Raw genomic sequence first — 56,670 nt, 5'->3', positions numbered from 1 at the left:
ACGGACCTGGGCGAACAGCTCCGCGATCTTCCCCTCGTCCCGGACGTTGACGCAGCCGTGCGAGGCGCCGAAATAGCCGCGGCCCGCGAAGTCCGAGGAGAAGTGGACCGCCTGGCCGCCGCTGAAGAACATGGCGTACGGCATGGACGAGTCGTAGAGCGTCGACACGTGGTAGCGCGACTTGAAGTAGACGCTGAACACACCTTCGCGGGTCGGCGTGTACTCCGAGCCGAACCGCACCTCCATCGTCGACACCGTCCGGCCGTCGATCATCCAGCGCAGCGTGCGGCTCGTCTTGCTGATGCACAGCACGCGACCCGTCATACAGCGCGCGTCCGGTGCGGCGGCCGGCTGCCCGCCGAACGCGTACAGCTCCCACTTTCCGGGTTCGTGCGTCATTTTCTGCAGCCGCTGCCAGGTGACGGTGTCCAGCTCGCCGGTCCGCGGCAGACCGCGCTTGCCCTGGAAGCCCTTCACGGCGGTGGCGGTCAGATCGTCGTACGTCCCCGTCGGCCCGTCGAAGAGCCAGGCGACCTGCCGCAGCCGGGCCTGCACCTCGCGTACGTCGGTGCCCTTGTCACCTTTGGACCAGAGGACCGCGGGGGCCGGTGCCGGGGTCTTCGACGGGGTGGCGGTCGGCTTGGGGTCGTCGGGGGTGGCCGTGGGCCGGGTCGTGGGCCGTGCCGTGGGGGTGGAGCCGGCCGTGCCGTCGATCCTTATCAGGGGCGGCTGTTTCCCGTCCGCGTCCCCGGCCTGCGCCGTACAGCCGCTGACCGCGATCAGCGCCGCCAGTGCGGCCAGCGAGCGCTTCCCGTGTCTCGTCATCCGTGGTGCCGTACGCATCGGACCCCCGTCGTGCCGTCGTGTGTCACTTGAGATGCTCCCCGCGCGTGCCCCGTCGCGAACTACACCGCATGGTGGAGAGCGAGGCCCATCAACAGGTATGGGCCCCATCAAACAGGTATGGGTCACCAACTAGGTATGGGTCACCAACCAGGTATGGGTCATCAAACAGGTATGGGTCATCAAACAGGTATCGGCCGGCTTCGGCGGGAGACACAGCAATGGCGCGCGAATCCGAGTCGGGTCTGCCCATCGAGCCGGTCTACGGGCCGGAGGCTCTGGAGGGCTGGGATCCCGCCGAGAAACTGGGAGCGCCGGGTGAGTTCCCCTTCACGCGGGGTGTGTACCCCTCGATGTACACGGGGCGTCCGTGGACGATGCGCCAGTACGCCGGTTTCGGCACGGCCGTGGAGTCCAACGCGCGCTACCGGCAGCTGATCGCCAACGGCACGACGGGCCTGTCGGTCGCCTTCGATCTGCCGACCCAGATGGGCCACGACAGCGACGCCCCGATCGCGTCCGGCGAGGTCGGCAAAGTGGGCGTGGCGATCGACTCCATCGACGACATGCGGGTGCTGTTCGGCGGGATCCCGCTGGACAGGGTCTCCACGTCGATGACGATCAACGCCCCGGCCGCCCTCCTCCTGCTCATGTACCAGCTGGTCGGCGAGGAGCAGGGCGTGCAGGCCGCACAGCTGACGGGCACGATCCAGAACGACATCCTGAAGGAGTACATCGCGCGGGGCACGTACATCTTCCCGCCCAAGCCCTCCCTCCGGCTGGTCGCGGACATCTTCAAGTACTGCCGGACCGAGATCCCGAAGTGGAACACCATCTCCATCTCCGGCTATCACATGGCGGAGGCGGGTGCCTCGCCCGTGCAGGAGATCGCGTTCACGCTGGCGGACGGGATCGAGTACGTGCGGACGGCCGTGGCGGCGGGGATGGACGTGGACGACTTCGGCCCACGCCTGTCGTTCTTCTTCGTGGCGCGTACGACGATTCTCGAGGAGGTCGCCAAGTTCCGTGCCGCGCGCCGGATCTGGGCCCGGGTGATGCGCGAGGAGTTCGGTGCGCGGAACCCCAGGTCGCTGATGCTGCGCTTCCACACGCAGACCGCGGGCGTCCAGCTCACCGCTCAGCAGCCGGAGGTGAACCTGGTGCGCGTCGCGGTGCAGGGCCTGGGCGCGGTGCTCGGCGGTACGCAGTCCCTGCACACCAACTCCTTCGACGAGGCGATCGCGCTGCCGACGGACAAGAGCGCCCGGCTCGCCCTCCGTACGCAGCAGGTACTGGCGTACGAGACGGACGTCACCGCCACCGTCGACCCCTTCGCGGGCTCCTACGTCATGGAGAGGATGACCGACGACGTGGAGGCCGCGGCCGTCGAACTCATGGCCAGGGTCGAGGAGTTGGGCGGCTCCGTCAGCGCCATCGAGCACGGTTTCCAGAAGGGCGAGATCGAACGCTCCGCGTACCGCATCGCCCAGGAGACCGACTCCGGCGAGCGGGTCGTCGTCGGCGTCAACCGCTTCAAGCTGGACGAGGAGGAGCCCTACGAGCCGCTCCGCGTCGACCCGGCCATCGAGGCCCAGCAGGCGGCCCGCCTCGCGAGGCTCCGCGCGGAACGGGACCAGCCGGCGGTGGACGGTGCACTGGCCGCCCTGAAGAAGGCGGCGGAGGGTGCAGACAACGTCCTTTACCCGATGAAGGACGCCCTGCGAGCACGGGCGACGGTGGGCGAGGTGTGCGATGCGCTGAGGGGGGTTTGGGGGACTTATGTTCCTACGGATGTGTTCTGACCTGCGTGATTGCTTCGTACGGGTGATCGGGAGCGGAAACTGCCCGCCCCCGATTACTCTCGTGAAGTGTGAGCCCTGAAAAGGAGGATGCCGTGGCCGTACTGCAACACGAGCTGACGTTGAGCGAAGCCGCCGACCAGCTTTCCCGTGCACTGCCTGGGCACCGCGTGGAGATTCTCCAGGGGAGGCTCACTGTGACACCGCCGTCGGACGGCTCGCACGCGCTGTCGCTGACGAAAGCGTGCCGGGCGCTTGAACGAGCGGGCATCGATGGAAGCGGGGCTGAATGGGCTCAGGGCATCGGCCTCTGGCTGCCCACATTGCCCGAGGATTTCGCGATCCCGGATCTCTCCATCGTTGACGAGGACTTCCGCGACGCCCACGTCACGAAGAACTACTACGCCCCGAACGTCTTCCGTCTGGTCGTCGAGGTGACGTCGTCGAACTGGTCCGACGACCTCTATGTCAAGGTCGAGTGCTACGCCCAGGCAGGCATGCCCGCCTACCTCATCGCGGACCGCAAGCATGACGAGGTGCTCCTCTACACCGACCCGGTCGACGGCAAGTACGCAGACCCCCAACGCTTCAAGCGTGGCCAGAGCGTGCCTTTGCCAGAGTCCGTCGGAGTGCGCGTCGCGTTCGCCGTGGACACCCTCCTCGACGGCGACTGACCGACCCGCGATACCCGGAGGAAGTGTGTCGTACCCCCGTGCGACACTCGATCCATGCTCGGTGTCCTCGACCTCCCCACGTACCTCGCAGGCCTCGTCCTGATCGTCCTCCTCCCCGGCCCGAACTCGATCTACGTCCTGTCGGTCGCCGCTCGCAGCGGCATACGCACCGGTTACAAGGCGGCGGCGGGTGTCTGGTGTGGGGACACCGTCCTGATGACCCTGTCGGCGGCCGGAGTGGCCTCGCTGCTGCAGGGGAACGCGCTGCTGTTCGGGATCGTGAAGTACGCCGGTGCCGGGTATCTGACGTGGCTGGCGATCGGGATGCTGCGGTCCGCCTGGGGGATGTGGCGGACCCGGAAGGCGCGGGCCGAGGCCCCGGCCGTGGTGACACCCGCCGAGGAGCGGCCCTTCAAGCGGGCGCTGGTCATCAGTCTGTTCAACCCGAAGGCGATCCTGTTCTTCGTCGCCTTCTTCGTGCAGTTCGTGGACCCGGCGTATGCCTACCCGGCCCTGTCCTTCGTCGTCCTCGGCGCCTTCGCCCAGTTCGCGAGCTTCCTCTACCTCTCCGCACTGATCTTCAGCGGTACGAAGCTCGCGGTGGCCTTCCGCAGGCGCAGGCGGCTCTCGGCCGGGGCGACCACCGCCGCCGGCGCGCTCTTCCTCGGCTTCGCCGTGAAGCTGACACTCGCCAGCGCGTAGCCGAGCGGCACCGAAGTGCGTAGCCGAGCGGCACCGAAGTGCGTGGCCGAGCGGCACCGAAGTGCGTGGCCGAGCGGCACCGAAGCGCGTGGCCAAGCCGCGCCGAAATGCATAGCCAAGCCGCACCGAAGCGCGTAGCTAAGCGGCGCTCACAACGCTGGCGGCGCCCACAACGCTCGCGTACTCCGCCAGTCCCTCCGTCGTCACGCCCGCCCAGCCGACGTACCCGTCGGGCCGCACGAGGAAGATCCCCGTGCCGTACGCCTCGTACGCCGGAATCCGGACCGTGCGGACCCCGGCGAGCTCCGGCAGCTCCGTGTCCGTGCCAACCGCGAGCAGTGTCCAGTGCGGTCCGCGGAACGCGTCGAAGAGGTGTACGCCGCCACGGATGCCGTCCGGTGCGCGGTCGCCCGCGTGCAGCGCGTCCTCGGGCAGTTCCTGCCGGGTCTCCACGGAGAGTGAGCTGCCGCGGTAGCCGAGGCCGAGCTGCTGGGTGGCCTCGCCGCGCCTGACCTCGCCGCGGTGGACCTGGGTGCTCAGTCCGAGCATGTCCGCGGCGTTCGGCAGCCGCTCCTCCTCGTAGGAGTCGAGGAGAGCCGGGGCCGCCGCGCCACTCAGCACCGCGCCGAGCTTCCACCCCAGGTTGTAGGCGTCCTGGACACTGGTGTTGAGGCCCTGGCCGCCCGCCGGCGAGTGGACGTGCGCGGAGTCCCCGGCGAGGAACACCCGCCCCTCGCGGAAGCGGTCCGCCAGCGCGGCCCGCGGCCGGAAGTCCGAGGCCCAGCGCACCTCGGTCACGTCCTCGGGGGAGAGGTGCGAGCGGGTGGCGACGACCTTGCGGATGCCGTCGAGGGAGAGGTCGACGTCCGTGCCCTCCGGGAACTGTGCCGCCACCTGGAAGTCCGCCGTCCCCGCCAACGGGAAGATCACCATGAACCCGTCGCCGCCGGAAGGCGGGAACACATGGATGTTGTCGCGGTCCAGGCCCGTGATGCGGACGTCGGCGACCAGCATCGGGTTCGGGTCCATGGACATGCCGGGCGCGCCGGTCATGCCGATGCCGAGCGCGCGCCGCACGACGCTGCGGCCTCCGTCGGCGGCCACGGCGTAGCGGGCGCGGACGGGAGCGCCTGCCGCGAAGGAGGCCGTCACTCCGTCGGCGTCCTGTGTGATGCCCACCAGCTCGCGTCCGAAGGCGACTCCTCCGCCGAGCTCCGTCAGCCGGGCGAAGAGGATCTCCTGGGTCCGCCACTGCGGCAGCATCAACGGCTCGTGGTACGGCTCGCCCTCCGTCGCCTCGGTCTCGTCGGACATCCGGTGTTCGCCCACGCGCTCCCCGTCCTGCCAGATCACCCCGAGGGGGTAGGGGCCGCCCGCCGCGCGGACGGCGTCGAGTACGCCGAAGTCGTCGAAGACCTCCTGGGTGCGGGGCTGAAGACCCTTGCCGCGTGAGCCCGGGAAGAGCCCGTCGGTGCGCTCCACGACGAGGGAGCGCGCCCCACGCCGGGTGAGGTCGAGGGCGAGCGCGACCCCGGTGGGGCCGGCGCCGACGATGAGTACGTCTGTGTCGTAGGTGTTCGTGTCGTAGGTGTTCATGACTCTCTCCTTAACGCTGTTAAGTTCCTTGTGCCGAAGCATGCACTTAACGGCGTTAAACTGTCAAGCGTGGCTAGTCAGAGATCTCCCAAGCTGGACAAGAAGCAGGTCGTCGAGACCGCGCTGAGGCTCCTCAACGAGGTCGGTCTCGACGGGCTCACCCTCCGGGCGATTGCCAAGGAGCTGGACGTCCAGGCCCCCGCCCTCTACTGGCACTTCAAGAACAAGCAGGCCCTGCTCGACGAGATGGCGACGGAGATGTACCGGCGGATGATGGCGGGCGCGCGGCTGCCCCCGGACGCCACCTGGCAGGACCGGATCCTTGCGAGCCAGCGCGGCCTGCGCGCGGCGCTGCTCGGCTACCGCGACGGCGCCAAGGTCTTCAGCGGCACCCGCTTCACCGGCATCGAGCACGCGGTCGACATGGAGGCGAACCTCCGCGCCCTGGTCGAGGCGGGCTTCACCCTTCCCCAGGCGGTCCGCGCCATCGCCACGGCCCACTACTTCACCCTCGGCTTCGTCACCGAGGAGCAGGGCGTCTGGCCGGTGCCGGGGGAGCGCCGCGAGGGCTACGACGTAGAGGAGCGCGCCGCCCGCATGGCCGACTTCCCTCTCGCGGCGTCCGCGGGCACCGAGGTCTTCCAGAACTACGAGGAGGGTTTCGAGGAGGGGCTGCTCCTGCTGATCGCCGGGATCGGGGCGCGGTACGGGGTCGCGTGAGAGTGCCGCGCCGCTGCTGCCGGATCAGGCGGCAGCGGCGCGGAAACCCGCTCAGCGCCCCGTCGGCCAACTGGCGGCGCGGGCCCGGCGGATCGCCCGGGTGACGATCGGCGGCAGCACGTCCAGGGCGATGGCGCGGGCGACACCGCGGCCCGGGGCAGGCGTACGGCGGCCCTGCGAGGCCTGACGGGACTGCCGGGCCTGGTGAGACTGTGGCGCGGCGGCCGGGCTCGACGTCACCGGTTCCGGATCCGCCGGGAGCTCGGCGACGACAGGCTCGGGGCTCTCGGTCTGGTGCCGGGAGGGCGGGAAGTCCGGGGCCCGCATGCCCTTGGACTTGAGGCGGATGATGCGGTGCCCGGCCGCCTCCTGGACGCTGAGGTGGCAGTCGTCCCGCTCCCGGGCCATGGCAAGCAGCTCCTCCTGGACGGATGCGGGATCGTCCCAGGTTCCGTAGAGCTTCTGGGCGCTCAGGCAGACCGGGTGCAGACCCCTGCTGAGCACGGCCTCCCATGCGGCCACGGCGACGCCGGGCGTGTGCTCCGAGCGGAAGTCGTCCAGTACGACGATGCCGCCGGGCAGCAGTGCGTCGCGGGCCGCCGCGATGTCGCCGTACACGTGCTCGTACAGGTGCGAGGCGTCGATGTGGACGAACCGGCAGGAGCGGGGCTGGATCTCGGCCGGCACCAGCGAGCTGGGGCCCTGGAGGACGCGGGGCAGTTCGTCGTGGAAGGAGAGGTAGTTCTCCTCGAAGGCGCGCCGGGTGAGCGCGGCGTACGACTTCGTCGACTCCGCCTGATTGGCGTTGTCCGGGGCGTCCCCCTCGAAGAGATCGCAGACGGTGTAGCGCTCGCCCTCCTGGCGGTGGCGGCCCAGGAAGATCGCGCTCTTGCCCATGTACACACCGACTTCGAGCAGGTCGCCCCGCAGCCCCGCCGACTCCTGCCGGTCCAGGCACCAGTCGAAGAGCATCTGGTCGAGAACAGGGAACCAGCCGGGAACGTCGTCGAGCCGGCGGGGCGGGCGGATGGCGCCTTGTGTGGCAGTCATGAGGAGAGAAGCACTCCCTTGTGCGGCAGTCCCAGGAACTTGTGAGAAGCCTATGGGTCGGGCGAGAAGTGTTTCCGCGCCTGCCCGGAGAGAGAAATCCAAACTCGCGACAAGGTAAACGTGGGGTCAATATAGGCGGTGTCCGGCTATGTCGCCCGGTGGCGTGGTCAGGGCCGCGGCTCGGCCAGTGCGGAGCGCAGACGGGGTGTCAACGGCTTCTCCACGTGCCGGTTCAGCAGCCAGGCCAGCAGCAGCATGGTCGTGACCGTGAGGAGGAAGGCGGCGTAGGAGGGGATGTGCAGGGTCTGGTGGTAGGCCCTGATGGCCACCCAGCCCAGATGCTCGTGGATGAGGTAGAAGGGGTAGGTCAGGGCGCCGGCGACGGTCAGCCACTGCCAGTTCGCCCAGTTCAGCCAGCCGAGCGCGATCACGGTGACGGCGACGAAGCCGAGGGCGACGACGAGCACGATGCCGAACGTGGTGCGGTGGGCGAAGGCGTTCGGGTCCGCCGCGTTCCACAGTGAGCGCACCGCGAAGTGCTGCCCGATCAGGAAGCTGACGGCCACGATGCCCCAGGCGTAGACGTCGGTCCGGTCGCGGTGGACGAGGTAGAGGCCGACACCGCCGATGAAGAACGGCGCGTACTCAGGCATCAGCACGATGTCCAGCAGGGGCATCTGCGCGCCCTGTGCGATCGCGTACGCCAGTGTCCAGCCCGCGCAGAAGAAGATCACCCGCTGCCTGGTGGCCCCGGGCAGCACCACGAACAGGGCGAACAGCGCGTAGAACCGGATCTCCGCCCAGAGTGTCCAGCAGACGCCCAACACCCGGTCCACACCCAGGGGTTGCTGAAGCATCGTCATGTTGACGAGGGCGTCGCTAGGCGACACCGCGTGGTGGGCGACCACCGGCAGCGCGAACACCAGCGTCACGAGCGCGACCGCCGCCCAGTAGGCCGGCAGCAGCCGTGCGGCGCGGGAGGCGAAGAACGACTTCAGGGGCCGGCCCCAGCCGCTCATGCAGATCACGAACCCACTGATCACGAAGAAGACCTGGACGCCGAGGCAGCCGTACGTGAAGAGTGTGTGGAGCGTGGGGAACTGCTGCTGGGCCGAGCTGCCCCAGGCTTTGGTGACCTCACCACCCCGACCGCCGTAGTGGTACAGGGCTACCATCAGGGCGGCGACCAGTCTCAGCCCGTCCAGGGCGCGCAGCCGAGTCTCCCGAGGCGTCGCCCGCTCCGGCGGCGGCGGTGCGTCGGTCGCCGTTCGGGCGGTGATGGTCGTCACGGAAATCCCCTCGGCGGGCGGGTCTGCGGTTGGGTCGGCCAGCACGTTAGTCCGAATCACAGGCAAGACATGGCTGACAGGCCAATGATCTCTCTTCCGGTTCCGATGGGTTCACCTGGAAGTCATTGATCTTCCCGGATTTTCTCATCATTGCCCCCGGACAGGTAAGTGTGCGCAAGATCGTGCCAACGGCTTTTGGGCAGTGGTGAACACGGCATTTGCTCGGCAATAACAAGGAGTGTCATGACTAGGGTCCGGAACAGGTGGGCGCCTGCGCGTCGGAGGGGACTGGACGACTGTCTGCGCGCATGCGCGGCGCACGGCGAGAGGCTCGTCGGCGTCACCGACCGTCGGCGTGCCGAGCTCGCCGGGCGGCTGACGGAACTGCTGGTCGCAGCGGGCGCGTCCGCAGCCGTACCCGCCGACCGCTCGCCCACCCTGGCGGCCGGCGCCATCGCCCTGCTCAAGCGTGCCGTCAAGGGTACGGAAGCACCCTCCACCGGGATCGACGAAGCGCTGCTCGACGCCCTGCTCGCCGCCGCCGAAAAGGCACTTGAGTGCGGCGGCGACGAGTTGGACCTCGCCCTGGTGATCAGCAGCACGGTGCTGGCCGAGCGGAAGAACTCGCGCGCCGGCTGGCGGCTGCGCGCTCAGGTTCTCGATGCCCTCGGCCGTGAGGCCGAGGCGCTCGAAGCGTACGAGCGGTACCTCTCGCTCACCGACAAGGACAAGTTCGGCTTCGGCCCCCGCGTCGGCGTGCTGAGAACCGTGACCGCGCGGGAACAGGAACTGCTGGACCTGCTCGAACGCCAGGTCCCGCGAGCCCGGGAGTCCGCCGGGAGCCGCCCCGCCGACGAGCTGTGGGCCGCGGGCATCGCTCTGCACGCCGCCGGAGACTGGACGCGCGCCGAGCCGCTGCTGGTCGGCGCGATCCTCGCGTCGGCGGCCGACGGTACCCCGGCGAGCGACCGGCAGGATCTGCTCAGCCGGTACCTGGACCTGCGCACCGGCATCGTCGATGGTCTTCCGGCACTTCCCGTGCTCACCGACGCGTTCGCGCTCTACGCCGACCTGCGCCGGACCCGGATGCGCGCCCCGCTCGCCGATCCCACCATCGGCGGCGTGCGGTGGCTCAGCCTGGGTGAGTTCCGTAACCAGATCGCCGGCAAGTCCATCTGCGTGGTCTCCAACTCCGCCCGATCGGGCGAGAGTTCGATGGGCGCCGAGATCGACGCGTACGACCTCCGAGTGCGCCTCGACTCGTACAGGCTCGACCCGGAGCACACCGGCGTCCGTACCGACATCCATGTCACCGGCCACAACCACGGCCTCAACTGGGACGAGCCGGTGCTGACCCGGCTGGTCCTCGGCGGCAGCCCGAGCGACTGGAAGAGCTCGCTGCGCAGCCGGCTGGTATCCGGGGCGCAGGAGTGTCTGGGCGACGAGTCGTTGCGGTGGCCCGTGCGGAACATCGGCCGGATCGGCGCCGACCGCCTGCCGTCCGCCCCGACCAGTGGCTTCAACATCCTTTGGCTGCTGGACTTCCTGGACGTCAGCCCGACCATCGACCTGATCGGCTCCGACTATTACGAGAGCGGTGTCCGGCACGTTCCGGCAGCCATGGAACAGGGTGCCCCGCACGAGCCCGTCAGCGAGAAGGAATGGATCATGCGGCGGGCGCGGAGCGCGAACGCCATGCGGATATCCCTGCGGTGACCACTCCGTTTCCCTGGTGATTCCCTGTTGTTCGCCTGGGCGTCCTATTTCTTTCCCGCGCTTCCGCAGTCTTCTCCTCGGTCTCGGTGGTTACCTATCTTCTTCATAGGCGCAAGGAGGACTATGACGACGGCGGCGGGCGGTCGCTTCCTCGGGCTGAGCCGGAGAAGTGCTCGCGTGCCCGCTCCGTGCGCAGCGGAAAGCTCGTCAGCGGTCTCAGGAGCGAGGTGCCTGACGTGCTCCTCGCCGTCGGCGACGAGCCGACCACCACCCAAGGTGTGCGCATACGGCAGCGAGAAGGCGTGGGCCACGGAACGGGCCCACAGTGTCTCCGGCATGAGGAAATCCCTGAGATGACCACGAGTCCGATATCCGCCCCGGCGGCCCCCGCCGCCGACGGCTCCGCGCGCGTCCTGACAGGCAAGCGGCGCGTCGCCTTCGCGAGCTTCGTCGGCGAGGACGACCTGCCCGGCCTTCTCGTTCTGCTGCGCTCGCTGGCCCTGTCGAACCCGGGCGTCTGCGAGGACTTCATCGTCCTGCACGACGAGCTGAGCCCGGCCTCCTCGGCCGCGATACGTGCCCTGCACCCGCGCGTGGTCCTTCGCCGAGTCGACGCCGACCGCTACGACGAGTACGCCCAGGGCGCCGCGGACGAGCACCCGGTCCGCAACGCCTACTTCGCCCTCGACGTCTTCCGTGTCCGCGACTACGACACCGTGGTCGCCCTGGACCCAGGCATGGTGGTCCTCGGCCCCGTCACCGAACTCCTCGCCCTGCGCCACGGCCTCGCCGGAGTCGCGCAGGAAGCTGACGACGACGGGGAGCGGGTGCTCGGCAGCGGCCCGCTCGTCATTCAGAAGGAGTACCTCACCGACGCGTTCTGCGCGAAGATCGACGAGATCGGCCGGAGCGGCAAGTTCGAGCTCGGCCGACACGGCCGGGGCATCCTCAGCACGCTCCTCGCGGACGACTTCGTCGCCCTCGACCCGAAGTACAACGTCGTCGAGCAGAGCCTCTCCGGCGGCCTCCCGGTCCCCGAGGACACCGCGGTCCTGCACTTCGCCGACCGGGACAAGCCCTGGCGGAGCGGCGGGGCGGGGCACGGCCGGGCGCGCGAACGCCGGGCCGGATTCGACATCACCGACGCCGAACTGCACGCCGCCTACCTCAAGGCGCCCGGTCCCCACCACCACGACCTGCTCGTCCACTACGGCACCCCGCACGTCGAGCGCACCCGCGATGTCGCCACCGCCCGCCGGGTAGCCCTCGCGCACATGGGCGCCGGTGACTACCAGAGCGCCGTCGACGTCCTGGAGAGCGTGCACATCCCGGTCGACGAGGCCTGGCCCCACGAGGTGTTCGGGCACGCCCTGATGAGCATCTCCCGCTACGAGGAGGCCCGCGCCCAGCTCCTCCTGGCCACCGCGGACCCCAGCCGGGCGGCGCCCGCCTTCTCGCGGCTCGCGCAGATCGCCTGGGTGCACGGCGACGACGCCCAGGCCCAGAAGTACGCCCTGGCCGGGCTCGACATGGAACCCATGCACAAGGCCTGCCGCACCTGGTACCAACGCTCCGCCGAGGCCCCGGCCGGACAGGCCGGAATCGCCGAGGACCAGCTCGCACACGTCGCCTTCTACATGGACCGCCAGGGCAACGCGGGCGACAAGCTGCTCCCGGAGAGCGTCCGGCTCGCCTTCGGCCCCGACACCGGCTCCCGCCGCTGGCACCCCGTGCACGCCCACCGTCTCTTCGACGAGGCGGCCCTGGAGCGCGTCAACGCCCGCAGGGGCCTGGTCATCGGCGGCGGCGGTCTGTTCATCCCGGACACCATGCCCAACGGCAGCAGCGCCTGGCAGTGGAACGTCCCCGGCGAGCTGCTGAACCGCATCGACGTACCGATCGCTGTCTACGCGGTCGGCTACAACGCCTTCGACGGCCAGTCCTACCGGGCGGAGACGTTCCGGTCGGCGCTGCGCCAACTCGTCGACCGCTCCTCCTTCTTCGGGCTGCGCAACCACGGCTCGATCGAGAAGGTCCGCGCGTTGCTGCCGGCCCGCCTCCACGACAGGGTGCGCTTCCAGCCCTGTCCGACCACGGTCACCCGCCAGCTCGTCGCCGGCTGGCAGGACCCGGCCGAGCGCGAGGACACCATCCTCCTCAACGGCGCCTACGACCGCGCCGGCCTGCGCTTCGGCCACGACTACGGCTACTTCCTCGCGCAGCTGGCCAAGGCCGTCGAGGGCCTGGAAAAGCTCGGCCGGGTCAAGTGTGTCGCGCACTCCCTCGGCGACGAGAGGCTCGCCCTCGACCTGCGCCGCGAGCACGGGGTGTCGCTGCCCGTCATCCCCATGTACGACTTCGAGAACGACGAGATCCGTGACCAGTACGCCCGTACCAGGCTGGTCATCGGTATGCGCGGCCACGCCGGCATGATCCCGTTCGGCTGCGGCACACCCATCATCAGCCTCATCTCGCACCCGAAGATGGCCTACTTCCTGCGGGACATCGACCGGCCCGAGTGGGGTGTCTCCGTGCATGACCGCAACCTCGCCGACCTGCTCGTGGAGCGCTCCCGCGAGCTGCTGCACGACCACCCGAAGACAGTCGCCGACGTGCACGGCAGGCAGCAGGAGCTGTGGAGGATCACGCAGGAGAACGCGGCCGATCTGCGCGCCCTGCTGGGCGGCTGAATCATCGCGACGGGACTGCCCGATGTGCCGTCGGCATCAGCAACCGCCCCGACGCGACGACGCCCGCCCGGTGGGCGGGTGGATCAGCCGGTGATCCACCCGCCCGCCGGGCGCTGTCGTCCGGCGTCCGGGCTCAGCGGCGTACCGCCTTGCGCAGCGCACGCGCCTGCCGCACCACTCGACGCGCGGTGGAGTTGCGGGGCACGAACGCCAGTCGGTCCGGGAGGCCGCCGGGCAGCCCGAGCGAGGTCAGCCGGCGACGCCTGAAGTAGTGCTGGGTGCGCGGCCCGAAGTGCTGCGAAAGATAGCGCTCCGTCGCCGGGCGCAGCCGCGGGTTGATCTGCGGCTGCATGGTGAACCCGAGCGCGGTGACCAGACCGTCCAGCTGGCCGGCGGGGAGGACGGCGGTCCCGGCCGTGTCCTCCAGGTCCGGCAGCAGCGCGTCGGCCAGCGCGACCGGCACCCGGTTGCTGTTCTGGTAAGGCGTCAGGCGTTCCAGCATCAGGCCGGTACCGATGCGGGCGACCGGCAGGTCGTAGAACGCGGAGGCCGTGAACAGCGCGGTCGAGAAGCAGCCGACCACGAGTGCGGGCCGGGTCTTCTCGAACAGCACCTCGGCGAGCACGGGCGTGTCCAGCACCGTGAGCTCGACGCCGAGCTTGGCGGCCTCGGTCTCCAGGGCGCGGCTGTAGCGGGCCGGCGCGGTCGGGTGCGGCTTGAAGACGATGGCCCGGTGTCCGCGGCCGACGGCGCCGCGCATCATCCGCACATGCAGGTCCTCCTCCTCCTCGGGGGAGAGGATGTTCAGCGCGGACAGGTACTGACCGAGCAGCAGCGCCGCGTTGTCGGGCAGCGCGGGCAGCTCCGGTACGGCGCCGCCGAGCCCGTTCAGCACCTTCAGGAACGCGTCCGCCGGCACGACCTCCGCGGGTACGTCGAACTCGGTCAGCAGCAGCGGCGTCAGACCGGGCACCAGGTCCAGGTGCAGCAGCCGCCGCACCCGGGTGCCGACCAGCGGGTCGAGCTTGTTGCGGGTGGGGCCGTAGCTCATCAGGCCGTCGGCGTAGACGTCGATGCGTGCCCCGGTGAAGATCTGCGCCACCGTGAAGGCGGGGCTGACCTGGATGGACTCCAGGACCAGCTCCACCCGGTCGTCGCCGAGGTCCCACAGCAGCCGCAGATGGCGTTCGAAGAGCGGGATGTCGTCGTTGCGCGGCGACCATGCCCCGGGATGGAACGGACGAATGGTCTCGTTCCAGGACAGCAGGCCGTCGAAATGACCACTCAGCGACTCGAACCCCGGCATCTCGTCGACGCCGGGGGTGGTCTCCGGTGTCGCTGAGTTGTTGAACACAAGGAGCAGGCGGCGGTCGGCCTCCGCGAACTGGTCGGACTCGATCGCGGCGGCCAGGGTGGCGGCGCCGTACAGCGTCGAGACGCAGAAGATCTGGGTGGTACGGGACATCAGGCTGCCGCCTTCGCAGTGGTGATCCGGCGTCGCAGCCGCCGCAGTTTCGAGGAACGGCTCAGGTCCATGGTGTCGAGTACGTCACCGAGCATGTCCTGCGGCATGCGCTTTATGGCCGCCGCGCTCATCGACCGCAGCTGCCGGGCGACGGCCGGTTCGAACTTGTCGATCTCCGAGAGGTGGTGGGCGATGATCGCGCAGTACGTCCGCACCGCCTTGGGCAGCAGCCGGTCGGCGTCGGGGTCCGCGGCGGTCTCCTCGACGACCTGGTCGAAGGCCCGGATGAAGTCGAGCTGGCGGATATCACCGATTTGAGTGAGCGAGGAGGCGACTCCACGCCGGTAGAAGACACCCAGCAGACTCACCACGGCGAACGACTCCGCCTCGCGGTGCAGCTTCCAGATCCACGGCCGGTCCTCCGCCGTGCGCAGCCCGTCGGTGAAGTGCAGCAGCCCCCGGTCGAGCAGTCGGCGGTGGTAGGCGCCGGCCCAGGCGTACGCGTAGTCCACCGAGGTCGACCGGTCCGCGGGCAGGATCGCCTCGCGCGGGTTCATCACCTCGTCGCGCCGCCCGTGCGGGACCCGGTGCACCGTACGGCCGCGGTTGGCGGTCTGTACGTGGTCGGTGCGGATGAAGTCGCAGCCCAATCCCTCGATGGCCGAGACAAGTTCACCGAGATAACCCGGTGCGAGCCAGTCGTCACCGTCCAGGAAGGTCAGGTACTCGCCCCTCGACGCGTCGAGGCCGGTGTTGCGCGCGGTGGCGAGCCCGCCGTTCTTCTCATGCCGGACATAACGGACTTGGGCGACTTCTGTAAGTTCCTCGGCCGCCCGCTCCAGGATCGCAGGCGTTTCATCCTTCGAATGGTCGTCCACCAGCACGAACTCGAAGTCTTCCCGGGCGTTCAGGCGAAGGCTTCTGAGTGTGTCCGGGGCGTACTGCTGAACGTTGTAGAACGGCACGATGACGGAGAGCTTCGGCACACCGGGGGGCCTGTGCGGCATTCCGGATGCATAACTTTCCGGTACGGAAACTGTGGGTGAACTCAAGGGGTCGGAACGGTTCATTCCAGGTACTTCCTGGTCATCGGCGGGCCAGTTGGGCTGTCGGTAGACTTCTGTTAACTCTTTGTTGAGTTGAGGTTGGGTTATACCTAAGAAATGGTTCCTAGCGTCGTGGGTGTGCCACCTAGTGCAACGAGTACAACGAAGTCCCTACGGGTTGCGGTACTGGCGGACTCCGACACCCGCTGGAAGTGGGGTGCGCTGACCGCGGGTCGCATTGCTCCCGGTCCGTCCATCGAAGCCGGATCGCGCGCCGATGTGCAAGTCGGTCCCGCTCTGACCGGATTCCTCCTGCGGGGCCGGGCCACGCCCACGCCGCGTCAGCTGGCGGAGGTGGGCGTCAGCGCGGACTCCGTCCGAGAGGTCACGGCCGTGGAATTCCTGCGCGCCATGGAGCAGGAGTCGTACGACGTCGTGATCCTCGCCCTGGTCGGCGGCGCCGTCCAGGCGATGGTGCACGGCCTGCGGCGGATCTGGGACGGCCGAGCCAAGCGTCCCGTGGTCGTCACCGGCTATGTCGGCGTCGTCTACGAGAAGCTCGCCGACGGACTCCTGCTGCGGCACGGTGCGGACCTCGTCCTCGCCAACTCCCGCCAGGACGCGGACCGTTTCCGAGCTGTGTACGAAGGAGTAGGCGCCGACGCCTCGTCGGTCACGGAGGTCGCACTGCCCTTCCTCGGCGGAGCCCCCTACCGCAAGGGGAACGACCCGTACACGGTCGTCTTCGCCGCCCAGCCCTCCGTACCGGACAGCCGCAAGGACCGTACCTACCTGCTCAACCGGCTGATCCAGCACGCGAGACTGCACCCGGACCGCGAGGTGCTGCTTAAGCTGCGCTCCAAGCCGGGCGAACACACCACACACATCGAGGAGTTGCCCTACCAGAAGCTGGTCCAGAAACTGGACCCGCCGGCCAACTTCCGCCTCGTCTACGGGCACATGGGCGAGGTCCTCGACAGCACCGACCTGCTCATCACCATCAGCTCCACGGCCGCCCTGGAATCCCTGCACCGCCGTATCCCCACCGTCGTCCTCAGCGACCTCGGGGTGCGCGAGGCGCTCGGCAACCACCACTTCGTGGGCTCGGGATGCCTGGCATCATGGGACCAGCTCGACGACGGGTTCCAGCCCACACCCAACGCTGCCTGGGTGTCCCGGCAGGGGGTCGCCGCCGACGGGTCGTACGAGACGGCCTTCGACGTCGCCCGCTTCCGTATCAGCGAGCTCCTGGAGTCGTCGGCACTCCCGCCCCTTGCCCCTTACTACACACCCGTGAGCGCGCCCGGATATCTCCCAGGTATTCTCGCTCGGCACCACCTCGGCCCGGACGGCACCCCGCTGCCCGGAGCGCCCGCGGCGGACCGGGACCCCAGTCCCGTACGGCAGATAGTCCGCCGAGCCGCCCGTGGCGCCTACCGCCACGGTGTCCAGCGCGTGGCGCCGGTCATCCGGCGGATGGGCGAGCTGTGAGCGCCCGCCTCCCACGCGTCCCTCGTCAAGGAGAACAACGAATGTCCAACTCGGAAGCCGGTCAAGCGGGCCGGTCGGCGCCGGTGCGCCGGGTACTCGCGGTGATTCCCGCGCGCGGCGGCTCCAAGGGCGTCCCCGCGAAGAACCTCCTCCCGGTCGGAGGTGTGCCGCTGGTGGCCCGCGCCGTGCGCGAGTGCCGCGCCGCGCGCCTCGTCACGGACGTCGTGGTCTCCACCGACGACCAGGCGATCGCCGCCGCCGCCCGCCAGGCCGGCGCCGAGGTGGTCCTGCGCCCCGCCGCCATCGCCGGCGACACCGCGACCTCCGAGGCCGCCGTCCTGCACGCCATGGACGCCCACGAGGCCCTGCACGGCGCACCGGTCGACGTGGTCCTGCTCGTCCAGGCCACCAGCCCGTTCATCATCCGTGAGGACATCGACGGGGTCTCGGCCGCCGTCGTGGAGAACGGTGCGGACACCGCGGTCACCGTGGCCGCCTTCCACGGCTTCATCTGGCGCGACGCCGACGACGAGGCCACCGCTGTCGACACCGCCTCCACCGCGTCGGTGGGCGGACCGTCCGTGACTTCCATCACGACTGCCACGACCGGCGGCTACGGCGTCAACCACGACAAGGCCTTCCGCCCGCGCCGCCAGGACCGCCCCCAGGACCTCCTGGAGACCGGCGCCGCGTACGCGATGAACGCGGCCGGCTTCCGCGAGCACCAGCACCGCTTCTTCGGCCGTACGGAACTCGTGCGCACCGACCCCGCGCGGGTGCTGGAGATCGACGACCCGCACGACCTCGCCCGTGCCCGGGCGCTGGCGCCCCTCTTCGACGCCAACCGCCCCGGCACCCTCCCGACCGCCTCCGACATCGACGCGGTCGTCCTCGACTTCGACGGCACCCAGACCGACGACAGGGTGCTGATCGACTCCGACGGACGGGAGGTCGTCTCCGTGCACCGCGGCGACGGCCTCGGCATCGCGGCCCTCCGCAAGAGCGGCCTCTCGATGCTGATCCTGTCCACGGAACAGAACCCGGTCGTCGCCGCCCGGGCCCGGAAACTACAGATTCCGGTCCTCCACGGCATCGACCGGAAAGATCTCGCACTCAAGCAGTGGTGCGAGGAACAGGGCATCGCGCCCGAGCGCGTGCTCTACGTCGGCAACGACGTCAACGACCTCCCGTGCTTCGCCCTCGTGGGCTGGCCGGTTGCGGTCGCGAGCGCCCACGACGTCGTGCGCGCTGCCGCACGCGCGGTCACCACCGTCCCCGGCGGCGACGGCGCGATCCGAGAGATCGCCAGCTGGATCCTCGGCCCTTCTCTCGATTCCCTCGACAAGTAAGGAACCACACCCCCATGAACAACTCCCGTCTGCGCAACTTCGGTTCGAAGACCGCCGGCCCCGGCCACCCGGTCTACGTCGTCGGCGAGATCGGCATCAACCACAACGGCGAGCTGGAGAACGCGTTCAAGCTGATCGACGCCGCCGCCGAGGCCGGATGCGACGCCGTCAAGTTCCAGAAGCGCACCCCGGAGATCTGCACCCCGCGTGACCAGTGGGACATCGAGCGTGACACCCCCTGGGGTCGGATGACCTACATCGACTACCGCCACCGGGTGGAGTTCGGCGAGGACGACTACCGCAAGATCGACGAGTACGCCAAGAGCAAGAACATCGACTGGTTCGCCTCCCCGTGGGACACCGAGGCCGTCGCCTTCCTCGAGAAGTTCGACGTCCCGGCCCACAAGGTGGCGTCCGCGTCGCTGACCGACGACGAGCTCCTCCGCTCGCTCCGCGCCACCGGCCGTACGGTCATCCTCTCGACCGGTATGTCCACCCCGAAGCAGATCCGTCACGCGGTCGAGGTCCTCGGCTCGGACAACATCCTGCTCTGCCACGCGACGTCGACGTACCCGGCGCAGGCCGAGGAGCTCAACCTCCGCGTCATCAACACCCTCCAGGCCGAGTACCCGAACGTCCCGATCGGCTACTCCGGTCACGAGACGGGCCTGCAGACCACCCTCGCGGCGGTCGCCCTGGGTGCTACCTTCGTCGAGCGCCACATCACCCTGGACCGCGCGATGTGGGGCTCCGACCAGGCCGCCTCCGTCGAGCCGCAGGGCCTCGTCCGCCTTGTCCGCGACATCCGCACCATCGAGGCCTCCCTCGGTGACGGCGTCAAGAAGGTCTACGAGTCGGAGCTCGGCCCGATGAAGAAGCTGCGCCGCGTCACGGGCGTCGTGGCGGAGGCGGAGATCGCCGACGCCGCCGGTGAGCCGGTCTCGGTCTGAACCCCTTAAGACGGGACGGTCGTACGTCGATGAGCCCCCGCGCCGGGTCCACCGGCCCCCACACTCTCGCTTTCGTCGAGAGTCCGGTACAGCTCCTGAACGTGCTGGAGTGGGCGCACGCCCATGCCCTCCGGTCCGAGCAGGACAGTGCTCCGGCGCCCGGCGGGGCGCCGGCCGGGGGGACCGCCGGTCCCCCCGGCGCGGGGCTCATCCTCGTCGTCCTCTCACCCAACGACCCCATGACACGCGGCCAGTTGCGCCGTATGGCGGACCTGGCCCGCGACGAGGGTTACGAGGTCCGCTGGGAAGAAGCGCGCGGTGGCACCGCGGCTCCCTTCCAGACGATCGGCGGCCTCGCCCCGCTGCTGCGCAGGGCCCGCCGCATCGTCATGGGAGACCCGTTCTCCCGCTACGTACAGCTCCTGCTGACCATCACCCGGGCCCGTAACCTGGTGGTAGTAGACGACGGCACGGCGACGATGGAGTTCGTCGCCCAACTGGCCCGCGGTGAACGCCTGGTGCGCTGGCACCGGCGCGGCGGCCGCCCCGGCCCGCGGGACCTGATCTTCGCGCCGGTCTCGTCCTCGGCCCGGCGCCGCCTCACCCCCTCCGAGAGACGGTCGGTGGAGGTCTTCTCCTCGATGCCGATCGAATCGGTCCCGGAGGGCGTCCACCTCACCTCGAACGACTTCTCCTGGACCCGCGCCCGCTTCGGCCCGCCCCGCATCACCAAGGGCGCGGACCTGGTCGGCACGTCCTTGGTCGAAACCGGCGTCGTCGACCCGGACCACTACCTGGAAGCGGTCCGCACCCTCGCCAAGGCCCACGGCGCGACCCGCTACTTCGCCCACCGCCGGGAGAGCACCGAGAAGCTCCACCGGCTGGCCACGGAGATCGGGCTGGAGATCGTCCGCCCGGACCTCCCCCTCGAACTGATCGCCCGCCGGGGCCCCATCGGCCGTACGATCCTCAGCTTCCCGTCGACGGTCGTGCACACCCTGCCGCTGGCGCTGGTCGGCACCGAGGTGCGGGTCGCGGTGTGCGACATCGACCCGGCATGGCTCACGGACAGCGCCTCGCCCCGGGCGGAGGGGTTCCTGTCGGGGGTGACGGGGACGGCGCGGGACGTGACCCGCTTGTCCGCGGTGACGGTGACGCCGGTCTGACCCGGTCCCGCCCGGTCCTGTCCTATCGTTGCGGGCGGGACAGCCGGGCGGGGGAAGGGGAGTCGTGGCGACTCGGAGTGAGCGGTCGCGGATGGCGGCCACGGGGGACGAACACCGGGTGACACCGGCGGAGCTCTTCTTCGACCTGGTGTTCGTGTACGCGATCACTCAGGTCACCGCGCTGATGGCGGCGGATCCGACGGTCCTGCGGCTGCTCGGCGGGGCCGTGGTTCTCGCGCTGCTGTGGTGGTGCTGGTGCTGCTTCGCCTGGCTGGGCAATGTCGTACGGGCCGACTCCGGGCCGGTGTTCGCCGTGCTCATCGCCGTGATGGCGGTCGTCCTCGTCGTTTCGCTCACCGTGCCCGACGTCTACGCCGACGCGCCGGGCGGCCTGCCCACCCCCCTCGTGTTCGTGCTCTGCTACGGCACGGTCCGCATCCTGCACCTCGTCACGTACTGGCTCTCCGACCGCGAGGACCAGGCCCTGCACGCCACCCTCCGCCGGACCGCCCTGCTGTCGGTGGCACCGCCGTTCGCGCTGCTCCTGGTGGGCAGCGCCTTCACCGGGAGCACCCAGATCCTGATCTGGCTGGCCGCGGTGCTGATCGACTACCTCGGCATCTACGTCACCGGATCCTCGGGCTGGCGGGTGGCCTCGCCCGGTCACTTCTCCGAACGCCATGGACTGATCGTCATCATCGCCCTGGGCGAGTCGATCGTCGCCATCGGCGTCGGGGTCTCCGGACTGCCGGTGAACGCCCCGGTGCTCCTCGCGGCCCCCGCGGGCCTGCTGGTCGTCGCCGGGCTGTGGCGCCTGTACTTCCGCCGGATCAGCGAGCCCGCCGAGCACCGCCTCGCGGCCCTGGAAGGCGACGACCGCACCCGCTTCGCCCGCGACGTCTACACCTTCCTCCACCTGCCGCTGGTGGCCGGCGTCGTCCTCACCGCCCTCGGCATGAAGAAGACCCTCCAACAGGTCGCCGACACCCACCACTACGACCTGTCCGAGCCGCTCCACGGCGTGGTGGCCTGGGCCCTCACCGCGGGCGTCGGCCTCTTCGTCCTCGCCGCCGCCGCGATCCTCCTCCGGACCACCGGCCGGGCCTCCGCGGCCCTCATCGCCGGAGGGCTGGTCCTGCTCTGCGCGGGCCCGGCGGTCGCCCTCATCCCGGCGCTGCTCGCCCTCACGCTGCTGGCCGCGGCCGTCGCGGCCCTGGTGTTCCTCGACCGGCGGACGGCCGACGCCGGGGCTTGAACCGCGGGGGCCATCGGGTGCCTCGCGGTCCTACGGCAGCGTCTTCTCGTACGAGTTGTCCTGGTCGGGGTCGTAGACGAGCCCGCCGCCGTTCATGTGGGTCTGGTTGCCCGGGCGGCAGTCACGGTCCGTGTCCGAGGCCTCGCGTGGCGGTAACGGTTCCGGGATCACCGGGCCGGTTGTGAGACCGTGGGGAAGGAGTACGGGAATGGGCTCGGGTACCTCGGGCGTTTCCGCGAGGGCGTCCCCGGGTGATCCCCGGTGGGTCGGCTCAAGATCCAATCGCTCGGAAAGCCGGGCGAGTTTACCCATCCTCACCAATACCTATGCGTTGTGCGGCCAGATTTTCTTCCCCTAACAGGTTGAACTTTTGTTGATCGTGGGTCAGTTGGCCGCCCGATCGCCCTACCCTTCAGAGGGTGAACCAAGTGACGTCCCGAGAGTCCGAGGCCGACCTCCCCGGGGAAGCCGTGCTCCCCGGCGCGCTGCCCGAGGCACTGCGCGCCGAACTTGTCGCGTTCCGCCGCGACTTGCACATGCACCCCGAGCTCGGCAACCAGGAGTTCCGCACCACCGCGGCGCTCAAGGCCCGCCTGGAGCTGGCGGGCCTGCAGCCGCGCGTGCTCGACACCGGTACCGGACTCATCTGTGACATCGGCGACCGGGACGGCGCAGGCCCCATGCTCGCCCTGCGTGCCGACATCGACGCGCTGCCCATCCCGGACACGAAGACCGAGTGCGCCTACCGCTCGACCGTGCCCGACCGCGCGCACGCCTGCGGACACGACGTGCACACCTCCGTCGTGCTCGGCGCCGGTCTCGTCCTCGCCGAGCTGCACCGCGAGGGGCGGCTGCCGCGTCCGGTGCGGCTGATCTTCCAGCCCGCCGAGGAGGTGCTGCCCGGTGGCGCCCCCGACGCGATCGAGTCGGGCGTCCTCGAAGGCGTCGGGCGGATCATCGGCGTGCACTGCGACCCCCGGGTCGACGCGGGGCGCATCGGGTTGCGGCACGGCGCCATCACCTCCGCGTGCGACCGGCTCGAGGTCGCACTCGACGGCCCCGGCGGTCACACCGCGCGCCCCCACCTCACCACCGACCTCGTCACCGCCGCCGCGCGCGTCGCCACCGACGTCCCCGCCCTGGTCGCCCGCCGCACCGACGCGCGCAGCGGGCTCGCGGTGACCTGGGGGCGCATCGAATCCGGGCACGCCTGCAATGTGATCCCGAACCACGCCGAGCTCTCCGGGACCGTGCGCTGCCTGGACCTGGCCGCCTGGCGGGCCGCGCCCGACCTGGTGCATGCGGCGATCGACGAGATCGCCAACCTCTACCGGGCGAAGTCCGAGATCAACTACATCCGCGGTGTTCCGCCCGTCGTCAACGATCCGGCCGTCACCGACCTGCTGCGTGCCGCCATGACCGTCCGGCGGGGTGTGCACTCCATCGAGGACACCGAGCAGAGCCTGGGCGGTGAGGACTTCTCCTGGTATCTGGAGCACGTGCCCGGCGCGATGGCCCGGCTCGGGGTGCGCACCCCCGGCGAGCGCGTCCCGCGCGACCTGCACCAGGGCGACTTCGACGCCGACGAGTCGGCGATCACGGTGGGCGTGGAGCTCTTCACCGCGGCGGCCCTGCTCGACGGGGATCCTCTGCTCGGCACGGAGCCCCTTCTCGACACCGGTCTGTGAGGGAGAGGCGCGACCCCGTCCGTCTTGGTCCTCGGGGTCGCGCCCTCCGCCGGGTGCACACCGCCGTGCCCGGCGCCCGTATCGCCGCTCCGGTAGCGCCCCCCACCCCTGCGTCGTAGCGTGGTGTCCGGACACTCGTAACCGCTTGCCCAGTCACGCATGCCGCGCAACCCGCACACGGATCGTCACCGGCACAGCAGGTGCTCTGTCCCCAAGTGCACCTTTCGACCCCATAGTTCACAGGGACGTAACCGGCCATCGGCACGAATGGATAACGGCCAAGTGAAACCCCGTTCCCTGAACTGTCTACGCGCGTTAATGTGCGCCGAACTCAGCACCCACTGCGGGGCTTTGGAGAATGGGGAACCTTCAGATGCGTCGGATATCCAGCCTGACCCGTGTCGCGGTGGGGGTCGCGTCGCTCGCACTCGCGGCCACGGCCTGTGGCGGCACCAGTAACGATGCAGGCGGCAGCAGCAGCAGCGAGAGCAGCGGTGGCAAGGGTCTCGCCATCGCCTACGACATCGGTGGCAAGGGCGACCAGTCCTTCAACGACGCGGCGTACGCGGGCCTGGAGAAGGCGAAGGCCGAGTTCAAGTACGAGACCGCCGACATCGAGCCCACCGACGGTGAGACCGACGCCGACAAGGAGCAGCGGCTCGCCTCGCTCGCCAAGCAGGGTTACAACCCGGTCATCGGCATCGGCTTCGCCTACGGCCCCGCGCTGACGGCCGTCGCGAGCAAGTACCCCGACACCACCTTCGGCATCGTGGACTCGGAGGTCGAGGGTGCCAACGTGGCGTCCCTCGTCTTCGCCGAGCAGGAGTCCTCCTACCTCGCCGGTGTCGCCGCCGCCAAGGCCACCAAGACCAACACCGTCGGCTTCGTGGGCGGCGTGGACATCCCCCTGATCCACAAGTTCGAGGCGGGCTACAAGCAGGGCGTCGAGGACACGAACCCCAAGGTCACCGTCCTGTCGCAGTACCTGACGCAGACCGCCGAGGAGGGCGGCTTCTCCAGCCCCGACAAGGGCAAGGCCGCTGCCGAGGGCCAGCTCGAGAAGAACGCGGACGTCATCTACCAGGCCGCCGGCCTCTCCGGCCAGGGTGTGATCGAGGCCGCCGCCAAGGACAAGAAGTGGGCGATCGGCGTTGACTCGGACCAGTACAACCAGGAAGCCCTCGCCCCCTACAAGGACTACATCCTGACCTCCGCGCTCAAGGACGTCGGTGGCGCGGTGTACTCGCTCGCCAAGTCGGTGAAGGACGGCACGCCGCTCACCGGCACGAAGACCTTCGACCTGAAGGTGGACGGCGTCGGCCTCGCCGACAGCAACCCGAAGATGGCGGAGATCGCCGGCCTCACCGACGCCGTGGCCAAGGCCAAGGCGGGCATCATCGACGGCACGATCAAGGTCAAGACCGAGTAGCGAGCCGCCCGCAAGGGCGTACGCGAACAAAGTCACATCAAGCGGGCGGGTGCCGGAAGGCGCCCGCCCGTCGCCGTGCCCGCCGCAGGTCACCCACCGCCACCGCGCCTTTGCGGTCGGCAAGTCTCTACCCACCAAATGAGCGCCGTCGGGCACAGCCGCATAACAAGGTGGACAGAAGGGGTTTTCTAGTTGGTCTACGCGCGTTAATCTGCGGCGAAGCCAGCGCCGAAGTCGTTCCGTCAGGCGCTTGTACGACAGGAGCACAACTCATGCGCCGGGTTCCCCGCATCGCGCTCGCAGGCGCTGCGACCGCGTCTCTCGCCCTCGTTCTCTCCGCCTGTGGCGGCACCTCGACCTCCGCAGGATCGTCGGAGTCGAAGGGCGACCTGGGTCTCGCCATCGCCTACGACGTCGGCGGCAAGGGCGACCAGTCCTTCAACGACGCCGCGTACGCGGGCATGGAGCAGGCGCAGAAGGAGTTCGGCTACAAGACCGCCGACGTCGAGCCCACCGACGGTGAGACCGACGCCGACAAGACGCAGCGCCTGGTCTCGCTGGCCAAGCAGGGCTACAACCCCGTGATCGGTATCGGCTACGCCTACGCGCCGGCCATCAAGGAAGCCGCGGCGAAGTACCCCGACACCACCTTCGGCATCGTCGACGACTCCACGGTCGAGACGGCGAACGTCGCCGACCTGGTCTTCTCCGAGCAGGAGGCCTCCTACCTCGCCGGTGTCGCCGCCGCCAAGGCCACCAAGACCAACACCGTCGGCTTCGTGGGCGGCGTGGACGTACCGCTGATCCACAAGTTCGGTGCGGGCTTCGAGCAGGGCGTCAAGGACACGAACCCCAAGGTGACGGTCCTGTCGCAGTACCTGACGCAGACCGCGGAGGAGGGCGGCTTCTCCAGCCCCGACAAGGGCAAGACGGCCGCCGAGGGCCAGATCGAGAAGAAGGCCGACGTCGTCTACGCGGCGGCCGGTCTGTCCGGCCAGGGTGTCATCGAGGCCGCCTCCGCCAGCAAGGTGTGGGCGATCGGTGTCGACTCCGACCAGTACAAGCAGGAGGCTCTGAGCAAGTACAAGGCCTCCATCCTGACGTCCGCGACCAAGGACGTCGCCAAGGCGGTCTACAACCTCGCGAAGTCGGTCGAGGACGGCAAGCCCGAGACCGGTATCGTTCGGGGCGACCTGAAGTCCGGCGAGGTCGGCCTCGCCGATTCCAACCCGGCCTTCAAGGACAACACCGCTATCCAGGACGCCGTAGAGGCAGCCAAGGAGAAGATCATCAGCGGCGAGATCAAGGTCAAGACCAGCTGACGAGCCAGGGGGTGTCGTTTGGATCACCTCGGATCAGGCCGCGGCGCGTGGTGCGGTGCATCGCAAGGCGGAGCATGACCCGCGTACTGGGCGTACTCGGGTGATGCGACAACGCGGCGAGGTGCCGTGCCAGGCGTCGCGGACCCGAGGTGATCCGAACGACACCCCCTGGACCTCAGGAGCAGCCGAGCGGCTCCGGGGAAGTTCAGGAAGGTCCTCCGGGGCCGCCCGCTCTTCCCCGGAGCTGCTTGGTAACCGCGGGGTTACGTCCGCTCAACGGGATACGGGGAGTCTGGCTCTCCGTATCCCGTTCTCGCGGCGCGCCGCCCCTTAAGTTGCCGTAGGGGCGCTACGCGCGTAGACGACCCCCTTTCCCTCAGGAGATGCGCCATCAACGCGTCCAGCAGCCCTCCGGCCGGCGCGGTCAACGGTCAGGTGACCGCAGTCGAACTCGCCGGGATCACCAAGCGGTTCCCCGGCGTCGTGGCCAACCACGACATCCACCTCAGCGTCCGCAAGGGCACGGTCCACGCCCTCGTCGGTGAGAACGGCGCCGGCAAGTCGACACTGATGAAGATCCTCTACGGCATGCAGAAGCCGGACGAGGGCACCATCGCCGTCGAAGGCGAGCAGGTCACCTTCTCCTCGCCCGCCGACGCCATCGCGCGCGGCATCGGCATGGTCCACCAGCACTTCATGCTCGCCGACAACCTCACCGTCCTGGAGAACGTCGCCCTGGGCAGCGAGAAGCTGTACGGCATCGGAGGCAAGGCCCGCCGCAAGATCCTGGACCTCTCCAAGCGGTACGGCCTCGGGGTGCGCCCCGACGTCCTGGTCGAGGAACTCGGTGTCGCCGAACGGCAGCGCGTGGAGATCCTCAAGGTCCTCTACCGCGGCGCCCGCATCCTGATCCTGGACGAGCCCACCGCGGTCCTCGTCCCGCAGGAGGTCGAGGGGCTCTTCGCCAACCTGCGCGAGCTCAAGTCCGAGGGACTGTCGGTCATCTTCATCTCGCACAAGCTGGGCGAGGTCCTCTCCGTCGCCGACGACATCACGGTGATCCGCCGCGGGACCACGGTCGGTACGGCCGTCCCCTCCGAGACCACCTCGCGTCAGCTCGCCGAGCTGATGGTGGGCAGCGAACTGCCGACCCCGGAGACCGCCGAGTCCACGGTCACCGACCGGCCGGTCCTGACCGTCACCGACCTGCGCCTGGTCGCCCCCGGCGGCAAGGCCCTCCTCGACGACATCACCTTCACCATCCACGCGGGCGAGGTCCTCGGCCTCGCCGGTGTCGAGGGCAACGGCCAGACCGAGCTGATCGACGCGCTGATCGGCCTCAAGGCCGCCGACTCCGGCACGATCACGCTGGCCGAGGAGGAGATCACCACCTGGGCCACCCGTAAGCGCCGCGAGCAGGGCATCGGCTACATCCCCGAGGACCGGCACCGCCACGGCCTGCTCCTGGAGGCCCCCCTCTGGGAGAACCGCATCCTCGGCCACGTCACCGAGAAACCCAACGCGAAGGGCGTCTGGCTCGACATCAAGGGCGCCCAGGCCGACACCCGCCGGATCGTCGAGGAGTACGACGTCCGCACACCCGGCATCGACGTCACCGCGGCCTCCCTCTCCGGCGGCAACCAGCAGAAGCTGATCGTCGGCCGTGAGATGAGCGCCAAGCCGCGCTTCCTGATCGCCGCCCACCCCACCCGTGGTGTGGACGTCGGCGCGCAGGCCCAGATCTGGGACCAGATCCGGGAGGCCCGCCGCGAGGGACTCGCCGTACTGCTGATCTCCGCCGACCTGGACGAGCTGATCGGTCTGTCCGACACCCTCCGGGTGATCTACAACGGCAAGCTGGTCGCGGACGCCAACCCGGCCACCATCACCCCGGAGGAGCTCGGCACGGCGATGACCGGCGCCGCCACCGGACACCTGGAGAACGAGGAGCTCGCCGAGCAGGTGGAGCTCGAAGAGCAGGCCGGGCGGGCTGAGCAAGTCGAGCCCGAGCCGGCCGAGACCACGGCAGAGACCCCGGACGCCCCGGAAGACGAGGCCCGCTGATGAAGAAGTTCGACAAGGAGCGACTGCTCCTCGCGGTGGCCGGACCGGTCATCGCGCTCGTCGTGGCCGTGGCGCTGACCTCGGTCGTGCTGATCGCCTCGGGCAAGAACCCGATCGAGCCGTACACGCTCATGTTCGAGCAGGCCGGGTACTCCGACATCCAGGTCCTGATCATCAACCAGGCCTCGATGTACTACATCGCGGCGCTCGCGGTCGCCATCGGCTTCCGGATGAACCTGTTCAACATCGGTGTGGACGGCCAGTACCAGCTCGCCGCCATGATGGCCGCGGTCGTCGGCGCCCATGTCGCGCTGCCGGCCGTCCTCCAGGTCCCGCTGCTGATCCTGACCGCGGTCTGTACCGGCGCGTTCTGGGCCGGCATCGCGGGTGTCCTCAAGGTCACCCGCGGGGTCAGCGAGGTCGTCGCGACGATCATGCTCAACGCGATCGCTACCTCCGTCATCGCCTACCTATGGCTGCCCAGCGTCTTCGGCGTCAAGGTCGGCAACAACAACACCACCGGCGAGATGGACAAGTCCGGCTGGGTGCCCGGCTTCAACATGGGTGACGCCGGCGAGATCTACGGCCTCGTCGTCCTCGCGGCGCTGCTCGGCATCGGCTACTGGGTCGTCCTCAACCGGACCCGCTTCGGCTTCGACCTGCGCGCCTCAGGCGCCTCGGAGACCGCCGCCGCGGCCAGCGGTGTGAACCCCAAGCGCATGGTGCTCACCGCCATGCTGGTCTCCGGCGGCCTGGCCGGCCTCGCGGGCCTGCCGATCCTGCTCGGCGACTCCCACACGTACAGCCTGAACTTCCCGACCGGCATCGGCTTCCTGGGCATCGGCATCGCCCTCCTCGGCCGTAACAGCCCGACCGGCATCGCCTTCGCGGCTCTCCTCTGGGCCTGGCTGGACAAGGCGTCTCCCGAGCTCGACTACAACGGCTACGACAAGGAGATCGCGGTCATCATGCAGGGCCTGATCGTGCTCTCGGTCGTCGTCAGCTACGAGGCCGTGCGCGAGTGGGGGCTGCGCCGCCAGCAGCGTCGCGTCGGCGCGGAGCTTGCCGCGGGCCATGTCCTCGGCGCCTCCTCCGAAAACGACTCCAAGAAGGAGGTGGCGGGCCGATGACCACCGCAACCGACGTCAACCAGCCCTCGCTGGAAACCCCGCCCCGCAGCGGCCGCCGGCTGTCGCTCCCCGTCCTCCTGCTGGTCATCGCGGGCGGCCTGGCGCTGACCTCGATCGTCCGCATCATCACCGGCGCCGACGGCATCACCAACGTCAGCCAGATGTCCACCGCGCTCCAACTGGCCGTCCCGATCGGCCTCGCCGGTCTCGGCGGTCTGTGGGCCGAGCGCGCGGGCGTCGTCAACATCGGCCTCGAAGGCATGATGATCCTCGGCACCTGGTTCGGTGCCTGGGCCGGCTACCAGTGGGGCCCGTGGACCGGTGTCCTCGTCGGCATCATCGGCGGCTGCATCGGCGGTCTGCTGCACGCCATCGTCACGATCACCTTCAACGTCAACCACATCGTCTCCGGTGTGGCCATCAACATCCTGGCCCTCGGCGCCACCCGCTACCTCGCCCCGCTCGCCTTCGAGGGCGTCCAGGGCGGCTCGGCCAAGCAGTCCCCGCCGGTCGACTCGCTCGGCAGCTTCACGGTGCCAGGACTCTCCGACGGGCTCAGCACGCTCAACGAGAAGGGCTGGTTCTTCCTCTCGGACATCGCGGGCCTGCTCGGCGGGCTCGTCACCGATGTGTCCTGGCTGACCCTGATCGCCATCGCGCTGATCCCCGCCACCTGGTGGATCCTCTGGCGCACCCCCTTCGGCCTGCGCCTGCGGTCCTGCGGCGAGAACCCGATCGCGGCCGAGTCCCTCGGCGTCAACGTCTACAAGTACAAGTACATCGCCGTGATCATCTCCGGCGGTCTGGCCGGCCTCGGCGGCGTCTTCCTCTCCATCGTGGCCAACCCCTTCTACCTGGAGGGCCAGACCAGCGGACGCGGCTACATCGGACTCGCCGCGATGATCTTCGGCAACTGGATGCCGGGCGGACTCGCCATCGGCGCGGGCCTGTTCGGCTACACCGACAGCCTCAACCTGCGCGGCGGCTCCGAGAACGTCCACGCGCTGCTGCTGCTCGCCGCCATCCTGCTGCTCATCGGCGCGGTCTGGCTGGTCATCAGGAAGAAGTACGTGCCTGCCGTGATCACGCTGGTCATCGGCGTGCTGGTGTTCCTCTGGTACGCCCTCACCAACGAGGTCCCGAACCAGGTCGTCTCCGCCACGCCGTACGTCATCACACTGCTCGTGCTCGCGCTGTCGGCGCAGCGTCTGCGGATGCCGAAGGCGGACGGAATGCCGTACCGGAAGGGGCAGGGCAAGTGACCTCCGCCGACGAGGGTTCCGCTGCCGTCGAGGGTTCGGTCGCCGTGGACTGGGATGCGCTGCGCGAGGTGGCCCGCGTGGCCATGTCCCGTGCGTACGCCCCGTACTCGGGCTATCCGGTCGGTGTCGCCGCGCTCGTGGACGACGGCCGGATCATCTCCGGCTGCAACGTCGAGAACGCCTCGTACGGGGTCGGGCTGTGCGCCGAGTGCGGTCTGGTCTCCGAGCTGCAGAACACCGGCGGTGGCCGGCTGACGCACTTCACCTGCGTCGACGGGCGGGGCGATGTTCTCGTTCCGTGCGGGCGCTGCCGTCAGCTGCTGCACGAGTTCGGCGGGCCGGGTCTGATCATGGAGACCCCGGCCGGGATCCTGACGCTCTCCGAGATGCTGCCGCAGGCCTTCGGGCCGGAGTATCTCAACAAGTAACTCCGTGCGGCCCCTCCTGACCGACCGACTGGTCACCGGGTGGGGCCGCTCACCTTTCGGAAGGAAAGCCATGGCTGTGTTGTCGTCGTCGATGGACGCCGTCTCCGTCATCCGCACCAAGCGGGACCGCGGGGAGCTCAGCGACGAGCAGATCGACTGGGTCATCGACGCGTACACCCGCGGCGAGGTCGCCGACTACCAGATGGCCGCCCTCAACATGGCGATCCTGCTCAACGGCATGGACCGCCGGGAGATCGCCCGCTGGACCGCCGCGATGATCGCCTCCGGCGAGCGTATGGACTTCTCGTCGCTGTCCCGCCCGACCGCCGACAAGCACTCCACGGGCGGCGTCGGCGACAAGATCACGCTCCCGCTGGCACCCCTGGTGGCGGCCTGCGGCGCGGCGGTCCCACAGCTCTCGGGCCGCGGCCTCGGCCACACCGGCGGCACCCTCGACAAGCTGGAGTCGATCCCCGGCTGGCGCGCGCTGCTGTCGAACGAGGAGATGCTCGCCGTGCTGGACGGCGTCGGCGCGGTGATCTGCGCGGCGGGCGACGGTCTCGCCCCCGCCGACAAGAAGCTGTACGCGCTGCGCGATGTCACCGGCACGGTCGAGGCGATCCCGCTGATCGCCTCGTCCATCATGTCGAAGAAGATCGCCGAGGGTACGGGCTCCCTGGTCCTGGACGTGAAGGTCGGCACCGGCGCCTTCATGAAGACGATCGAGGACGCCCGTGAACTCGCCTCCACGATGGTCGGGTTGGGCACGGACCACGGAGTGAAGACGGTCGCGCTCCTGACGGACATGTCGACGCCACTGGGTCTGACGGCCGGCAACGCGCTCGAAGTACGGGAATCCGTCGAGGTGTTGGCGGGTGGTGGCCCCTCGGACGTCGTCGACCTCACCCTCGCCCTGGCCCGCGAGATGCTCGACGCGGCGGGTGTGAAGGACGCCGACCCGGCGAAGGCGCTGGCCGACGGCTCCGCGATGGACGTCTGGCGCCGCATGATCGCCGCGCAGGGCGGCGACCCGGACGCCGCGCTGCCCGTCGCACGCGAGCAGCATGTCGTCACGGCGCCCGAGTCGGGCGTGCTCACCCGCCTCGACGCCTACGACGTCGGCATCGCCGCCTGGCGCCTGGGCGCCGGACGCGCCCGCAAGGAGGACCCGGTGCAGGCGGGCGCGGGCGTCGAGCTGCACGCCAAGCCCGGCGACACCGTGACCGCGGGCCAGCCCCTCCTCACCCTCCACACGGACACCCCGGAGCGCTTCGAGTACGCGCTTCAGTCGGTCGAGGGCTCGTACGACATCGCTGCTGCGGGCACGGATTTCAAGGCCGCCCCGGTGGTGCGGGAACGTATCGCCTGACCTGGTGTTTCATCGCTGCGTCGGCGGGCGGTGCCTCCTGCGGGGGTGCCGCCCGCCGACGAAGAATCCGGGGACCGCGATGAGTTCTCCGCTCCCCGCCGGTCTACTGGGTGTGGATGCCACGACACCCGCCGTACTTGTGCTGCCAGGGCCCGTCGCCAAGGACGAGGTGCCCCGGCTCTGTGACGACGTGCGGGCGAGGCTGGAGACAACCGGCAGCGGGGTCGTGGTGTGCGATGTCGCGGGGCTCGGGCCGCCCGGTCTGGCCGCCGTGGACCTCCTGGCCAGGCTGGAACTCGCCGCGCGGCGAGCGGGGGGACGGATACGCCTGCGGAACCCGTCCCCGGCCCTGCGCGCGCTACTCGACCTGGTCGGACTCCGCTTCGACTCCGTGGATGCCGTGGCTCCCCCGGACGGCGTCGACGGCTTCGCTCCCTTGAGTCCCTTCGGGACCTTCGAGCCGGAGGGGCAGGCCGAAGAGCGGGAACCAGCGGGGGGTGTCCAGGAAGCAGTGGAACCCGGTGATCCGGCCCTTTGAGATCTCCAGCACCTGCACGGCCCAGGGCGAGAAACCGCCCTGCTCCGGATCCGGCTTGTAGTGCGCGAAGCCCGGGAGGCCATTGACCTCCACCGGCACCAGCCGGGAGTTCGCGCAGCCGGCGCCCAGCGTCGTCATGAAGCCCGTGATGTCCTCCGTGCCGACCAGCCACAGGTCGAACGGCGGCATCGTCATGATCGCGTCCTCGTGGAGCAGCGCCGTCAACGCCGTCATGTCGTACCCCTCGAAGGCGGCGACATAGCGCTCCAGGAGCTTCTGCTGCTCCTCGTCGAGCGGGTCGGCGGTGGCGGCGTCCGCCCCGGCTCCCTCGCTCTCCGCGAGGGTCGCGCGGGCCCGCTGGAGCGCGCTGTTGACCGACGCGACCGTCGTGCCGAGCAGCTCGGCGACCTCGCTCGCCTTCCAGGCGAGGACCTCGCGCAGGATCAGCACCGCGCGCTGCTTGGGCGGAAGCTGCTGCAAAGCGGCCATGAAGGCGAGCCGCACCGACTCCTTCGCCACCGCTGCCTCGGCCGGGTCGGTGACCTCGGGGAGGACGCGGGCGGTCGGCATCGGCTCCAGCCAGGTGTGGTCCGGGCGCGGGTTGAGTGCGGCCTGGGCGAGCGGTGAGGGAGCCGTCAGGTCCATGGGGCGCGCCCTTTTGTTGCCCGCGTTCAGCATGTCCAGGCATACGTTCGTCGCGATGCGGTACAGCCAGGAACGCATCGAGGAGCGGCCCTCGAACTTGTCGTAACTGCGCCAGGCGCGGACCATCGTGTCCTGCACCGCGTCCTCGGCCTCGAAGGAGGAGCCGAGCATCCGGTAGCAGTACCCGGTCAGCTCGACCCGGTGCTTCTCCAGCCGGACGTCCAGGTCTGTCGTCGTCGCCGTGCCGTCGCTCATAGCCAACCCACCCCTGTGGCCGTTTCCGCCGCGCCTTCGCGACGTACTTCGGAAGCTACCGCAGCCCACTGACAATGGCCTGGGGAGTGGGGAAACGTGCAGGTGGGAGGGGGGCGGGCGATTGGTTTTTCGCCCCCTCCGCCCCTGCTGCAGTCGTTTCAGCCCGTCCGGCGTTTGAGGACGAGCGCGTTCAGCGCGAAGCGGGGGTCTGGGGGCGGCAGCCCCCAGGAGCAAGGGACGGGCAGGGGCGGAGGGGGCGAGAAACCTCAGTGCGCCGGCACCGGCCCCCGTCGGGCCTGCATCCGCGCCGAGTGGGAGCCGAACACCGTGATGGCGACGACACCGAGTACGGCGAGCAGGCCGAGGGAGACCGTCCCCGCCCAGCCGCCGGCGTGGAAGGCGACGGCCCCCAGCGTGCTGCCGACGCTGGAGCCGATGTAGTACGCGGACTGGTAGAGCGCCGAGGCCTGGGCCCGCCCCCGGGTCGCCGTATGGCTCACCGACGACGACGCCACCGCGTGCCCCGCGAAGAACCCCGCGGTGATCAGCACAAGCCCGAGCAGGATGAGCGGCAGCGAGTCGGCCAGGGACACCAGCAGACCCGCGGTCGTCGTACCGCCCGCGAGGTACAGGGAGCCCCGCCGACCCAGGCGGGCGACCAGCTTCCCCGCCGTGGACGCCGACACCGTACCCACCAGGTACACCAGGAAGATCGAGCCGATGATGCCCTGGGGGAGGGAGAAGGGCGCCTCGGTGAGGCGGTATCCGATCACCGTGTACACCCCGCCGAACACCGTCATGAACAGCGCGCCGATCGCGTACAACCGGCACAGCAGCGGGTTGGCGAGATGGTCACGGACCGTGCGGACCAGCACCCGCGGCCGCAGTGAACCGGCCGTGAAGTGCCGAGGTGCGGGCAGTAGCAGGCGGAAAGCCACCGCGCACGCCACCGCGATCAGGCCGATCACACCGACGGCGACCCGCCAGCCCCACTCCTGCGCGACCCAGCCGGTGATCACCCGCCCGCTCATGCCGCCGACGCTGTTGCCCGCGACGAACAGACCGATCGCGGTGATGAGTGCCTTCGGCCGGACCTCCTCGGCCAGATACGCGGTCGCCGACGCCGGCAGCCCCGCGAGCGCCGCGCCCTGCACGGCGCGCAGTGCGATCAGCGCGCCGATCGAAGGGGCGAAGGGGACCAGCAGGCCGACCGTCACGGCCACCACCAGCGACGCCGTCATCAACGTACGGCGTCCGAACCGCTCCGACAGCGCGCTCATCGGGAGGACGAACAGCGCCAGGGCGCCCGTCGCGGCCGACACCGTCCAGCTCGCGTCACTCGCGCTGACGGCGAAGTCGTGCGAGATGAGGGGGAGGAGCGCCTGCGTGGAGTAGAGGAGCGCGAAGGTCGCGACGCCCGCGAGGAAGAGGGCGAGGCTCATCCGGCGGTAGCCGGGGCCGCCCGGGGCCATGCGCGAGTCGGCAGGGGCAGCAGGGACGGCTGGAGCGGGAGCGGTGGTCGCGGCGTCCACGGTGGTGGACGCCCCGGTACTGGCAGAAGGCATGCTTCGAAACTAAAGTCCCGCCACTCATCCGTCCAATGCATGGAAACGCCATAATCGTTCCTGTGATGCATGAGCAGAGGTCAGAAGCGCACCTGTCACCGTCCAGTGACACAGAAGACATCGTGGCGATGCTCGTCCCGCGCCTCGCGTACTTCGCGGGAGTGGCCCGCACCGAGCACGTCACGCGGGCCGCGCAGGAGATGGGGGTGCCGCAGTCGACGCTGTCGCGGGCCATGGTGCGGCTCGAACAGGACCTCGGCGTCGAGCTGTTCGCGAGAAGGGGACGGACGGTCTCGCTCACCTCGGCCGGCCGTACGTTCCTCGGTTCCGTCGAACGGGCCCTCGCCGAGATCGAACGCGCCGCCGACGAGGTGCGCGCGGACGCCGACCCGGCCACCGGCAAGGTCGCGTTCGGCTTCCTGCACACCATGGGCTCGGAGACGGTCCCCGAGCTCATCCGCGCCTTCCGCGCCGACCACCCCCGCGTCCGCTTCAGCCTCGTCCAGACCTACGGTGAGGCGATGCTGGAACGGCTGCGCTCCGGAGAGCTGGACCTGTGCCTCACCTCGCCCGTGCCGGACGCGCCCGACCTGGTGGGCCGCCGCCTCGACGAGCAGAAGCTCCGGCTGGTCGTCCCCGCCGACCACCGCCTCGCCGGCCGCAGACGCATCCGCCTCGCCGAAGCCGCCGACGAGACCTTCGTGACCCTGGAACCCGGCTACGGTCTGCGCCGCATCACCGACGCCGTCTGCCGGGAGGCGGGTTTCAAGCCGAGGGTCGCCTTCGAGGGCGAGGAGGCGGAGACGCTACGGGGTCTCGTCGCCGCCGGCCTCGGAGTGGCCCTGCTTCCGCCACCGGCCTTCGCCCGCCCGGGAGTTGTCGAGCTGACGGTCACCGCCCCGCGCGCGGTGCGCGAGATCGGCGTCGCCTGGCTCGACGGTCACCCGGACACCCCGCCCGTCGCCGCCTTCAAGAAGTTCCTGCTGTCGCGGCGGGGGCACCTGCTGCCGGAGTGAGCCGCTGCCGCAGGGCCCGCGTGAGCAGCCCGTGCCGCGGCGCCAGGAGCCAGGTGACGATGAAGACGCCGGTCAGCACGACGACCACCGAACCACCGGCCGCGAGGTCGTAGGCGTACGACACATAGAGCCCGGCCACACTGCCCGCGCAGCCGATCCCGGAGGCGAGCATGGTCATCGCCCACAACCGGTCCGTCAGCATCCGGGCCGTCGCCGCGGGCGTGATCAGCAGCGCCAGGACGAGTACGTTGCCGACGGCCTCCAGCGACATCACGATCGTCGCGGTGACGACGACGTACAGCGTCAGGTCGAGACGGAAGACCGGCAGGCCGGCCGCGCGGGCGGTCTCCCGGTCCAGGCTGACGGCGACCAGTTCCTTGCGCAGCGCGAGGACGACGACGACCAGCACCGCCCCGATCCCGGCCACCGTCCAGACGTCGGTCGCCGACACCGCGAGCACCTGCCCGAACAGGAACGACGACAGGTCCGTCGTCCAGCTGTCCCGCGTCGACACGAGGACGATCCCGAGCCCGAACGCGAAGGCGAAGAACACCCCGATGACGGTGTCCTCCTTCAGCCGCCGGTTCTGCGACACGAACGCGATCAGTACGGCGGTGGTGATCCCGGCGGCCGCCCCGCCGAGCAGCAGGTTCCCCTCGAAGGTGTAGGCCAGCGCCACACCGGGGAACGCCGAGTGCGCCACCGCGTCCCCGATGAACGCCATCCCGCGCAGCACGACGTACACCCCGACGACCCCGCAGACCAGCCCGACGACGGCCGCGACGGTGAACGCCCGCTGCATGAAGGGCAGTTCCCAGGGGTCGAGCAGAAAGTCGATCATGCCCTGGCCCCCGTCGGTCCCATCGCCCGGTCGAGGCCGAACGCCCGCAGCATCTGCTCCGGGTCCGCGAGCAGTTCCGGGCCGCCCTCCGCGACGACCGTGCCGTTGATCAGCACCACCCGGTCACAGGTGCGGGCGGCGGCCGCCAGGTCGTGGGTCGTCATCAGCAGCGCCTTGCCCTGTTCGCGGGTGAGTTGTCCGAAGAGGTCGTTCAGCAGGTGCTGGGTCGGTACGTCGACTCCGGTGAACGGCTCGTCCAGCAGCAGGAGTTCGGGTTCGGCGGCGAGGGCGCGCGCCACGAGCACGCGCTGGCGCTGCCCGCCCGACAGCTCGCCGATGGGCCGGCGGCGGAGCGCGGTGAGCCCGGTCAGCTCCAACGCCCGGTCGGCCGCCGCCCGATCGGCGGCGCGCGGCACCCGCAGCCAGCCGATCGACCGCGTACGTCCCGTCAGCACGGCCTCCGCCACATCGACGGGGAAGTCCCAGGCGAACTCGTGGCGTTGGGGCACGTAACCGATGGGCGACGTCTCGGCGCGCACCGCCCCCGAGGCGAGCGGGACAAGCCCGAGGACCGCCCTCAACAGGGTCGTCTTTCCCGCGCCGTTGGGACCGATGAGCCCCACCAGCTCGCCCCCGTCGACGCTCAGCGAGGCCCCCCGCAGGGCCGGGCGCCCGCCCAGGACGACGGACGCCGAGTCGACCGTGAGCAGAGTGCCGCTCACACCTCCTCACCCGTACGGCGGCGACGTACGGCCCAGACAGCGCCCGCGCCGGCCACCGCGAGACCGGCCGCCACGGAACCCAGCAGGACGGGGTCGTCCGCTCCGGTGTGGGCCATGGATCCGGAAGGGTCGCCACTCGCGGTGGTGTTGTCGTCTGTCGTCTCCGAACTCCCGGAGTCTCCCGCCGTGTCCGAGGGGGCACCCTCCCCGCCGGACACCTCCGAGGGATCCGTGTCGTCCCCGACCACGAAGGCCAGCGTCTCCGTGTCGCTCACCTTCGTCCCGTCCGTCAACTGCCCGGACATGGTGAACGTCAGCCGGTACGTCCCCTCCTTCTGGAAGGCCCAGCCGCCGTGCGCGTGGGTGTTCTGGGCGACATCGAAGGAGTCCGGTACGCCGTCCGCGCTGTTGAACAGCACGTCGGCGCCCGACAGCCCGTCGTACGTGTAGAGCGCAAAGTCGCCCGGTCCTGCGGCCTTGTCGAGCGAGAACCTCACCTCGCCCTTGGCGGCTCCCGACGCGATGTTCTCGGTCGACCAGCCGGGCCACAGCAGCCCGTCCTGCTGTATCTGGTCGAGCAGCCACACCGGGTCGCCGGCCTTGCCGAGGAATGCGAAGTCGTCGTTGTCCGGGATGGTCTTCTCGGCAGCCGGCTTGACGTGCAGCACGAGGGAAGAGGGTTCGCGCCAGGTGGTCTTCCCGGCGACGGTTCCGTCTTTGACGTGGATCTGCATCTTCCCGCCCACGACCCGGGCGGCGATGTCGATGTGCCCTTCGTCGAGGGTGGTCCTGGTGGAGACGACGGTCACGTTGTCCTCGGCGGCCGACTGGACTTCCTCCGCGGCGAGTTCGGTGGCCTGCCGGGAGTTCTGCGCGGTGAACACCGAAACGGCGGGAGCCTCGGTCACCTTGGTGACAGGAGTCGTGGCGGCTGCCGGAGGTGCGAGCGAATCCGCCTCCTCGGTACCCGCTTCCGCTTCCGCTTCCGCTTCCGCGATGACCGCGTCCCCGACGAGTACCTGATACCGCGCCTCGGCCGCCCCGTCCGTCCGGAAGACCAGCTCATACGCCCCCGCGGTCGCGAACACCCAACGGGCGTCGTCCTCTTGGCCCTCGGAGGTGACCGCCCCCGGCCCCTCGGCCCCGCTCAGTGACCAGCCGTCCCGGCCCCAGCCGGTCTCGTCGGCCGTCACCTCCCACACCCGGGAACCCGCGAAGTCCTCGCCGCCCTGGGAGACGACCACCCGGTGGGTGTCGTCCACCTTGACCACCGGCGCTTCGCCGCCGTCCGCCGCGAGGGCGACACCCCCGCCCACCGCCAGAGAGGCGGCCAGCGCCACCACCGTACAAACCCTGCCGCGCATCAACTCGCCTCTCCGTCAAGGCACTTCGCGAGCTCGGTCGCGTTGTGCCGCATCATCGCCACGTAGTCGTGGACCTGGTCGTCGAACGAGTCGCCGTAGATCGTGCAGACGCGCACGTCCTCGTCCTCGGCGACCCGGCGCAGCACGTCGGCGCGGGCGGCGAGGTTCGGTTCGAGGAAGACCGCCGGGACGTTCTTCTCCCGGATGGTGGTGCCGAGTTCCTCGACCTCGGCGGCGCTCGGCTCCTGGTTCGGTACGGGGACGACGAAGCCCGCGACCTCCATGCCGTAGGCGTTCGCTAGATAGCCGAAGGCGTCGTGCGTGGTGATGAGCTTGCGGTTCTGCTCGGGGATCGTCGCGAGCGTGTCCGCGACCTCCTGGTCGAGCGCGCCGAGTGTCTTGAGATAGGCGGAGGCGTTCGTCTCGTACGCCGCCTTGCCGGCCGGGTCCGCCTTGATCAACTCGGCCTCGATGCGCCGCACATACGCCTCCGCGTTGGCGACGTCCTCCCACGCGTGCGGGTCCAGATCGCCGTGCACGTGCTTGCCGATGACCGCCTGCGGCAACACCCACAGGTCGGCGCCGGGCGCGCCCAGGAAGCCGTACGCGCCCTCCTCGGGCACTTCCTCCCTCGCCCGGTCCGGCACGTTGAGCGTGACCTCGTCGGTGGCGTGGTAGGTCCGCTTCCCGGTGGCGGGATCGTCGGAGCGTACGGACACCTTGTGCTGTTCCGCGTCGAAGGCGACGTCCGCGTGCCCGTCGTCGAGCACCGCACCACCGCCCTTGGGGGCCGCACCGCCGACCGAGAAGGTCAGCGTGCCGCTCCCGGCGCCCGAGCCCTCGACGGTCAGCCGGTACGAACCCGGCTTCGTGAAGGCCCAGTTGACGTGCGTGTGCGCCTCGGCGGGCAGCTCGAAGGAGTCGCTCTCGTCGAATCCGTCAGTGGAGTCGACGTAGCTCTGGGGGTTGCCGAGAGTGTCGGTGAGATAGACGTGCAGGTCGCCCGGACCTTCCAAGTCCGTTGCCCTGATCCGCATTTGGGCGCCGGCGCCGCCGAGGTCGCCCTCGACCGCCCACCCCAGCCACAGCACGTCGAGCCCGAGGTCCTCCTCCAGCTTGATGACCGTGCCGCCGTACTCCTCCAGCTTCTCGCTGATCTCGACCTTGGGCGCGTCCTCGCGGGCGTTGCTGTGGACCATCTTGGTGATCCCGGGCTCTTCGAGCAGCAGGCCGTTGCTGAACACCAGGTCGGCCCGCGCGACCGTCGCCGCGTCGCCGGGGCTCGGTTCGTAGGAGTGCGGGTCGCCGTGCTGCGGCACGATCGAGGTGACGTCTACACGGTCACTGCCGACCTGGCGTACCAGGTCGGCGATGATCGCGGTGGTCGTGGAGACCTTCAACTCGCCGGTGTCGGAGCCCGTTCGGGACCCGGCGCACCCGGCGCACCCGGCGCACCCGGCGAGCAGCGCCGCCGCGAGAGCCGCTCCTATAGCGCTTCTTGTACGCCTGCTCACTGTTGGACTCGCCTTCTCCGTACGGCCCACACGGCGCCGCATCCGACGATCAGCGCGGCGACGGACGCGCCGAGCGGTGCGAGGACACCGGAGCCGGTGGAGGCGAGGGCGCCGGTGACTGTGGTGGACGTACCGCCGCTGGGGCGGACTGCCGGGGTGGACTCCGACGGTGAGGGGGAAGCTTCCGGGCTCGGACTCGCTGTCCCTGATGGCGATGCAGAGGCCGATGCACTGGCCGTCGGCGTCGCCGTGGCCTCGTCCCCCGCCCCGGGTTCGACCGTCGACGGGTCGACGTCGTCGCCGACCACCCACGCGATGGTCTCCGTGTCGCTGACCTTCGTCCCGTCGGCGAGGGTCGCGCTCACGGTGAACTTGGTGCGGTAGACGCCCTCTTGGGTGAAGGCCCAGTACGAGTGGGAGTGTGCGTCGACGCTGTGCTGGAAGCTGTCGGGCAGGCCGTCTCCGCTGTTGATCCAGAGGTCCCAGCCGCTGAGCGAGCCGCTCGAGAAGACGGCCATGGTGCCCGGGCCCTGCAAGGAGTCCACCTGGTAGGTGACCTTGCCGTCGAGCGCGGACGGTTCCCACTCCTCGGTGCTCCAGCCGGGCCAGAGGATGCCCGAGACCTGGGCGAGCGGCAGCCACCAGACCGGGTCGCCCTCGGCGCCGAGGAAGGCAGTGTCGCTCGTGATCTTCTTCTTCGCGGCCGGGACGACATGCAGCACGACCTCGTCGGGCTCGTACCACTCGTAGTCGTACGCCGTGCCCTCCTTGATCTGGAACTCCAGGCCGCCGCCCACGGGCCGGGCGGCGAGGTCCAGGTGTCCGTCGTCGATGACGTGGGCGCGGGGGGCGACTGTTTCCGTTGGGGGCGGGCTGCTCGTCGGTGGCGGCGTCGGTGGCGTCGGCGTCGATCCGTCGCCCGGCAGTACGGCCGTCGGGTCCACGTTCCCGACCGCGACCGCGAGGGTCTCGGTGTCGCTGGAGACGGTGCCGTCGGCGAGGGTCGTGCTCGCCGTGAGGGTGAGCCGGTAGATGCCTTCGGCGCCGAACCCCCAGGTGGGGACGGCGTGTTCGGTGTCCTCGCCGAGTGTGTAGGAGGTGTTCGCGGCGGGGTCGGAGGCGAGGTGGACGTCCGGCGGGATGTCGTTGTAGGAGTCGTCCTCCAGCCAGTCGTAGAGGGCGAAGCCGCCCGGGCCCTCGAAGCCGGTGAGCGTCACCTCGGTGTCGGCCCCGGCCTCCGTGCCGTTCCAGCCGGGTTCGAGGGCGAAGATCTGGTCCGCCTCCCAGCCGTTGAGGTACCAGGCGTCCATCAGGCTGCCCAACGGCCCCTGGAGCGGGCCCTCGACGAACGACTTCGCCTCGGGCACGACGTGCCAGACGACCTCGGAGGGCTCGCGGACCACCGCGGTTTCCGTTGTCCGGTCGTCGAGTTGGAGCTGGAGTTCGCCGTCGACCAGCCGGGGCGTGAGGTCGACCGCTCCCTCGTCGAGTACGACGGCGCCGGACGCGGCCCGGGCGGGCGGGGTGCCGCCCGCCACGATCCCGAGCGCGCCGGTGAGTACCGCCGCCGCGGCGATCACCGCGGCGGCGTAGGTGTGTCTTGTACTCATCGGTCCGGATCAGCCCGACACGACGAAGGTGAGGGTCTCCTGCTCGGAGGTGACCGTGCCGCCGCCGACCGTGCCGCTCACGGTGAAGGTGACCTGGTAGGTGCCCGCCTCCTCGAAGGCCCAGTTGGGGTGGTTGTGGGCGCCGACGGTGAACGACTCGGAGCTGTTGGCGGTGCTGCCGCTGTCGAAGTAGCGGTTCACCGAGCCCGAGGCGTCGCTGTAGACGCTGAAGTCCTCGGTGCTCGCGCCGTTCCGGGTCGCGCTCACCAGGGTGTAGGTGACGGTGTTACCGGTGAAGGTGCCGGTGGTGAGGTGCTCGGTGGAGACGCCGGCGAAGAGCACACCGGCCGCGGTGGCCTCGGCCTCCGTGTCGGGCAGCAGCCACACCTGGCCGCCGGTGCCGAGGAAGGCGTAGCCCGGGTTGGTGACCTTGGCGGCCGCCGGGACGGCCAGGGTCACATCGGCCGGCTCGTACTCGGTGTCGGTCACCTCGTCGTGCACGTGCAGGTGCAGGGCGCTGCCGTCCCACTCCGTGTCGAGTACGTCGACATGCCCGGACGACAGCGTTGTCGCGGCGAAGGCGGACGTGTTGAGGCCGGCCGCGGCGAGAGCGGCGGCGGCGATGCCGGAAACGGTCAGCAGGCGCTTGCGGGTACGCAAAAGAGACCCCCCTGAGTCATGTACATGCCCTCCATGGGCATGTAAAGACGATAATCATTTTCAGTAAAGAAACGCAAGGGGGTCTTGTGATGGGGGTGCCGAGGTTCGCGTGTGTCGGCTGTCCTGCGCGGCTACGCGGGCGGTTAGCGCCGCAGCGACTGCCCGAAGCCCGCCGCGAGCGGCATCCGCAGTCCCAGTGGCGGTGGTGCGGCGAAGGCGTCCTCGACCGGGCGGGAGAAGGAGCGGCCGAACAGCGCGCCCAGGACGAAGTCCTCGGCCAGGGCCATGACTTCGGTCCGGTGCTGTTGGAGCGCGTGCCCGTCGGAGTGGACCTCGAAGCGGCAGATGTCGCGGTTGGCCTTCTTCGCGCGGGCCGCGAGACGGAAGGACAACTCCGGGTCGGTGCGCTCGTCGTTCGTGCCGTGCACGATCAGTACGCGCCGGCCGGCAAGCTGCTTCACCGGTTCGGGTGGGGCCGCCACATCCTCCTCGGGCAGCCAAGGGGCAAGCGCGAGCACGGAGTTGACGGCGGTGTGACCGCCCGCGCGAAGCGCCGCCCGGCCGCCCATGTCGACGCCTACAAGGCACACCGGCACGTCTCCGTACCGGCGTACGACCTCGTCGGCGGCCCAGGACGCGTCGGCCGCCAATTCCGCCTCGCTGCCGTTCCAGCCCCGGACCCGGTAGTGCACGACATGCGTGGCCAGGCCCTCCGTGCGTCCCGCGCGGGTCAGGCGGCGCCCGAGTGTGTGGACGGAGGCGGTCGCCAGCATCGAGGACGGTCTGCGGGCGGAGGTCTCCTCGCCGCCCGGGAGCAGCAGGACGACCCCGCTGACCGCCGTCGGTTCCGAGCCGAGCGCCCTGCCCAGCCGGGCTCTGCGAACCGGCGTCGCTTGGTGTGCCATGACAGAACAGTCTCAGAAGCGGCGGTGTACGCCACCCGTCCGCGGGGTCACCGTTACGTATCGACGGATCTGCCCGGCGGGAGATCTACGCGCGTAGGGGCTAGAGTGCGGTAATGACGAGCCAGATCCGGAACACCCCGAGCTCGGAGCAGATCCGCCGGGCGCCCAAGGTCCTGCTGCACGATCATCTCGACGGGGGCCTGCGCCCCGGGACGATCGTCGAACTCGCCCGCGACACGGGCTATTCCGGCCTCCCCGAGACCGATCCCGACAAGCTCGGCACCTGGTTCCGCGAGGCCGCCGACTCCGGTTCCCTGGAGCGGTATCTGGAGACCTTCGCCCACACCTGCGCCGTCATGCAGACCCGTGAAGCGCTCGTCCGGGTCGCGGCCGAGTGCGCCGAGGACCTCGCCGAGGACGGCGTCGTGTACGCCGAGGTGCGTTACGCGCCCGAGCAGCACCTGGAGGGCGGGCTCAGCCTCGAAGAGGTCGTCGAGGCGGTCAACGAGGGCTTCCGGGAAGGTGAGCGGCTGGCCCGCGAGAACGGCCACCGGATCCGCGTCGGCGCCCTGCTCACGGCGATGCGGCACGCAGCCCGCGCCCTGGAGATCGCCGAACTCGCCAACCGGTACCGGGATCTGGGTGTCGTCGGCTTCGACATTGCCGGCGCCGAGGCCGGGTTCCCGCCCACCCGGCACCTCGACGCCTTCGAGTACCTCAAGCGCGAGAACAACCACTTCACCATCCACGCCGGCGAGGCCTTCGGGCTCCCCTCGATCTGGCAGGCGCTGCAGTGGTGCGGCGCCGACCGGCTCGGGCACGGCGTGCGGATCATCGACGACATCAAGGTCCACGAGGACGGCTCCGTGCAGCTCGGACGGCTCGCCTCGTACGTACGCGACAAGCGCATCCCCCTGGAGCTGTGCCCCAGCTCCAACCTCCAGACCGGTGCCGCCGACTCGTACGCCGCCCATCCGATCGGGCTGCTGCGGCGGCTGCATTTCCGCGCCACGGTGAATACCGATAATCGGCTCATGTCCGGTACCAGCATGAGTCGGGAATTCGAGCAACTTGTCGAGGCGTTCGGTTATTCGCTCGATGACATGCAGTGGTTCTCCGTCAATGCTATGAAGTCAGCATTCATTCCTTTCGATGAACGACTGGCCATGATCAATGACGTGATCAAGCCCGGTTATGCCGAGCTGAAGTCCGCCTGGCTGTTCCAGCAGACCGCTTCCACCAGCGGTTCTGTGGAGGGTGAGGGCTGATTGGACGGGGCGGGAAGCGGCCGCGTCTTCACTTTTTCTCCATGACTCGGCCGCTTTTCGATGTTTGCGGAAGGCTGCTGGAGGTGTTTACGGTCTTGGACCGCTCACATCCCCGTTTCACGGATCCAAGGACGCATTCAAAATGAAGCAGTCTGCTGCCAAGACCCTCGGTGTCGCCGCTCTCGGTGCCGCCTTCGCCGCCGCGGGCGCGGGTGCCGCGAATGCCGCGCCCGCCGTGCCGGACCTCTCCTCGGCGCTGGACACCGTCACCTCGACGCTGCCCGCGGAGAACGTGGCCAAGGCGCTCCCCGGTGCTGGCGAGGCGATCGCCCAGGGGCAGAGCGCGCTCGGCGCGGGTGTGGCCGCCGCGCAGCCGGCCGCCGCGCGCGTCCTCGCCGACGGTCCGACCGCGCCGGTGGCCGGGCTGCTCGGCGGTCTCCCGGTGGCGCAGGGCCTGCCCACCCACGGGCTGCCGGTGAACGGGCTGCCGCTCGGCTGAGGCTGCCTTGCACACGCAACGCCGGTGGGGCGCACCCTGATTGGGTGCGCCCCACCGGCGTTTTCGTGGCGCGGCGGCTGTCCTACCAGGAGGTGGCGCGGGCCTTGTCCTCCGAGGGGAACAGGAACCACAGCGCGATGTAGAGCAGGAACTGCGGGCCCGGAAGCAGGCACGACAGGACGAAGATCACGCGCATCGTGGTCGCGGAGGTGCCGAAGCGCTTTGCCAGCGCTGCGCACACTCCGCCGATCATGCGGCCGTTGGTCGGGCGGACAATGGCGCTCATCGGGGCTCCTTCGCGAACCGTGGGTCGGGCGACTTTTTCGCCCTCCTGGCTGTGTCTCCGTCACTCGGTGACTTCAGCGACTCTGTGCCTTCAAAGCTACGGAGACGAAGCGCGCGAAGCGTCGCTCTACGGTGCGATCCCGACCCTGGGAATCGTCGGGGTCCGCCCCTGAGCCATGTCCTCCCGGCGGAGTGCCGCGCGGCGCTGCCTCTCCGCCCGGCGGCGTAGTCCGGACCGGCCGGCGGGCACGATGGCGAGGTGCGCGAGGGCGACGCCGACCGTGTTCAGGAGCAGGGAGTCGACGTCCACCACCTGGCCGGGGACGCCGGTCTGAAGGAGTTCGATGCCCAGCGAGAGCAGGGCGCCGGCGGCGACCGTACGGACGAGGGAGCCGAGCGGGGAGACGGTGAGCTTGCCGCCCGCCGTCGGGAGCAGGACGCCCAGCGGGGCCAGCAGGATCAGGCCCTCGCCGATGCGGCGGGCGGCTTCCCGGGGGCCCAGTGCGAGATCCGCCCTGATACCGGCGAAGGGCCGCAGGTTCGCGGCGCTCACCCAGGGGACGTCGAGGGGGCGCAGGGTGATCCAGGCGACGAGGGCGAGGTGCGCGAGGAGGAGGACACCTCCTGCCACACGGATGCGGATCGCGGCACTGTCGCCGCCTGAGCCTTCACGCTGCACGTTGGCCAAGACGCGGGGTTCGGCGCGATCGGTTCCGGGTTGGTGGGGAGGTTGGGGCGAGGCGTACGCCACATGTGTGGCTGGGGTGGTTTATTCGCCCCCTCCGCCCCTACCCGTCCCTTGTTTCTGGGGGCTGCCGCCCCCAGACCCCCGCTGCCGGCCTGGACGGCCTCGTCCTCAAACGCCGGACGGGCTGAGAACGCCGCCCCCGTGGGTGGGTGGGGGATCGGGACGGCATCGCCTCGTCCTCCGGCGCCGGATGGGCTGAATGATCCCCGGCGCCGGATGGGGTGAAAGATCTCTTGCGCCGGACAGGCTGAAAGCACTCCGGCGCCGGATGGGCTGAAGACCTCAGTCGCCGACTCTTGTCGACGGTGGTGACTCCGTGCCCGGGCTGGTGCGGACCTCGGTGGTGCATTCGTAGCGGTTGAGGGGGGTGGCGTCCGGGCCGCCGAGGATGACCGTGCCGTCGTCCTGGGCTGCGGCGGAGTTGGCGAAGGTGCAGACGATCTGGGCGAGGGCGAAGCGGGTGATCTCGTCCGGTGGGGTGCTCAGGCGGAGGGTGTCCTCGGGGTCCTTGTTCTGGGGACCGCTCACCGTCATGCCGCCGCGTACGTCCGTGGCGTAGCCGGCCTGCAGCTCGGCCGTGGACGGGGTCTCGGCGAGTTCGTCGAGCAGCCCCTGGGCGACCAGCACGCGCCGCGCCCCCTCAGCCGTACCGGCAGGGATGCTGACGGACCGGTCGACCGCGACGAGTTGCGCGGAGCAGAGCAGGAAGACCTGGACCGGGACGCCCCCGGAGGTCTGCGTGGAGATGTCGCCCGACACGGCACACGGGGCCCGTGAGGGCGCGGGGCCGAAGTCCGTGGGGACCTGGGTGGAACGGATACCGCAGCCCGTGAGCAGCGCGGCCAGCAGGCCGAGGATCACCCAGGGGCGGAGGGAGCGGCCTCGCGGGGTCGTCGTCCGGCGCTTGCTTGCGTTGAGCGGCGTGGTCGGGAGGCCGAGGACTGCCCAGGGGCGGACTGACCGGCGTCGTACGGTCGTCGTCCGGCGCTTGCTTGCGTTGAGCGGTGCGGGTGGGAGGCCGAGGATCGCCCAGGGGCGGAGGGAGCGGCGGCGTGCGGTTGTCATCCGGTGGTCGCCTCCGTGCCGGTCCCGGGCTCTTCCTCGTCGCGTGGGTCGTCGGCGAGGAGTACCGGCGCGTCCTGCGGGAGGCGGAGGGTGAAGACCGCGCCGCCCTTGGGTGAGTTCGCCGCGGTGATCTCGCCGCCGTGGATGTGCGCGTTCTCCAGGGCGATGGACAGGCCGAGGCCGCTGCCCTCCGAGCGGGGGCGGGACGCGCTCGCCTTGTAGAAGCGGTCGAAGACGTGCGGGAGTACGTCCTCGGGGATGCCCGGACCGTGGTCCTGGACCTCGATCAGCAGGGCGTCGGCCTCCTTGCGCACCGAGACCCGTACCGGCGAGCCGCCGTGCTTGAGGGCGTTGCCGATCAGGTTCGCCAGGATCACGTCCAGGCGGCGCGGGTCCAGGCGCACCATGACGCCCCGCTCGGCGTCCAGATCCACCGCGTCCAGCCAGGCGCGCGCGTCGATGCACGCGGTGATCTGGTCGGCGATGTCCACGTCGTCCAGGACCAGCCGGGCGGTGCCCGCGTCGAAGCGGGTGACCTCCATCAGGTTCTCGACGAGGTCGTTCAGCCGGCGGGTCTCGCTGACGACGAGCCGTACGGCCGGTTCGATCATCGGGTCGACGCTGCCGGTCTCCGCGTCGAGTTCCTCTTCCAGGATCTCCGTCACGGCGGTGATCGCGGTGAGCGGCGTACGGAGTTCGTGGGACATGTCCGCCACGAAACGGCGGGAGGCCTCGTCGCGGGCGCTCATGTCGGCGACGCGTTTCTCCAGGGCCTCTGCCGTGTGGTTGAACGTGCGGGAGAGATCGGCGAGTTCGTCCGTGCCGGAGACCCGCAGGCGGGTGTCGAGCTTGCCCTCGCCCAGGCGGCGGGCCGCGATGCCCAGGCGGTGCACCGGCTTGAGGACCGTCGTCGCGGCGGCCTGGGCCAGCAGCGCCGAGCCGATCAGGGCCAGCCCGGTCGCGATACCCAGCGACCAGGCAAGGGAGTTGAGATCCTTCGCCTCGGGTTCGAGGGACTTGAGCATGTAGCCGGTCGTGGTGCCGCCGATCACCTTCGCCCCGCCCACGAGATACGGCTCGCCGTCCTCGGAGATGCGCTGCCAGTACAGGTGGTAGGCCGACTTGTTGTTCGAGGAAAGCGGCTGCTCCTTGTTCACCGCCTTCTGGAGGGACTTGGGTACGTCCTCCAGGGTGAAGGTGTCCAGATCGGAGTTACCGGTGATCTGCTTGCCGTCCGTGGCCTCGGCGACCAGGAGCACGCTGAAGCGCTGGCTGCTGGCCGACATCTGCCGTGCCGTGCGCTGGAGTTCGGCCTGCGCGGGGTTCACCGGCAGTGTGCTCGCGCGGTTGTTCATCTCCTGCTGGAAGTCGCGCAGTACCGCGTCCTGCGTACGCGTCAGCACGGCCTCGCGGTTGAGCCAGTACGCGATGCCCGACGCCGACACGGCGGCCGTGAGCGCGACGAGTCCGAACACCACGACCAGCCGCAGCCGCAGACTGGTGAAGCGCAGGCCGGACAGGATCGCCTTGCGCGCCGCGGCCCAGCCGCGGAGCTTGTCCTGCGGTTTGGTCACTGAGGATTGTCCAGCCGGTAGCCGACTCCCCGGACGGTACGGATGAGTGTGGGGGAGGAGGGCACGTCCTCGACCTTGGCGCGCAGGCGTTGCACGCACGCGTCGACGAGACGCGAGTCGCCGAGGTAGTCGTGCTCCCACACCAGGCGCAGCAACTGCTGGCGGGACAGCGCCTGTCCGGGCCTGCGGCTCAGCTCCAGGAGCAGCCGCAGCTCGGTGGGCGTCAGCTGCAGATCCTCGCCGTTCTTGGTGACCGTCATGGCGGCACGGTCGATGACGAGGGAGCCGAAGGACGCCGAGTCGTTCGCCTCGCGCTCACCGCGCCGCAGGACGGCACGGATCCGGGCGTCGAGCACCCGGCCCTGCACGGGTTTGACGACATAGTCGTCGGCGCCGGACTCCAGGCCCACCACGACGTCGATGTCGTCGCTGCGCGCGGTCAGCAGGATGATCGGGAGCTGGTCGGTACGCCGGATACGCCGGCACACCTCGAATCCGTCGATGCCCGGGAGCATCACGTCCAGCACGATCAGGTCCGGCCGTTGCTCACGCAGCAGCTTCAGACCGTCCTCGCCGGTGGCAGCGGTGGCCACACGGTGCCCCTGGCGCGTCAGCGACAGCTCCAGGGCCGTGCGAATGGCGTCGTCGTCTTCGATCAGCAGCAGGGAAGGCACGGACGTCATTCTGGCCCATCGAACGGTCGTGTATCGACCGTTGGAGCGCTCCCATCCATCTCCCGCACCCAGGGAGTCCTCAAGCAGGCCGCAGATCGGTCATCTGAGTAGCGCTACCGCTCTTCTCTGTGATCGTGCTGTGCCCCCGCCGTGACGCGCCTGCGGGCGACCCCTGTGACAGGTCTGTGACAGTCGGCGGACACCGTCATGAAGTGGCCCGGGCAAGCTTTTCCACATCAGCAAGACAGCAGGACAGCACGACGAACGAACCGAAGAACCGGGACTCCACGACGGGGGGCGCGAGATGAACACGCTGCACAGCACCAGCACTGGCGCAGTTGTCACGCGTCTGCACGACGTCACAGTCACCCGGAACACGGAGAAGTCCGGTGCCGTGAGCGGGCGGGGGTGCGTTCGCGGCGCCGGGCGTCAGCACACCGGGACGTACATGACGGTGGTTGACGCGGGGGGACAGGCTCACGGGGGAGCCGCGTACGGGGAGGTCACGGGGGAGCGGCGCTCGGTGTCGGAGGCGGAGTTCACCGCCTACGTCCAGGAGCGCCGCGCCTCCCTCTACGCAACCGCCTATCACCTGACCGGTGACCGCTTCGAGGCCGAGGACCTGCTGCAGAGCGCGCTGTTCTCGACGTACCGGGCATGGGACCGGATCAGTGACAAGGCCGCGGTCGGGGGCTACCTCCGCCGCACCATGACCAATCTGCACATCAGCGCGTGGCGCCGCCGCAAGCTGAACGAGTACCCGACCGAGGAACTGCCGGAGACCGCCGGTGACACGGACGCGATGCGCGGCACCGAGCTGCGCGCCGTGCTGTGGCAGGCGCTCGCCCGGCTGCCCGAACTCCAGCGCACCATGCTGGTCCTTCGTTACTACGAGGGCCGTACGGACCCGGAGATCGCGGAGATCCTCGACATCAGTGTCGGCACGGTGAAGTCGAGCATCTGGCGGTCGCTCCGCCGGATGCGTGAGGACGAGGTCCTCAGCTTCGGACGTGACGAGGAGGAGTCCTTCGGGGAGCTTGTCGCCTGAAGGTCTGGGGGGAAGCAAGGAAAAGGAAGGTAAGAGGGGGTAGTACGGGGGAGCGGTTCCGGGGGGAACCAAATGGGGGCGGGGAACCACGAGGTCGGGGGACCACGTGGTAGCACGGGGGAAACGAGAAAGGTCCAGGCGGACTGGGGGGTCCGCCTGGGCCTCTTTTCGTGTGTCCTCTGCTTCTGTGCGGCCTACGCCGTCGCCGGGCGCGGGCTCGTGCAACGGCCGGCGGCCGCCGCGGTCAGCCGGCCCAGGGCCTCGCCCTTGTCGCAGGGGTGCGCGCCCAGGGCGGTCTGGCGGGCCACGATCGAGCGCTCGGCGCGCATCAGGCGCCAGCCGCGGCGCAGCAGGAAGGGGACCGACTTGCGGCCCTCCCGCAGATCCCGCAGGAAGCGGCGCCGGAACGTCGTCACCGGGCCGCGGGACAGACACAGCGCGTCGGCCAGCACACCCAGCTCCTGGCAGCGCCCGACGATCTCGGCGGCGAAGACGCCCTCCGCGATGAACAGCGGAGTCCGCTCGATGTGCAGGGTCTCCGTGCCGGTACGGGCGCTCAGCGAGATGTCGTACACGGGGATGGTCGTACGACCCGTGCGGCACAGCTCCTCGATCGCGGTGACCGCGGCGCTCGCGTCCCACGACTGCGGGTGGTCCCAGTCGATGTCCGCGCTGCCCTCGACCTGGGGCAGCGTCGGATCCGTGCCCTCCTTGTAGAAGTCGTCGAGGCGGAGCACAGGGAGGCCGGAGGCGGCCGCGAGAAGGGACTTTCCAGAGCCGGAGGGGCCGCTGAGCAGCACCACGCGGGTGGGTATCGGGGGATGGGAACCCAATTCTCCGTACCTTCTGTGACTCGACCTGGCCTCGCTGCCTGCGGGCAACGTCCTGGACATTATCCCTGCCCAGGGATCCCCGCTCCGGCCGGTGCGACGAGGCTTCTGTCACGAGCGAACGAGCGAACGAGCGAACGGGCAGACGGGCAGACGGATAGACGGACGTGGGGGACAGGCGGACGCGGGGGGCAGGTTGCCGGTGGCAAATTGCCGGACGTGCGTGGTGGATTGGCGCTGATATGCCTGTTGGGCCGCACAGGCGAATCCTTTGCTCCAACCGCCCGTGGGAGCGGTCGGGTCAACTACTCTGCGTGCGAGTACAGTTGCTCTCCGCTCCCGAAGAGGAAACCTGATGGTGCGACACGCAGCCCAGCAGACCAATCTGGCCCGCACGACCGCGCGTATCGCGACCGCGGTCGGCGTGGTCGCTGCCGGTGCGGCCGGCGCCGCCCCGGCCGTCGCGAACACGGACCCCGTCGTGGACGTCGTGCGCACCCGGCCCACCTCGCTCGGCAGGATCGACCCGCAGGCGGGTCTGGGCGCCCTGACCGGCACGGTCGGGTACGTCACAGGGCCGGTCGCGGGGCTCAAGCCCAACCCCCTCGCCGGCACCGGGGTCGACCCTCTCGACAACGGGGTAGCCACACAGCTGGCCGACTTCAAGCCGCTGTCGTCGCAGGCTCTGACGGGGCCGCTGGCGCAGGCGCCGTCGGTGGGCAGCATCCCGGTGATCGGGCAGGTGGCAGGGCTGTTGCGCTGAGCGTGCGGCGTCGGGCACGCAAGAGAGCCGCGCTTCCCCTGGACGGAGGGGAGGCGCGGCTCTCTCGTGAGCGGGACCCCGGGGACACGGATCGGGGTCCCGAGTCGGCGGAGGGCGCCGAGATTCTCGTACGCCCTCGCTTCTAGTACGACGATCCGGAGGCGCCCAGTGCGCCCGTCGGGTGCCAGACCGTCTTGGTTTCCAGGAAGGCGGTGAGGCGCTCGATGCCGGGTGTCTCGGAGTAATCCACAGCCTGTGGACGGAGAACTCGCTTCAGGTTGTCCGCGGCCGCGATCTCCAGCTCCTTCGCCAGTACGTCGTCGGCGCCGGCGAGATCGATCGCGTTGACGTCCTGGTGCGCGGCCAGGGGTGTTGCGAGCTCGGCGGTCCTGCCCGAGAGGACGTTGACGACTCCGCCGGGCAGGTCGGAGGTGGCCAGGACCTCACCCAGGGACAGCGCCGGGAGCGGGGACTTCTCGCTCGCGATCACGATCACCGTGTTGCCGGTCGCGATCACCGGGGCGATCACCGAGACCAGGCCCAGGAACGAGGACTTTTGGGGCGCCAGGACGGTGACCACGCCCGTCGGCTCCGGGGTGGAGAGGTTGAAGTACGGGCCCGCGACCGGGTTGGCGCCGCCGACCACCTGGGCGATCTTGTCGGTCCAGCCCGCGTACCAGACCCAGCGGTCGATGGCCGCGTCCACGACGGTCGCGGCCTTGGACTTCGACAGCCCTTCCGCGTCCGCGACCTCGCGTACGAACTGGTCCTTGCGGCCCTCCAGCATCTCCGCGACGCGGTAGAGGATCTGGCCGCGGTTGTACGCCGTGGCCCCGGACCAGCCGCCGAACGCCTTGCGGGCGGCGACCACCGCGTCCCTCGCGTCCTTGCGGGAGGAGAGTGGGGCGTTGGCCAGCCAACTGCCCTTGGAGTCGGTCACCTCGTACACCCGGCCGCTCTCGCTGCGGGGGAACTTGCCCCCGACGTACAGCTTGTAGGTCTTGAAGACGCTCAGACGGGTCTGTTCCGAGGTCTCGGGCTTCCCGGATTTCTGTTCCGAGGTCTCGGACTTCCCGGCTTTCTCGTGCTTCTCGGGCTTCGTGGTCTTCTCGGGCTTGTCAGACATCGAGGTACGCCTCCAGGCCGTGGCGACCGCCCTCGCGGCCGAAGCCCGACTCCTTGTAGCCGCCGAACGGCGAGGTGGGGTCGAACTTGTTGAACGTGTTGGACCAGATGACGCCCGCGCGGAGCTTGCCCGCGACCGCGAGGATCCGGGAGCCCTTCTCCGTCCAGATGCCGGCGGAGAGGCCGTACTGCGAGTTGTTGGCCTTGGCCACCGCCTCGTCCGGGGTGCGGAAGCTGAGGACGGACAGGACCGGGCCGAAGATCTCGTCGCGGGCGATGGTGTGCGCCTGGGTGACGTTCGTGAAGAGCGTCGGGGCGAACCAGTAGCCGGAGGAGGGGAGTTCGCAGGGCGCGGACCAGCGCTCGGCGCCCTCCGCCTCGCCCTGTTCGACGAGCGTGGTGATGCGGGACAGCTGCTCGGCGGAGTTGATCGCACCGATGTCCGTGTTCTTGTCGAGGGGGTCGCCGAGGCGGAGCGTCGAGAGGCGGCGCTTGAGGGAGTCCAGCAACTCGTCCTCGACCGACTCCTGTACGAGGAGACGGCTGCCCGCGCAGCAGACCTGGCCCTGGTTGAAGAAGATGCCGGTGACGATGCCCTCGACGGCCTGGTCGATGGGGGCGTCGTCGAAGACGATGTTCGCGCCCTTGCCGCCGAGTTCGAGGGTGACCTTCTTGCTCGTGCCGGCCACCTGGCGGGCGATCGCCTTGCCGACGGCGGTGGAGCCCGTGAACGCCACCTTGTTCACGTCGGGGTGCGCGACGAGTGCGGCGCCCGTGTCGCCGTACCCGGGAAGGATGTTGACGACACCCCTGGGCAGGCCCGCCTGGCGGCAGATGTCCGCGAAGAACAGGGCGGACAGGGGGGTCGTCTCGGCGGGCTTGAGGACCACGGTGTTGCCCGTCGCCAGCGCCGGGGCGATCTTCCATGCCAGCATCAGGAGGGGGAAGTTCCAGGGGATGACCTGGCCCGCGACGCCAAGGGGGCGGGGGTTCGCACCGAAGCCCGCGTGGTCGAGCTTGTCCGCCCAGCCCGCGTAGTAGAAGAAGTGCGCGGCTACGAGGGGGAGGTCGGCGTCCCTTGTCTCCTTGATCGGCTTGCCGTTGTCGAGGGTCTCGAGGACGGCCAGCTCGCGGGAGCGCTCCTGGATGATCCGGGCGATGCGGAACAGGTACTTGGCGCGCTCGGAGCCGGGCAGTGCCGACCACTTCTCGAACGCCTTGCGGGCCGCCTGGACGGCGCGGTCGACGTCCGCCTCGCCCGCCTGGGCGATCTCGGCGAGGACCTCTTCAGTGGACGGGCTGACCGTCTTGAAGACCCTGCCGTCGGCGGCTTCGGTGAACTCGCCGTCGATGAACAGGCCGTAGGACGGGGCGATGTCCACGACGGAGCGGGACTCGGGCGCCGGTGCGTACTCGAATACGGGTGAGGGTGAGGATGAGGTTGCGGGTGCTTGTGCGGATGCCATGGTGATCAGTCCACCGTCACGTAGTCGGGGCCGGAGTAGCGGCCGGTGGCCAGCTTCTGACGCTGCATCAGCAGGTCGTTCAGGAGCGAGGACGCGCCGAAGCGGAACCAGTGGTTGTCCAGCCAGTCCTCGCCCGCGGTCTCGTTGACCAGGACGAGGAACTTGATCGCGTCCTTGGTCGTACGGATGCCGCCGGCCGGCTTCACGCCGATCTGCACGCCGGTCTGGGCGCGGAAGTCGCGTACGGCTTCCAGCATGAGCAGCGTGTTCGCGGGCGTGGCGTTGACCGCGACCTTGCCCGTGGACGTCTTGATGAAGTCCGCGCCGGCGAGCATGCCGAGCCAGCTCGCGCGGCGGATGTTGTCGTACGTCGACAGCTCGCCGGTCTCGAAGATGACCTTGAGGCGGGCGCTGGTCCCGCAGGTCTCCTTCACGGCGGTGATCTCGTCGTACACCTTCAGATACCTGCCCGCGAGGAACGCCCCGCGGTCGATGACCATGTCGATCTCGTCGGCGCCCGCGGCGATGGCGTCCCGTACGTCGGCCAGCTTGACGTCGAGGGCGGCGCGGCCTGCGGGGAAGGCGGTGGCGACGGAGGCGACCTTCACGCCGGAGCCGGCGACGGCGTCCTTGGCGGTGGCCACCATGTCCGGATAGACGCAGACGGCGGCCGTGGCGGGGGTCGTACGGTCGGTCGGGTCCGGGCGGACCGCCTTGGCGCCGAGCGCCCGGACCTTGCCCGGGGTGTCCGCTCCTTCCAGCGTCGTCAGGTCGACCATCGAGATGGCGAGGTCGATGGCGTACGCCTTGGCCGTGGTCTTGATCGAACGGGTGCCGAGCGAGGCGGCGCGCGCCTCCAGGCCGACCGCGTCTACGCCGGGGAGCCCGTGGAGGAAGCGGCGCAGCGTGCTGTCGGACGCGGTTACGTCGCCGAGTGCGTGTGCAGCAGCGGGTGCAGTGGTGGGCATGGTCACTAGCCGAGCATATCTACGCGCGTAGCGGCTGTACAGCCCCGAGGGTTCGTCTGGTGGCGGGTGGCGGGTGGCGGGTGGCGGGCGCGGGGGCCGGGTGCGCCCGGTGGGTGGGTCGGGGCCGGGGGCCGGTACATCCGCCCGTCGCCGCCGGATCCGACGTCGGGCAGTGGGGGTGGGGTGACGGTTCGCGGGCCTGAGCGAGCGGCAAATGTTGTGACCGCCA

At 69.8% G+C, this 56,670-nt stretch carries 49 protein-coding genes and 1 pseudogene (1 of these 50 only partly in view); 25 read left to right on the top strand and 25 right to left on the bottom strand.

All coding sequences use genetic code 11. The features are described from left to right. A protein-coding gene (locus tag ACFVKT_RS28750) for a L,D-transpeptidase family protein (RefSeq protein ID WP_385736760.1) crosses the window boundary here: on the bottom strand, positions 1-825 show its 5' portion. 30 nt of this gene lie to the left of the window's left edge; 825 of the gene's 855 nt are visible here — the first part of the coding sequence; it begins with the start codon at positions 823-825; the stop codon falls past the left edge of the window. 239 nt (positions 826-1,064) lie between these two features. Here ACFVKT_RS28750 and ACFVKT_RS28745 point away from each other — a divergent pair, with 239 nt between their 5' ends. The 3 genes from ACFVKT_RS28745 to leuE all read left to right on the top strand — a co-directional run bounded on the left by ACFVKT_RS28745 (position 1,065) and on the right by leuE (position 4,018). Beyond that, positions 1,065-2,645 (top strand): methylmalonyl-CoA mutase, encoded by a 1,581-nt coding sequence (locus tag ACFVKT_RS28745; RefSeq protein WP_385736757.1) that lies wholly within the window; start codon positions 1,065-1,067, stop codon positions 2,643-2,645. Positions 2,646-2,737: 92 nt separating this feature from the next. Next, complete coding sequence (locus ACFVKT_RS28740; protein WP_385736754.1) at positions 2,738-3,316, top strand: Uma2 family endonuclease; 579 nt, start codon at positions 2,738-2,740, stop codon at positions 3,314-3,316. Between the two features lie 54 nt (positions 3,317-3,370). Then, entirely contained in the window at positions 3,371-4,018 is a 648-nt protein-coding gene (gene leuE / locus ACFVKT_RS28735) for a leucine efflux protein LeuE (protein WP_385736751.1), read from the top strand. A gap of 138 nt (positions 4,019-4,156) precedes the next feature. On the opposite strand, the gene ACFVKT_RS28730 is transcribed toward leuE, so the two are convergent. Next, positions 4,157-5,614: an FAD-dependent oxidoreductase gene (locus tag ACFVKT_RS28730; RefSeq protein ID WP_385736748.1), complete on the bottom strand. Its 1,458-nt coding sequence runs from the start codon at positions 5,612-5,614 to the stop codon at positions 4,157-4,159. Between the two features lie 69 nt (positions 5,615-5,683). Here ACFVKT_RS28730 and ACFVKT_RS28725 point away from each other — a divergent pair, with 69 nt between their 5' ends. After that, on the top strand, positions 5,684-6,334 hold the full coding sequence (locus tag ACFVKT_RS28725) for a TetR/AcrR family transcriptional regulator C-terminal domain-containing protein (RefSeq protein WP_385736745.1): 651 nt from the start codon (positions 5,684-5,686) through the stop codon (positions 6,332-6,334). Between the two features lie 51 nt (positions 6,335-6,385). On the opposite strand, the gene ACFVKT_RS28720 is transcribed toward ACFVKT_RS28725, so the two are convergent. Next, complete coding sequence (locus ACFVKT_RS28720) at positions 6,386-7,384, bottom strand: class I SAM-dependent methyltransferase (RefSeq protein ID WP_385736742.1); 999 nt, start codon at positions 7,382-7,384, stop codon at positions 6,386-6,388. Between the two features lie 167 nt (positions 7,385-7,551). Next, the gene (locus ACFVKT_RS28715; protein ID WP_385736739.1) at positions 7,552-8,673 is read right to left on the bottom strand and encodes an acyltransferase family protein; all 1,122 of its coding nucleotides are present in this window, start codon (positions 8,671-8,673) and stop codon (positions 7,552-7,554) included. 243 nt (positions 8,674-8,916) lie between these two features. Between ACFVKT_RS28715 and ACFVKT_RS28710 the strand changes: the two genes are divergently transcribed. Continuing rightward, entirely contained in the window at positions 8,917-10,389 is a 1,473-nt protein-coding gene (locus ACFVKT_RS28710; RefSeq protein ID WP_385736736.1) for a hypothetical protein, read from the top strand. A gap of 353 nt (positions 10,390-10,742) precedes the next feature. Further along, positions 10,743-13,079, top strand: a complete 2,337-nt coding sequence (locus ACFVKT_RS28705; protein WP_385736733.1) for a polysaccharide pyruvyl transferase family protein — start codon at positions 10,743-10,745, stop codon at positions 13,077-13,079. A gap of 133 nt (positions 13,080-13,212) precedes the next feature. Here the strand turns inward: ACFVKT_RS28705 and ACFVKT_RS28700 are convergent, their stop codons facing one another. Beyond that, a complete protein-coding gene (locus ACFVKT_RS28700; protein WP_385736731.1) occupies positions 13,213-14,544 on the bottom strand; it encodes an alpha-2,8-polysialyltransferase family protein in 1,332 nt (443 codons plus the stop codon). Next, the gene (locus ACFVKT_RS28695) at positions 14,544-15,530 is read right to left on the bottom strand and encodes a glycosyltransferase family 2 protein (protein ID WP_385737321.1); all 987 of its coding nucleotides are present in this window, start codon (positions 15,528-15,530) and stop codon (positions 14,544-14,546) included. The genes ACFVKT_RS28700 and ACFVKT_RS28695 overlap by 1 nt, the downstream gene beginning before the upstream one ends. 177 nt (positions 15,531-15,707) lie before the next feature. Between ACFVKT_RS28695 and ACFVKT_RS28690 the strand changes: the two genes are divergently transcribed. The 5 genes from ACFVKT_RS28690 to ACFVKT_RS28670 all read left to right on the top strand — a co-directional run bounded on the left by ACFVKT_RS28690 (position 15,708) and on the right by ACFVKT_RS28670 (position 21,801). After that, positions 15,708-17,081, top strand: coding sequence for a DUF6716 putative glycosyltransferase (locus ACFVKT_RS28690; protein ID WP_385736728.1), 1,374 nt, complete (start codon positions 15,708-15,710; stop codon positions 17,079-17,081). Between the two features lie 41 nt (positions 17,082-17,122). After that, positions 17,123-18,430, top strand: a complete 1,308-nt coding sequence (locus ACFVKT_RS28685) for a cytidylyltransferase domain-containing protein (protein WP_385736726.1) — start codon at positions 17,123-17,125, stop codon at positions 18,428-18,430. A 14-nt stretch (positions 18,431-18,444) separates the two neighbouring features. Next, entirely contained in the window at positions 18,445-19,380 is a 936-nt protein-coding gene (locus ACFVKT_RS28680) for an N-acetylneuraminate synthase family protein (protein ID WP_385736723.1), read from the top strand. Between the two features lie 29 nt (positions 19,381-19,409). Then, the gene (locus ACFVKT_RS28675) at positions 19,410-20,546 is read left to right on the top strand and encodes a hypothetical protein (protein WP_385736721.1); all 1,137 of its coding nucleotides are present in this window, start codon (positions 19,410-19,412) and stop codon (positions 20,544-20,546) included. Positions 20,547-20,610: 64 nt separating this feature from the next. Then, positions 20,611-21,801 carry a low temperature requirement protein A gene (locus ACFVKT_RS28670; protein WP_385736718.1) on the top strand — a complete coding sequence of 397 codons (1,191 nt, stop codon included), beginning with the start codon at positions 20,611-20,613 and terminating at the stop codon, positions 21,799-21,801. Positions 21,802-21,831: 30 nt separating this feature from the next. On the opposite strand, the gene ACFVKT_RS28665 is transcribed toward ACFVKT_RS28670, so the two are convergent. Further along, complete coding sequence (locus ACFVKT_RS28665; protein WP_385736715.1) at positions 21,832-21,972, bottom strand: hypothetical protein; 141 nt, start codon at positions 21,970-21,972, stop codon at positions 21,832-21,834. Positions 21,973-22,220: 248 nt separating this feature from the next. Between ACFVKT_RS28665 and ACFVKT_RS28660 the strand changes: the two genes are divergently transcribed. From ACFVKT_RS28660 to ACFVKT_RS28620, 9 genes and pseudogenes are all read left to right on the top strand, one after another. Continuing rightward, positions 22,221-23,489, top strand: coding sequence for an amidohydrolase (locus ACFVKT_RS28660; protein ID WP_385736712.1), 1,269 nt, complete (start codon positions 22,221-22,223; stop codon positions 23,487-23,489). 373 nt (positions 23,490-23,862) lie between these two features. Continuing rightward, positions 23,863-24,918 (top strand): BMP family protein, encoded by a 1,056-nt coding sequence (locus ACFVKT_RS28655; protein ID WP_385736709.1) that lies wholly within the window; start codon positions 23,863-23,865, stop codon positions 24,916-24,918. A gap of 272 nt (positions 24,919-25,190) precedes the next feature. After that, a complete protein-coding gene (locus ACFVKT_RS28650) occupies positions 25,191-26,240 on the top strand; it encodes a BMP family protein (protein ID WP_385736706.1) in 1,050 nt (349 codons plus the stop codon). A 435-nt stretch (positions 26,241-26,675) separates the two neighbouring features. Next, positions 26,676-28,304: an ABC transporter ATP-binding protein gene (locus tag ACFVKT_RS28645; protein ID WP_385736703.1), complete on the top strand. Its 1,629-nt coding sequence runs from the start codon at positions 26,676-26,678 to the stop codon at positions 28,302-28,304. Beyond that, on the top strand, positions 28,304-29,434 hold the full coding sequence (locus tag ACFVKT_RS28640) for an ABC transporter permease (RefSeq protein WP_385736700.1): 1,131 nt from the start codon (positions 28,304-28,306) through the stop codon (positions 29,432-29,434). Before ACFVKT_RS28645 ends, ACFVKT_RS28640 begins: the two co-directional genes overlap by 1 nt. Further along, positions 29,431-30,696: an ABC transporter permease gene (locus ACFVKT_RS28635; RefSeq protein ID WP_385736697.1), complete on the top strand. Its 1,266-nt coding sequence runs from the start codon at positions 29,431-29,433 to the stop codon at positions 30,694-30,696. The genes ACFVKT_RS28640 and ACFVKT_RS28635 overlap by 4 nt, the downstream gene beginning before the upstream one ends. Beyond that, positions 30,693-31,124 carry a cytidine deaminase gene (locus ACFVKT_RS28630; protein ID WP_385736694.1) on the top strand — a complete coding sequence of 144 codons (432 nt, stop codon included), beginning with the start codon at positions 30,693-30,695 and terminating at the stop codon, positions 31,122-31,124. The genes ACFVKT_RS28635 and ACFVKT_RS28630 overlap by 4 nt, the downstream gene beginning before the upstream one ends. Before the next feature lie 70 nt (positions 31,125-31,194). Next, positions 31,195-32,493, top strand: coding sequence for a thymidine phosphorylase (locus tag ACFVKT_RS28625; protein ID WP_385736691.1), 1,299 nt, complete (start codon positions 31,195-31,197; stop codon positions 32,491-32,493). 79 nt (positions 32,494-32,572) lie between these two features. Continuing rightward, positions 32,573-32,812, top strand: a pseudogene (locus ACFVKT_RS28620) (hypothetical protein); the annotation flags it as partial. 39 nt (positions 32,813-32,851) lie between these two features. Here ACFVKT_RS28620 and ACFVKT_RS28615 read toward each other — a convergent pair. Together ACFVKT_RS28615 and ACFVKT_RS28610 are read right to left on the bottom strand one after the other, a co-directional pair. Continuing rightward, positions 32,852-33,931 carry a sigma-70 family RNA polymerase sigma factor gene (locus ACFVKT_RS28615; protein WP_385736688.1) on the bottom strand — a complete coding sequence of 360 codons (1,080 nt, stop codon included), beginning with the start codon at positions 33,929-33,931 and terminating at the stop codon, positions 32,852-32,854. Between the two features lie 266 nt (positions 33,932-34,197). Further along, the gene (locus ACFVKT_RS28610) at positions 34,198-35,496 is read right to left on the bottom strand and encodes an MFS transporter (RefSeq protein ID WP_385736685.1); all 1,299 of its coding nucleotides are present in this window, start codon (positions 35,494-35,496) and stop codon (positions 34,198-34,200) included. 65 nt (positions 35,497-35,561) lie between these two features. Here ACFVKT_RS28610 and ACFVKT_RS28605 point away from each other — a divergent pair, with 65 nt between their 5' ends. After that, complete coding sequence (locus ACFVKT_RS28605; RefSeq protein WP_385736682.1) at positions 35,562-36,512, top strand: LysR substrate-binding domain-containing protein; 951 nt, start codon at positions 35,562-35,564, stop codon at positions 36,510-36,512. Here the strand turns inward: ACFVKT_RS28605 and ACFVKT_RS28600 are convergent. From ACFVKT_RS28600 to ACFVKT_RS28570, 7 genes are all read right to left on the bottom strand, one after another. Continuing rightward, a complete protein-coding gene (locus tag ACFVKT_RS28600; protein ID WP_385736679.1) occupies positions 36,466-37,353 on the bottom strand; it encodes an anchored repeat-type ABC transporter permease subunit in 888 nt (295 codons plus the stop codon). The two genes, ACFVKT_RS28605 and ACFVKT_RS28600, sit on opposite strands and share 47 nt — an antisense overlap. Then, positions 37,350-38,075 (bottom strand): anchored repeat-type ABC transporter ATP-binding subunit, encoded by a 726-nt coding sequence (locus ACFVKT_RS28595; protein WP_385736676.1) that lies wholly within the window; start codon positions 38,073-38,075, stop codon positions 37,350-37,352. The genes ACFVKT_RS28600 and ACFVKT_RS28595 overlap by 4 nt, the downstream gene beginning before the upstream one ends. Then, on the bottom strand, positions 38,072-39,439 hold the full coding sequence (locus ACFVKT_RS28590) for a TIGR03773 family transporter-associated surface protein (protein WP_385736673.1): 1,368 nt from the start codon (positions 39,437-39,439) through the stop codon (positions 38,072-38,074). Before ACFVKT_RS28590 ends, ACFVKT_RS28595 begins: the two co-directional genes overlap by 4 nt. Continuing rightward, positions 39,439-40,839: an anchored repeat ABC transporter, substrate-binding protein gene (locus ACFVKT_RS28585; RefSeq protein ID WP_385736670.1), complete on the bottom strand. Its 1,401-nt coding sequence runs from the start codon at positions 40,837-40,839 to the stop codon at positions 39,439-39,441. Before ACFVKT_RS28585 ends, ACFVKT_RS28590 begins: the two co-directional genes overlap by 1 nt. Before the next feature lie 110 nt (positions 40,840-40,949). Continuing rightward, positions 40,950-42,563, bottom strand: coding sequence for a choice-of-anchor M domain-containing protein (locus ACFVKT_RS28580; RefSeq protein ID WP_385736668.1), 1,614 nt, complete (start codon positions 42,561-42,563; stop codon positions 40,950-40,952). A gap of 9 nt (positions 42,564-42,572) precedes the next feature. After that, entirely contained in the window at positions 42,573-43,223 is a 651-nt protein-coding gene (locus tag ACFVKT_RS28575) for a choice-of-anchor M domain-containing protein (protein WP_385736666.1), read from the bottom strand. A 143-nt stretch (positions 43,224-43,366) separates the two neighbouring features. Beyond that, entirely contained in the window at positions 43,367-44,128 is a 762-nt protein-coding gene (locus ACFVKT_RS28570) for an alpha/beta hydrolase (RefSeq protein ID WP_385736663.1), read from the bottom strand. Between the two features lie 113 nt (positions 44,129-44,241). Here ACFVKT_RS28570 and ACFVKT_RS28565 point away from each other — a divergent pair, with 113 nt between their 5' ends. After that, positions 44,242-45,396 carry an adenosine deaminase gene (locus tag ACFVKT_RS28565; RefSeq protein ID WP_385736661.1) on the top strand — a complete coding sequence of 385 codons (1,155 nt, stop codon included), beginning with the start codon at positions 44,242-44,244 and terminating at the stop codon, positions 45,394-45,396. A gap of 142 nt (positions 45,397-45,538) precedes the next feature. Then, on the top strand, positions 45,539-45,895 hold the full coding sequence (locus ACFVKT_RS28560; RefSeq protein ID WP_385736658.1) for an ATP-binding protein: 357 nt from the start codon (positions 45,539-45,541) through the stop codon (positions 45,893-45,895). An 82-nt stretch (positions 45,896-45,977) separates the two neighbouring features. Here the strand turns inward: ACFVKT_RS28560 and ACFVKT_RS28555 are convergent, their stop codons facing one another. The 5 genes from ACFVKT_RS28555 to afsQ1 form a co-directional block, all read right to left on the bottom strand. Next, entirely contained in the window at positions 45,978-46,181 is a 204-nt protein-coding gene (locus ACFVKT_RS28555; RefSeq protein ID WP_385736655.1) for a PspC domain-containing protein, read from the bottom strand. Between the two features lie 126 nt (positions 46,182-46,307). Next, positions 46,308-46,859 carry a VanZ family protein gene (locus ACFVKT_RS28550; protein WP_385737319.1) on the bottom strand — a complete coding sequence of 184 codons (552 nt, stop codon included), beginning with the start codon at positions 46,857-46,859 and terminating at the stop codon, positions 46,308-46,310. A gap of 351 nt (positions 46,860-47,210) precedes the next feature. Then, positions 47,211-47,993 carry a hypothetical protein gene (locus tag ACFVKT_RS28545; RefSeq protein ID WP_385736653.1) on the bottom strand — a complete coding sequence of 261 codons (783 nt, stop codon included), beginning with the start codon at positions 47,991-47,993 and terminating at the stop codon, positions 47,211-47,213. Beyond that, the gene (locus ACFVKT_RS28540; protein ID WP_385736650.1) at positions 47,990-49,567 is read right to left on the bottom strand and encodes an ATP-binding protein; all 1,578 of its coding nucleotides are present in this window, start codon (positions 49,565-49,567) and stop codon (positions 47,990-47,992) included. Before ACFVKT_RS28540 ends, ACFVKT_RS28545 begins: the two co-directional genes overlap by 4 nt. Next, positions 49,564-50,241: a two-component system response regulator AfsQ1 gene (gene afsQ1 / locus ACFVKT_RS28535; protein ID WP_037625670.1), complete on the bottom strand. Its 678-nt coding sequence runs from the start codon at positions 50,239-50,241 to the stop codon at positions 49,564-49,566. The genes ACFVKT_RS28540 and afsQ1 overlap by 4 nt, the downstream gene beginning before the upstream one ends. A 304-nt stretch (positions 50,242-50,545) precedes the next feature. On the opposite strand from afsQ1, the gene ACFVKT_RS28530 reads away from it, so the two are divergent. Next, positions 50,546-51,289 (top strand): SigE family RNA polymerase sigma factor, encoded by a 744-nt coding sequence (locus tag ACFVKT_RS28530; RefSeq protein ID WP_385736647.1) that lies wholly within the window; start codon positions 50,546-50,548, stop codon positions 51,287-51,289. Positions 51,290-51,483: 194 nt separating this feature from the next. Here ACFVKT_RS28530 and ACFVKT_RS28525 read toward each other — a convergent pair whose 3' ends face one another. Then, positions 51,484-52,122, bottom strand: a complete 639-nt coding sequence (locus ACFVKT_RS28525) for a uridine kinase (RefSeq protein WP_385736644.1) — start codon at positions 52,120-52,122, stop codon at positions 51,484-51,486. 352 nt (positions 52,123-52,474) lie between these two features. Between ACFVKT_RS28525 and ACFVKT_RS28520 the strand changes: the two genes are divergently transcribed. Beyond that, the gene (locus ACFVKT_RS28520) at positions 52,475-52,882 is read left to right on the top strand and encodes a hypothetical protein (protein ID WP_385736641.1); all 408 of its coding nucleotides are present in this window, start codon (positions 52,475-52,477) and stop codon (positions 52,880-52,882) included. Between the two features lie 142 nt (positions 52,883-53,024). On the opposite strand, the gene ACFVKT_RS28515 is transcribed toward ACFVKT_RS28520, so the two are convergent. The 3 genes from ACFVKT_RS28515 to deoC are packed head-to-tail and all read right to left on the bottom strand — an operon-like array spanning position 53,025 to position 56,441. Further along, complete coding sequence (locus ACFVKT_RS28515) at positions 53,025-54,008, bottom strand: aldehyde dehydrogenase family protein (protein WP_385736639.1); 984 nt, start codon at positions 54,006-54,008, stop codon at positions 53,025-53,027. Further along, positions 54,001-55,473, bottom strand: coding sequence for an aldehyde dehydrogenase family protein (locus ACFVKT_RS28510; protein ID WP_385736636.1), 1,473 nt, complete (start codon positions 55,471-55,473; stop codon positions 54,001-54,003). The genes ACFVKT_RS28515 and ACFVKT_RS28510 overlap by 8 nt, the downstream gene beginning before the upstream one ends. Positions 55,474-55,478: 5 nt before the next feature. Further along, positions 55,479-56,441 (bottom strand): deoxyribose-phosphate aldolase, encoded by a 963-nt coding sequence (deoC, locus tag ACFVKT_RS28505; RefSeq protein ID WP_385736634.1) that lies wholly within the window; start codon positions 56,439-56,441, stop codon positions 55,479-55,481. Between the last annotated feature and the right edge of the window lie 229 nt (positions 56,442-56,670).

The sequence above is a fragment of the Streptomyces sp. NPDC127595 genome, assembly GCF_042671685.1.
Classification (GTDB): Bacteria; Actinomycetota; Actinomycetes; order Streptomycetales; family Streptomycetaceae; genus Streptomyces.
The sequence above is the reverse complement of the archived record's forward strand: the minus strand, read 5'-3'. Positions and strand labels throughout refer to the sequence as shown.

What these genes read in the sequence shown, in the direction of transcription:
- ACFVKT_RS28745 (WP_385736757.1), top strand. Translation starts at nt 1,065, where the DNA reads ATGGCGCGCGAATCCGAGTCGGGTCTGCCCATCGAGCCGGTCTACGGG.
- leuE (WP_385736751.1), top strand. Translation starts at nt 3,371, where the DNA reads ATGCTCGGTGTCCTCGACCTCCCCACGTACCTCGCAGGCCTCGTCCTG.
- ACFVKT_RS28730 (WP_385736748.1), bottom strand. Translation starts at nt 5,614, where the DNA reads ATGAACACCTACGACACGAACACCTACGACACAGACGTACTCATCGTC.
- ACFVKT_RS28720 (WP_385736742.1), bottom strand. Translation starts at nt 7,384, where the DNA reads ATGACTGCCACACAAGGCGCCATCCGCCCGCCCCGCCGGCTCGACGAC.
- ACFVKT_RS28710 (WP_385736736.1), top strand. Translation starts at nt 8,917, where the DNA reads ATGACTAGGGTCCGGAACAGGTGGGCGCCTGCGCGTCGGAGGGGACTG.
- ACFVKT_RS28705 (WP_385736733.1), top strand. Translation starts at nt 10,743, where the DNA reads ATGACCACGAGTCCGATATCCGCCCCGGCGGCCCCCGCCGCCGACGGC.
- ACFVKT_RS28700 (WP_385736731.1), bottom strand. Translation starts at nt 14,544, where the DNA reads ATGTCCCGTACCACCCAGATCTTCTGCGTCTCGACGCTGTACGGCGCC.
- ACFVKT_RS28690 (WP_385736728.1), top strand. Translation starts at nt 15,708, where the DNA reads ATGGTTCCTAGCGTCGTGGGTGTGCCACCTAGTGCAACGAGTACAACG.
- ACFVKT_RS28685 (WP_385736726.1), top strand. Translation starts at nt 17,123, where the DNA reads ATGTCCAACTCGGAAGCCGGTCAAGCGGGCCGGTCGGCGCCGGTGCGC.
- ACFVKT_RS28680 (WP_385736723.1), top strand. Translation starts at nt 18,445, where the DNA reads ATGAACAACTCCCGTCTGCGCAACTTCGGTTCGAAGACCGCCGGCCCC.
- ACFVKT_RS28675 (WP_385736721.1), top strand. Translation starts at nt 19,410, where the DNA reads ATGAGCCCCCGCGCCGGGTCCACCGGCCCCCACACTCTCGCTTTCGTC.
- ACFVKT_RS28655 (WP_385736709.1), top strand. Translation starts at nt 23,863, where the DNA reads ATGCGTCGGATATCCAGCCTGACCCGTGTCGCGGTGGGGGTCGCGTCG.
- ACFVKT_RS28650 (WP_385736706.1), top strand. Translation starts at nt 25,191, where the DNA reads ATGCGCCGGGTTCCCCGCATCGCGCTCGCAGGCGCTGCGACCGCGTCT.
- ACFVKT_RS28640 (WP_385736700.1), top strand. Translation starts at nt 28,304, where the DNA reads ATGAAGAAGTTCGACAAGGAGCGACTGCTCCTCGCGGTGGCCGGACCG.
- ACFVKT_RS28635 (WP_385736697.1), top strand. Translation starts at nt 29,431, where the DNA reads ATGACCACCGCAACCGACGTCAACCAGCCCTCGCTGGAAACCCCGCCC.
- ACFVKT_RS28625 (WP_385736691.1), top strand. Translation starts at nt 31,195, where the DNA reads ATGGCTGTGTTGTCGTCGTCGATGGACGCCGTCTCCGTCATCCGCACC.
- ACFVKT_RS28615 (WP_385736688.1), bottom strand. Translation starts at nt 33,931, where the DNA reads ATGAGCGACGGCACGGCGACGACGACAGACCTGGACGTCCGGCTGGAG.
- ACFVKT_RS28610 (WP_385736685.1), bottom strand. Translation starts at nt 35,496, where the DNA reads ATGCCTTCTGCCAGTACCGGGGCGTCCACCACCGTGGACGCCGCGACC.
- ACFVKT_RS28605 (WP_385736682.1), top strand. Translation starts at nt 35,562, where the DNA reads ATGCATGAGCAGAGGTCAGAAGCGCACCTGTCACCGTCCAGTGACACA.
- ACFVKT_RS28600 (WP_385736679.1), bottom strand. Translation starts at nt 37,353, where the DNA reads ATGATCGACTTTCTGCTCGACCCCTGGGAACTGCCCTTCATGCAGCGG.
- ACFVKT_RS28590 (WP_385736673.1), bottom strand. Translation starts at nt 39,439, where the DNA reads ATGCGCGGCAGGGTTTGTACGGTGGTGGCGCTGGCCGCCTCTCTGGCG.
- ACFVKT_RS28580 (WP_385736668.1), bottom strand. Translation starts at nt 42,563, where the DNA reads ATGAGTACAAGACACACCTACGCCGCCGCGGTGATCGCCGCGGCGGCG.
- ACFVKT_RS28570 (WP_385736663.1), bottom strand. Translation starts at nt 44,128, where the DNA reads ATGGCACACCAAGCGACGCCGGTTCGCAGAGCCCGGCTGGGCAGGGCG.
- ACFVKT_RS28565 (WP_385736661.1), top strand. Translation starts at nt 44,242, where the DNA reads ATGACGAGCCAGATCCGGAACACCCCGAGCTCGGAGCAGATCCGCCGG.
- ACFVKT_RS28560 (WP_385736658.1), top strand. Translation starts at nt 45,539, where the DNA reads ATGAAGCAGTCTGCTGCCAAGACCCTCGGTGTCGCCGCTCTCGGTGCC.
- ACFVKT_RS28555 (WP_385736655.1), bottom strand. Translation starts at nt 46,181, where the DNA reads ATGAGCGCCATTGTCCGCCCGACCAACGGCCGCATGATCGGCGGAGTG.
- ACFVKT_RS28545 (WP_385736653.1), bottom strand. Translation starts at nt 47,993, where the DNA reads ATGACAACCGCACGCCGCCGCTCCCTCCGCCCCTGGGCGATCCTCGGC.
- ACFVKT_RS28530 (WP_385736647.1), top strand. Translation starts at nt 50,546, where the DNA reads ATGAACACGCTGCACAGCACCAGCACTGGCGCAGTTGTCACGCGTCTG.
- ACFVKT_RS28520 (WP_385736641.1), top strand. Translation starts at nt 52,475, where the DNA reads ATGGTGCGACACGCAGCCCAGCAGACCAATCTGGCCCGCACGACCGCG.
- ACFVKT_RS28515 (WP_385736639.1), bottom strand. Translation starts at nt 54,008, where the DNA reads ATGTCTGACAAGCCCGAGAAGACCACGAAGCCCGAGAAGCACGAGAAA.
- ACFVKT_RS28510 (WP_385736636.1), bottom strand. Translation starts at nt 55,473, where the DNA reads ATGGCATCCGCACAAGCACCCGCAACCTCATCCTCACCCTCACCCGTA.
- deoC (WP_385736634.1), bottom strand. Translation starts at nt 56,441, where the DNA reads ATGCCCACCACTGCACCCGCTGCTGCACACGCACTCGGCGACGTAACC.